We start from the raw sequence: 56,311 nt of genomic DNA on the forward strand, positions 1-56,311 counted from the left end.
CGAGCCATAACCTTGAGCGCGTTGGTTCAGCACCAAATAGCTCCGGCCCGCTACGCGGCCGATGGGTCAATCGGGTCGGCGTGCGCTTCTTCTTAGTCGGTTTCCCTCGCATACCCAACGGCAGCGCGTAGCGCTGTGCCGAAGCTATTTGGCGCTGAACCAGCACGCCAAAACATTTGGTGCGGCAGACCGTGCGCGAGCCAAGCCCGATTAGGCCTGTGAGGGCGACACTTAGGCGAGGGCCACCGTGGGCTGGCAAGCATGGCCAACGTGCGTGTGACCGCGGGCGCTGAGAAGCTGCTTTCTTTGGTTACTTTCTTTGCAGCAGCAAAGAAAGTGACCCCCGCCCCGGGGAGGGGCAGTGCTAATAAACCGACACGAACACGGGATCCGGCGAAAACCCCCCCAAAAACCCTACGCGAAGACATTATTCCTGATAAACCGCCGACAACACGCTTTGCGCATCAGCCAATGCATTGTCGAGTTGCACGAGACTCGCATGCCGCGCCCCGAGCGGATCACGATTCGCGATAGCAGTGAGAATCGCCTTGTGCCGCGGCAATGACAGCGCATGCGTATCCGGATGACGACTCGTCAGCTTGATCGACTCCGACAGCGCCAGCGTCAGCATATGTCCGATGTACATCAGCATATCGTTGTGCGTCGCGGTCATGATCGCGCGATGAAACTCGAGATCGGGCGCGAGCAACGCCTCGGGCGTGTCCGCGTGCGACATGCGCTCGAACGCATCACGGATAAGCGCGACATCCTCCTCCGTCGCGTTCGATGCGGCGAGCGCGGCGGCCGCAGGCTCGACGATCCTGCGCACCACGAGCAGCGACTGAAAGAACTCGCCTTCGTGCACGCTGTTGATCGTCCAGAAAAGCACATCGGGATCGAGCGTGTGCCATTCATCGCGCGGACGCACGACACTGCCCAGACGCGGCTTCGACAGGACGAGACCTTTCGCAACGAGCACGCGCGTCGCTTCGCGCAGCACGGGCCGGCTCACGCCATACGCTTCGCACAGCTTCGCCTCGGCGGGCAGGCGATCGCCCGGCTTGAGCTTGCCGCTCACGATCTCGATGCCGAGCTCCTGCACGATGCGCGCGTGCATGCTCTTGCGGGGCTGTGGATGGCGATAGTCCATATCGTCGTCAGCGCTTCGCCGCGCCGCGCTCACCGAACGCCCGCTGCGACAGACAGAACACGAGCAGCAGCGCGCCGACCGCGATCTTCGTCCACCACGAACTGAGCGAGCCGTCGAACGAAATCAGCGTCTGGATGATGCCGAGCAACAGCACGCCGAACAGCGTGCCGATCACATAGCCGACACCGCCCGTCAGCAGCGTCCCGCCGATGACGACCGAAGCGATCGCGTCGAGTTCGAGCCCCATCGCATGCAGGCCGTATCCCGAGAGCATGTAGAACGTGAACAGCACGCCGCCGAGCGCGGAGCAGAAGCCCGACAACGCGTAGGCGCCGATGGTCGCCGCATTCACCGGCAAGCCCATCAGCAGCGCGGAATGCGGATTGCCGCCGACCGCGTAGATGGTGCGTCCGAACGGCGTGTAATGCGCGACGAACACCGCGGCGGCGAGCACGACGAGTGCGATCACCGCGCCGAGCGATAGCGACGCGCCGCTCATCACGGGTATGCGAAGCTGCGAAACGGCTGCGTACCACGGGTCCGTGATGCTGATCGAATCGATGCTGATGAGATAGCACAGCCCGCGCGCGAGGAACATCCCCGCGAGCGTGACGATGAACGGTTGCAGCCGGAAACGCGCGATCAGCCAGCCCATCAGCGTGCCGAACGCAGTGCCCATCGCGAGCACGAGCGGGATCACCACGAGCGGATGCCAGCCCGCCTTTTCGACGAGCGCGGCGGAGACCATCGTCGTGAGCGCGATCACCGATCCCACCGACAGATCGATGCCGCCCGACAGAATCACGAAGGTCTCGCCCACCGCGACGACGATCAGAAACGCATTGTCGATCAACAGATTGAGAAAGACCTGCGGCGAGAAGAAGCCGGTGTACATCACCGAGCCGAGCACCGAAACGGCGATGAACAGCGATATCGTCGCGGCGAGCGGAAGGTAGCGGCTGCGCGATGTCTTGCGCGGCGGCGTGTCGCCCTTGCGATGCTGCGTGAGCGTGGGCAGGCCCGAATTCATCGGCGCACCTCGCGGTCGGAAAGAGCGGGGCGGCGCGCGAACTTCGCGACCGTCGCGCGGAATTCGCCCGATTGCAGCATCATCACCACGAACACCACGATCGCCTTCACGACGAGGTTCACCTCCGGCGGCACGCCGAGCGAATAGATCAGATACGTGAGCGTCTGGATGATGAGCGCGCCGATCACGCTGCCCGCGAGCGTGAAGCGCCCGCCGGTCAGCGCGGTGCCGCCGAGCGTGACGGCGAGGATCGCGTCGAGTTCGAGCAGCAGGCCCGCGTTGTTGCCGTCGGCGCTTTTCACATTCGAGCTGATCAGTATGCCCGCGACGCCCGCACACAATCCGCTGAACGCATACGCGCCGAGCGTGAGCCTGCGCGCCTGCACGCCCGCGACGCGCGCGGCGGTCGGATTGATGCCGATCGCCTGCAGGAACAGCCCGAGTGCGGTGCGTGTGATCGCGAGATAGAGCAGCACGAACACGAGCGCGACGATCAGTATCGACATCGGCACGCCGAGCAGATAACCGCCGCCGAAGAAGAAGTAGGGCGAGTAGTAGATCGTGATGATCTGGCCGCTCGTGATGAGCTGCGCGATGCCGCGTCCCGCGACCATGAGAATGAGCGTCGCGATGATCGGCTGCATGCCCGCGCGCGCGACGAGCACGCCGTTCCACAGCCCGCACAGCAACGCGACGCCGAGCGCGAGCACGATCACGACGGGCAACGGAAAGCGCGTGACGGTGCCCGCGACCGACCCGCCGATCGCCCATGCGGCGACCGCGCCCGCGATGGCGACGACCGCGCCCACGGAGATATCGATGCCGCGCGTCGCGATCACGATGGTCATGCCGAGCGCGACGACCGCGAGCGGCGCGGCGCGATTGAGGATATCGACGAGGCTGCCGTAGAGATGATGATCGCGCCATTCGACATGCAGGAAGCCCGGATTGAACGCCGCGTTCAACGCAAGCAACAGCGCGAGCGTGACGATCGGCCAGCCTAGCCGATGCTCCATCGCCGAGCGAAGCATTCCACGCCGCACGGTGTCATCCATGTTCGGCTCCGATCATTTCGCAGACGGTGTCCTCGCTCGTTCCCGCCGGAAGCTCGCCGACCTTGCGACGGTCGCGCAGCACGACGATGCGGTTCGCGATGCGCACGATCTCCGAGATCTCCGACGAGATGAAGAGCACCGCCATGCCCGTCGATGCGAGGCGCATTATCTCGTCCATGATTTCCTGCTTCGCCGCGACATCGATGCCGCGCGTGGGCTCGTCGAGAATCAGGAGGCGCGGCTCGGTCGCGAGCCATCGCGCGATGAGCGCCTTTTGCTGATTGCCGCCGGAAAGCAGGCCGATCGGCATGTCGAGCGTCGCGGCCTTGATGCCGAGCGCGCGCACGAAGCGTTCGGCGAGCGCGTTCTGTTCGGCGCGCGTGAGGCAGCGTCGCGCGCCCATGCGCGCCTGCAACGCGAGCGCAATGTTCTCGCGCAACGACAGCTCGGCCACGATGCCATCCGCCTTGCGCTCCTCCGGACAGAACGCGATGCCATGACGGATCGCCTGCGCGGGCGTCGCGAACGAAACGGGCTTGCCATCGATGCGCAGTTCGCCTTCGTCGGGCTTCTCCAGACCGAAGAGCAGCTTCGCGAGCTCGGTGCGCCCGGACCCGAGCAGCCCCGCGACGCCGACCACTTCGCCCGCGCGCACGCGCAGATCGAGCGGTTGCAATTGTCCTTTCTGGCCGAGCCGGATGGCGTCGAGCACGGCGTTATCCGCGACGCCTGCATCGGACTCTTCGGGCGGCGCCTGACGCGCCTGCGCGGCGGCGAGCTCGCGCCCGAGCATCGCCGCGATGAGCGCCTGCGTGCCCAGCTCGCTCGCGCGCCATTCACCGACGCGCCGGCTGTTGCGCAACACCGTGATGCGATCGGAGATCGCGTAGACCTGATTCAGAAAGTGCGTGACGAACAGAATGGCGAGACCCTGTTCGCGCAGCCGGCGCAGCACGTCGAAGAGGCGGCGCACTTCGTCGTCGTCGAGGCTGGAAGTCGGCTCGTCGAGGATCAGCACTTTCGACGATAGCTTCAGCGCCCGCGCAATCGCGACCATCTGCTGCACGGCGACCGAATAACTCGTCAGCACGCGCGTCACGTCGATATCGAGCCCGATGCGCGCGAGCAACTCACGCGCCTGCCGGTTCGTCGCGTCCCAGTCGATGCGATAGCCGGCAAGCGCGCCGCGTCGCGGAAAATAGCCCGCGAAGATGTTCTCCGCCACCGAGAGATTCGGGCAGAGATTCACTTCCTGATAGACCGTGCTGATGCCGAGTTTCTGCGCGTCGAGCGGCGACTCCGGGCGAATCGCGCGGCCGTCGAGCAGGATTTCGCCGGCGTCGAGACTCACGACGCCGGTGAGCACCTTGATGAGCGTCGACTTGCCCGCGCCGTTCTGTCCCATCAGCGCGTGAACCTCGCCCGGATGAAGGACGAGGTTCACATCCTGCAACGCATGCACGCCGGCGAAGCGCTTGTCGATGCCTCGCAACTCCAGTACGGGTGATGTCATCGGAGATCAGTATTTGCGATTGGGGAATTCCTTCGCCGCGACCTCCATCGGGAAGATGCTTTCCTGCGTAACGATGCGCTTGGGCACGGACTTGCCCGCCTTGATGTCCTTCACGACCGACATCAGTTGCGGCCCGAGCAACGGACTGCATTCGACCGATACATTGAGCTTGCCCGCCATCATCGCTTCGAACGCGCCTTTCACGCCATCCACGGAAATGATGATGATGTCCTTGCCCGGCTTCATGCCCGCTTCCTCGATAGCCTGGATCGCGCCGATCGCCATGTCGTCGTTGTGCGCGTAGAGCACGTTGATCTTCTTGCCCTCGGCCTTGAGGAACGCTTCCATCACTTCCTTGCCCTTCGCGCGCGTGAAGTCGCCGGTTTGCGAGCGGATGATCTTGAACTTCGGATCGGACTTGATGATTTCCTCGAAGCCTTTCTTGCGATCGATCGCGGGCGCGGAGCCTACCGTCCCCTGCAATTCCACGATATTGATCGGCCCCGCGTTGCCTTTCTCTTTCTCGACGAGCCAGCGGCCCGCCTTGCGGCCTTCCTCGGTGAAGTCGGAGCCGATGAAGGTCACATAGAGCGTCTCGTCCTTGCTGCTGATCGCGCGGTCGGTGAGCACGACGGGAATCTTCGCGTTCTTCGCTTCGACGAGCACGGTTTCCCAGCCGGTTTCGACGACCGGCGAGAACGCGATCACATCGACCTTCTGCGCGATATACGAGCGTATCGCCTTGATCTGGTTTTCCTGCTTCTGCTGGGCGTCGGAGAATTTCAGGTCGATGCCGGCTTCTTTCGCGCTCGACTTGATCGACTCGGTATTCGCGGTGCGCCATTCGCTTTCGGCGCCGACCTGCGCGAAGCCGAGCACGATGGGTTTCTGCGCGAAGGCGGGAAGCGGGAGCATTGCGCTCAAGGGCGCGGCGGCCATCGCGACTAACACGGTGCGGCGTTTCATGTCAGTGGTTCCTCCATCCGTTGGCTATTTATCGATCTTGTTCGAATGATTCTGGAATAACCTTTTAATTCGTTGTTCTATTTATCTCCTCGCCATTCCGGTATTTGGGTTTTTCAACTGTCGATGCAACGGCGCCGAGATAGATTGACTATATGAAGCTATTCGCCCACTTTTAATTCACGTTAACCCGCTTTTTCCACTTAACAGTCATACCATCTCGCCGCTTTCGCCGCGTTGCAGCAATAACTGGTAACAGCGGCGTAACGGCTCGTAAGCTCTCGCGGAAAGCGTGTTTTTCTCGTGCGATCGCCATATCGCGCGCTCACGGAAGATTGCCGCGTTGCAATCCGCAACGGTCTTCCAAACTGAAGGAGCGCGCAGCATGAACGTCACCAGCCCGAGCACCCAACACACGACGCAAGCGTTGTCGCACACGCTGCCCATCAAGCGCGGCACCGAAACCCCGACGGTGGAAACCGGCACGCCGAACGCGAAGTCGACGCCAAGCAATCCGGCGCATCTCGGCAATCACGTCGACACGACCGCGTGAATCATGGCGACGTCCTTTCGTCTCGTACTCGCGTGCGTCGCGCTCGCGGCGTGCCCGATCGTGCTCGATGGCTGCGCGCTCGCCGCGTTGCCGTGCCGCGTGACATCGGCCGCGCTGAAGATCGTGCCGGTCGTGGGTCATGCCGCGTCCACGCCCTTCGATGCCTGCGCCACCGCCATCGACTGACATGAAGCGAACGTTCCTGGGTTGTGCCTTTCTCGTTTGCATGGCGATGCCTGCGTTCGCGGCGGCGCAAAAGCCTTTCGACTTCCGCGGCCTGCGGCTCGGCATCTCGCTCGATGCGTTCCGCCACGAGGAGCCCGCGCGCGCGACGCCGCCCGGCAGCGTCGCCGTGTGCGACACGGATCTCGAAGCGGCTTCGCTCGGCATGGTGCTGCGCGATGCGCACAGCCTGTCGATCGCGTGCAAGTGGGCGCATCGCACGCAAAACGGATGGAGCGAATCGCTGGCGGTCGTCGATGGCGCGCCCGCGCGCGATCATGTGCTGCGCTTCATGGCGATGCCGGGCGATGCGTCGCCCCGGCTCTATCGCATGTCGTTCGTGATCGACGCGCGTGTCGCCGATGACTTCGCGCAGGCGCTGTCGTCGAAATTCGGCACGAGCCGCGTCGAGCGCGCGAATGGCTACCAGACGCGCACATGGGAGAACGCGGCGAGCTCGATCACGCTGGAAGCGAACGGGGCGGCGGCGTCGGCGCGCGTGATCTATCGCCTGAAGGCATACGAAGCGTGGCTGCGCGATACGACCGACAGATGGCGTCTTGCCGCGGTGCACGACGCGCCCTGAATCAACGGAGAGGATTGTTCATGAAACTGGCGTCATTGCCATGCGCGGCGTTGGTGCTCGCGCTCGCCGCGTGCTCGTCGTCCGGGTCGCGCTCGATCGTCGAGATGCCGACTTATGCGCCGGCCGTCGCGCAGCCGGTCAATGTCAACACGTTGGGCGCGATCTATCAGGCGGGCAGCTCGGTCTCGCTCTACGAGACTTCGCGCGCTCAGAAGGTCGGCGACGTGCTGACGATCCGGCTCGCGGAGTCGTATCAGGGCAGCAATTCCGCGGATGCCAGCGCGAGCCGCGCGAGCAGCATCAGCGCCGAGGCCGCCGACAAGTCGAGCGGGGCGGCGGCGCGGCTCGCGCGGCTCTTCAACGTCGGCTCGGCGGATACGTCGTTCAAGGGTAAGGGGAGCACGAGCAATCTTTCCGCGATGAGCGGCACGCTCGCGGTGTCGGTTATCGGCACCTTGCCGGGCGGCAATCTCGTGGTCGCGGGCGACAAGATCATCGCGATGAGCGGCAATCAGGACCGGTTGCGCTTCTCGGGCATCGTCAATCCCAAGGATATCGAGGCGGGGAATTATGTGGCGTCGAACAAGGTGGCCAATGCGCGTATCGAACAGGCGGGGGTGGGGATGCTCGCCGATTCGACGACGATGGGGTGGTTGCAACGGCTTTTTATGAGTGTGCTGACTTTTTGATGATGCGGGGCGGGTCGATGCGCGTCACGCCAGCCTCCCTTTGCTGATTCAAGCGCGCTCAGTGCGACGTATCCCGGTATGGTCCATCGTAGGAAATGGAGCCAAGCATCGGCGAAACGCCGATGGCATCTACCAGGCCTTCGCTTACGCCAGCAAACACGACGAGAGCCGTAGCAGACTGAAATAGAACATTCGTGAACAGTCCCGGATTGAACAGCCACGCCACAACCACGCCTTGCTTCAGTCCCGTTAAGAACAACGTGAAGCTTCCCGCGACAAGCACACCGCCGCCGAACTCTAAACTGAGCGTTAGCCCGGTATAGTCTGTGCGTGTCAGCTCCTTGTTCCTGAGCCGAAAAATCACACCGCCGCCTTCGAATTCGCTGGTTGCGCCGGTCCCGGCAATGGTGCCGTCCTTCGAAATGAACCGAGGCAGTTTGATTTCGGGCAGACGAAACCGGGAAGGCAATCGAGCCGCCAAGCCCAGACCCATTCCGCCTGTATGGTAGGTGAACCTGAATTTGCGTCCGGTCGGATCGTTCAGGACAAACATACCGCCTGACATCGAAAGCAATCCCAGCCCCGCGTTTCCCCCCGCCGATGTCTCGTAGGACCAGTCACTTTGAATCATTGCCTTCCTCAAACTCCGACCCTTTGCCAGAGAGGCCAAGCAATCCACCCACTGCCAGAACAATCGCCGGAACTCCACAAAAAAGATGGAGGAACCACACACCGAACAGGGAGTTTATCCGTGCAATACGAGGATGCTTCGGGTCGAAGCGCATTTCTACCTTGTCGCCTACGCTGACGGAACGAAACCAACTGCTTGTCGGAACTGATATGTGCTCCCCATCGAATGTCGTGAATTCGACTTGGGGGTGCTTGCCACCTGCATTCAACCCTACGACTTCGGCCTGGGCTACCTTGGAAGTACGCACAAACTCGACGGTAGATGGCAGAAAAGAAAGCTGGATGCAGAACAAGGCTATGCCGCTGAAAACAACAGGCCAGTTAATACGACGCCGTGTGCGGTTAGTCATCGATTTCCCTCAGATATCGACTTCCACCTGGCAGAAAGACCGAGTAATTCGCCCATTGGGGATGCTTGCCGTCCGGAACCAGCCTTACGACTTCGCCCGGAGCGACTTTTGAAGTTTTCAAGAAGTCAAGAGTAGACGGGAGAGCAGGACGTTGCATGCAGAGAAGAGAAATTCCCAGAAGGGCTGCAAACGAATTAATGCGACGCTTCACGGACTTAGTCATCGGCGCAAATCATGCTCAACGGTTGCTTTCGGGCCGGGCAGTCCAGCCACTCCCTTTGCATACTCGTGCTTGAACTTACTGAATGAGAGTCCGACCTCTTCATAATGACCACCCGCGCAACCGTATGGCTTGATACTCATCACCATGACGTTCTCCAGCGTCAGGCTCAAGAACGGCTGAGGCGGGAGCAGTGTTCCAAGCGCGCCCACAGCCTGGGGTTGCGCGGTCGGTTTGTAGGCGCGCAGCAAAGCTTTGGTTGCAACCCTGTTTTGAATCAGGTAATTCAGCAATCCAGATGATGCAAGACCAACCTCGTGAACAAAAGTGAGGTGATCGATCGATGTCTCATTTTGAGGTGATTGGTCGCGCAGGTTGCGAGACAGCAGCCAATCCCAGCTCACCACGTCAATCTCTCCTTCGTGACCAAACACGTCTGATTCCCCCGTGATGCCGTCAATTTTCAAATAGATGTTTGTCATCAAGCAACTCTCGCCAATTGTCCAAAGACGTCGGAACGACTTTCATAGTTTCGATGAAAGCGATTGTGATGGCTCAGTGTCAACACAATTTGACGCGATGCATCCCGCAAATCAGCTTTGCAAGACAACTAAGAGTTTTCGACTGGACGCGAGAAAAATCGATCTGATGGCTGGTTTTAAGATAGTAATCCTATTTATTGTAGAGAGACGAGATTAGCGGAAAGCTATGGAAACAACGGATAGAAGCTTCTTTGGGTGCGCTGACGCGCACCGCCTGTGCTTCCGGGCGGCGCTCTTGGCGTGCCCTTTCTGTCCGCTTCCGGATTCTACGAATTGATGGCTTGCACTTTTTTCAGGCGACTTCGTCCACCTGCGCCGCAATCCGCCCCGCCGCCGTCGGATCCCCATGCGGCACAAAAATATACCCCTGCCCCCAAACCGTCTGCACATAACGCGGCTCCGACGGATCGACTTCAAGCAGCCGCCGCAGCCGCCATATCGCCACATCGAGACTGCGATCGCGATGCGCGCCATTCCCGCGCATCTTTTCGTTCAGCTCCGTGCGCGTGAGCACGATCATCGCGTTCTTGACGAGCGTCTTGAGCAGCGCAAACTCACCCGAGCGCAGCGTGATGCGCTCGCCGTCGCGGCGCAGCTCGCGCGCGCCGAAGTCCATCTCGAACGGGCCAAAACGATAAGACGGCCGAATCTCCGGCGCGCTGGCCGTGACCGGCGAAGCGCTCTCGAAGCGCCTCAAAATCGAACGGATGCGCGCGAGCAGCTCGCGCGGATCGAAGGGTTTGCCGAGGTAATCATCCGCGCCGAGTTCCAGCCCGATGACGCGATCGAGCACGTCCGAGCGCGCGGTCAAGAGGATCACGGGGATATCGTCGCGGGCATTGCGCAATTCGCGCAGCGCGCTGATGCCGTCCTTGCCGGGCATCATCACGTCGAGCACGATCATCGAGGGACGCTCGGCCTGCACGCGGCGTTTGAGGTCCGTGCCGTCGCTTAGAACGGAGACATCGAAGCCGTGCTGCTGCAGATAGTCGCGAACGTGATCGCGCACGACGGGGTCGTCATCGACCATCAGTACATGTGGTGTCATTCGCGGATTCTAAGCGCAAGGCCCACGCCGTCGCGATGGCCGTGAACTTTCCATTTCTTTCCGTTACGGCGTGTTTCAACGGCGATGCGCGGCCCGGTCTCCGGCGTGCGCGGGTTCAGGGGAAATAGCACGCGCGTACTCCGCGCGTTCATCGCGTCCGGGATGGCTTCCGTAAACATCCGTAATGTCGCGCCACGCGCACGACGCGCGATTACGGATTAAGGCCGAATAAAATTTTGAGATGTCTACATCGGTTCTCATCGTCGACGACGACCCCGCGGTGCGCGATCTGCTGCGCCGCTTCTTCAACACGCAAGGCATCGACGTCTCCGTGCTGCACGACGGCGGCGGGCTGCGCCGGCGGCTGGAACTCGAACGTCCGTCCATCGTGGTGCTCGACATCATGATGCCGGACATCGACGGCCTGCGCGCGCTGCGCGATCTGCGCGCGGCGGGCGAGGACATTCCGGTGATCTTCGTGACCGGTTGCGATAGCGTGCCGCAAAAGATCGCCGGGCTGCAGTCGGGCGCGGACGACTACCTCGCCAAGCCGTTCGATCCGCGTGAACTGCTCGCGCGCATCGAGGCTGTGCTCAGACGCCGCGCGAGCGCGCCGAGCCGTCCCGAGCCCGCGCCGCGCGAACGCTTCGGGCGCTTCGAGGTGGATTTCGTGACGCGCTCGCTGTCGAGCGGCGGCGAACGCATCGCGCTGCGCGACAGCGAGTTCGCGCTGCTCAAGGTGTTTATCAAGCATCCGTACAAGGTGCTGTCGCGCGTGCTGATTCACGATCTCGTCCATCGCGACGATCTGCCTTTTCGCGATCGCGGCCTCGACGTGCCGATCTGGCGCCTGCGCCGCCTCATCGAAGACGATCCGTCGCATCCACGTCATGTGCAGACCGTGCGCGGGCAGGGCTACGTCTTCGTTCCCGACACGGACGCTCCGGCTTTCGACTGGACCGGGGCGTAACCACGATGCGTTCCGGTTTCTGGCAGTCCGCGCGCAGGCCGCGCGGTTTCATCGACACGCTGTTCGGCCGCATGGCGATCGTGTCGATCTGCGTGCTGCTCGCGCTTCAGGGCGGATGGTTCGCGATTCTCCACGTGCAAGGGCCGCACAAGGAAGCCGATGGTTACGCGCGCGCGTTGCTCATCGTGCTCGAAGCGGCGCATAACGATGTCGCGCTCGGCGGGCGGCTCATGCGCGAAACGCGCGTGCATATCGTGCCGGTGTGGAACATGCCCGAGCCGCTCACGCTGCGCGATCCCGCGAAGACGCGCCATGCGCACCTCGCGCGCCAGCTCGCCGACCGCTTGCCGGAAGGCTCGCAGATCGCCATCGATATCGACGGCCACAACAAGTCGCGGCTCTGGGTGCGTTATCCGCAGAGCAACGTGTGGATCGTCGCGCCGATCGACCTGCCGCCGCCCGCGCCGTTCATCACGGAGGGCATCGTGCTGCTCGCGGGCGCGCTCGTGCTCTCGCTCATCGCGACATGGCAATTGCAGCGTCCGCTCGCACGCGTCGCACAGGCGGCGCGTCGCTTCGGCGGCGGCGAGCGGCCGGTGCCCGTCGAGGAAAACGGTCCGCGCGAATTGCGCGAGCTGATCGGCGCATTCAATCAGATGATGAAGAAACTCACCGACGCCGACGACGATCGCGCCGTGATGCTCGCCGGCATCGCGCACGATCTGAAGGCGCCGCTCACGCGATTGTCGCTGCGCGCGAGCGTGCTCGCGAAGGACGAGCGCGAGCGCGCCCATTTCCTGCGCGATATCGATTCGATGACGCGCATCGTGCAGCAGTTTCTCGAATTCGCGGGGCGCTCGTCTTCGGACAACACGAAGACCGGTGTCGATGCGTTCATCGCGGAGCAGTTCGCATCGCCCGAAGATGGCGACGAGCCCTTGTTCGCGCTGTCGCTCGAAGCCGGCGATACGTTCAGACTGCCGCGGACTTTCATCGATCGCCTGATGACGAATCTCGTCGACAATGCGCTTGAGCACGGCGAGCCGCCCGTGGAGATACGCACGGCGCGTCAGGGCGATGACTGGCTGATCGAAGTGCGCGACCACGGACCCGGCATTCCCGATGAACGCCTCGACGACGTATTGCGGCCCTTCGTGCGGCTCGATCCCGCGCGCAGCGGCAACGGCCATTGCGGACTCGGGCTCACCATCGTTGAACGCCTTGCGCGTGAGCAGCGCGGCCGCTGCGAAATCGGCAATGCCGAAGGCGGCGGGCTGATCGTGCGCATCGTCATTCCCTGCGAAGAAACATGAAGCCCGCTTCGTCCATGCGTTCGATGCCTTTGTCGCGTCGTGCTTTCATCCGGGGCGGCGCACGTGTGGCGCTGCTTTCGAGCACGTTCGGCGCGAGCGCGCTGCTGTCGGCATGCGGCGGCGCGGGCGATGATCAGAGCGTCACCGAAACGCCGAAGCTGTCCACGATCGAAAACTTCCGCGATGTTGCGGGGATGGGCGAAGGCTATCCGACCGTCGATGGCGCGCGCTTGCGGCGCGGCGTGTTCTATCGCTCGGGCGCGCTCACGCCCGACGATGCCGACGCGGCCGCGCTCGCGCGTTTGTCGCTGAGCGCGGTGCATGATCTTCGTGTGGTGGGAGAGGCGTCGCTTGCGCCGGATCGCGTGCCGTCGGGTGCGGTGCGTGAGACGCATGAGATCGCGCCGATCGACGTCGCCGCCGCGGCACCGGCCGACGCCGCAGCCGCGAGCGCATGGATCGTCGAGCGTCAGCGGCAACTCGTCACGGACCCGGTCGCGCGTTTGCAGTTCGGCCTGCTGCTGACGCAGCTCGCGCGCGTGTCGGGGCCGCAGGTGGTACACGGCACGGCGGGCAAGGATCGCACAGGCTGGGCGGCGGCGCTCCTGCTCTCCATCGCGGATGTGCCGCTCGACGTGATCATCCAGGACTATCTGCTGACGAACACCGTGGCGCAGACGCAGATCGATGCACGCATGACCGCGCATGCGACGCGGCTCGGAACCGATACGCAGACTGTCGTGCCGCTGTATCAGGCGCAAAGCGCGACCATCGAAGCGGCGTTCGACGAGATGCATCGCGAGTACGGGACGCTGAGCCGCTATCTCGCGCAGGGCTTGTCGATGACCAGTGCGGATGTGGCGATGTTGCGGGCGAAGTTGATCGCGTAGGCAGCTCGTTCAGGCTTCCGCCGCATGCTCCCGGTACGCCGCGAATTTCGACGTCTTCCCGATTCCCGGATTGAAGCAATTGCACGGATCGAGTTGCTTGTAGAAGTCGGCAAGCTGCGGCTTCGCCTCGTACAGATGCCCCACGTTGTGCTCGGCGGGATATTCGGCGCCGCGGTCATCGAGCAATTCGAGCATCTCGTGCTCCAGCGCCATGCAATCGTTGCCCTTGGCGACGATGTAGTCCTGATGGAACACGTGACACAGAAAGTGCCCGTAATACAGCTTCAACACGATCGGGCGCTCGATCCTTTCCGGCAGCCGTTCGAACCAGTCGCGGTCGTTGCGCCGTAACGCGATATCGAGCGCGACGATATCCTCGACCTCGCGATGATGCACCGCGCGATAGCGCACCGCCGCGCTCGCCGCCGCGAAGCGATGCAAAAAGGCTTTGCGGCCTTCTTCATCGGTGCATTCGAAATACGCGCCTCCACCGTTCGCGAAGCGCTGCGCCAGAAACGCGCGTGCTTCCTCGATGCCCGCCGCCGGCACCTTCAGCATCAGATGATGCTCATACTGTTCGCGATATCTCGTCAGACGCGCGGGCAGATGATCCGGCAGACGTTCGCTCAACCATTGCAGCACGCGATCGCTCATGTGCTTCGGCATGAAGCCGAGGCGCTCGAACCACGCATCGCAACGCGTCTTCAGATTGAAGAACAGGGGCAATCGATCCGTGCCGAACTTGTCGATGATGACGAAGAGGTCCTTGCCGTATTGCTTCGCGACATCGAACGCATCGCGATGCAGATACTCGCCCGCGATCGGCAGATGCGTGAAGTTCGCGAGCGCGTGGCGTCGAATGGCGGTCAGCACGTTCGTGTCGTTCGTGACGATGTAGAACACCTTCGCGCCTCGCTCGGCGGCGAACGTGTCGAGACGCACCGCGAACGTCATCACCTTGCCCGCGGAGCCGGATGCTTCGAACAGACGCCGCGGATCGGCGTTGAAGCGCGCGGGCGTTGAAGCGTCGATATCGCGGACATGTGTCGCGTATTCGTGATCCGAGGCGGCCGCGCCTTCGCGAACATCGGCATCGGTGAACGTGCCGTTTTCGATGCGCGCGAGAATCTCGTCGGGCGTGCTGCCGAGCTCGATGCCCAGATGATTCACGAGGCGCAGCACGCCCGATGCATCGACGGCGGCGAACACCGCCATCTCCGTATAAGCCGGCCCGCGATGCACGAGCGAGCCGCCCGAGTTGTTGCTGATGCCGCCCAGCACCGATGCGCCGATGCACGACGAGCCGATCACCGAATGCGGCTCGCGTCCGAGCGGCTTAAGCGCGCGTTCGAGTTGATCGAGCGTCGTGCCGCCGATGCAGACCACCTGAGTTCCGCCCCTGATCAGATGCACGCGTTTGATGCGCGTCGTGCTGACGATGACGATGTCGCGATCGTAGCTATCGCCATCGGGTGTCGAGCCGCCCGTCAGACCGGTGTTCGACGCCTGCGTGATGACGATCGCGCGCGCGGCGATGCATGAGGCAAGCACGCGCCATTGCTCGACGAGCGTGCCGGGCCGCACGACCGCCAGCACGCGGCCGCTGCCGAAGCGATAGCCGGTGCGGTAGCGGCGCGTTTCTCCATCGCCGGTGAGCACGTTGTGCGTGCCGACGATATCGCCGAGCGATGCGAGCAGGCTCGTGCGCGACGCGCCGAACGAGCGGGCGGAAGGGGCGGTGACGGACATGATGGCCTCACGCGCGGCGCGGTGCCGAAGACGAAGACTCCGCTGACGATCCCGCCGTCGCGCGCTGCGTGAGCGTCAGCACCGCGCCGACGACGAGCGCACCCGCGACCACGACGAGCCCTGCGTTCGTGCTGTGCGTGACATCCTTCATCCAGCCGATGATCGACGGACTCACGAAGCCGGCGAGGTTGCCGATCGAGTTGATCATCGCGATGCCGGCTGCCGCAGCGGTGCCGGTCAGCACGCTGCTCGGATAGGTCCAGAAGACCGGCATCATCGACAGCACGCCGGCCGTGCCGAGCGACAGCGTGACCAGCGCGAGCGTGAGGTTGCCCGTTTGAAGCGTGCTTGCATAGAAGCCCGCCGCGGCCGCGATACCCGCCAGCGCGAGATGCCAGCGGCGTTCGTTGCGGCGGTCGGAAGAGCGCGCGACGAGAATCATCGACACCATTGCGACCGCGTAGGGAATCGCGGTGAACAGGCCGACGTCGAGCGCGTCCTTCACGCCCGCCGTCTTGATGAGCGTCGGCAGATAGAAGCTCACGCCGTAGAGGCCCATCATGCAGCAGAAGTAGATCGCGGCGAGCCGCCACACACGGCCGTTCGACACGACGCTCTTCAGCGAATGATCGGCGCCGGCGGGTTCATCGCGTGCGATGTTGTCTTCGAGAAGCTGCTTCTCCTGCGCGTTGAGCCACGACGCGGCGCGGATGCCGTTCGGCAGCATGAACAAGGTCAGGATGCCGAGCACGAGCGAAGGAACCGCTTCGAGCAGGAAAAGCCATTGCCAGTTCGACAGGCCGTGGACGCCGTTGAACGCCTGCATGATCCAGCCCGACAGCGGACCGCCGACCACGCCCGCGACCGGAATGCCGATCATGAAGAGCGCGTTCATGCGGCCGCGTCGCTTTCCCGGATACCAGTACGTCAGATACAGCACGATGCCGGGAAAGAACCCGGCTTCGGCGACGCCGAGCAGAAAGCGCAGCGTGTAGAACATCGCGGGCGTCTTCACGAAGAGCGACGCCGCCGACACCAGCGCCCACGTCACCATGATGCGGCTGATCCACACGCGCGCTCCCACGCGATGCAGCAGGATGTTGCTCGGCACCTCGAACAGGAAATAGCCGATGAAGAAAATACCCGCGCCCAGCCCGTACACGGACTCGCTGAACTTCAGGTCGTTGAGCATCTGCAGCTTCGCGAATCCGACGTTGACGCGATCCAGATAGGCCGCAACGTAGCAGATGAAAAGGAAGGGCAGCAGACGCAAGGTCACTTTCGCGTACGTCGCGTTTTCGAACTCGGTCGTGGCTGTCGGGCTGGTTGGGTTCATCGTGAGAGTCTCCTGAATCGTGCGGCTTGGTGCCGCTACTGGCTTTGCTGCAGCGCATTGTTCCGTGCCAGTAAGAGACTGTCGAGATGTCGAACCACTGGTCCTACCACTTCTTTTTGGCGTGCCAGATGTGCTTTTCCGCGTGAATCAATGACGGCGAGGGCGCGCGGGCTTTCGCACGCTTGTGCGCCCACGCGCGGCGCGGGATCACGTCCAGCCCTTGAGCCGCAAGGTCGCGCGCACCAGGCGCTGCTCTTCGGCCTCGATTTCCCGCATGCAGGCGGTCGTCGTCGTAATATGCGTGCTCGCGGCCTTGCGCGCCTGCTCCGGCTGTTTGCCGAGCACGGCCTTGTAGAGACGGGCGTGCTGCTTGTCGATGACTCGCTTCTGCTCTTCACGATGGTAGAGGTTGTTGACCGACGCGAAGACCGAACTGAGCAGCAGATCCGTGAGCGAGCTCAGCGTGTGCACCAGCACGGGATTGTGCGACGCCTCGCAGATCGAGAGATGGAAGTTATAGTCGAGCCGCGCGCGGGCCGATTCGCCCACGTCGCTCTCGTTCGCGGCGAGCATCTCTTCGTATCGGCGGGTGATGAGCGCGAAATCGGCCTGCGTGCCGCGCAGCGCCGCCAGCCGCGCCGATTCGGCTTCGAGCATTTCGCGCACTTCGAAGATGTCGTATAGGGTGCGCGGCTGCGAGCCGAGCAGATGCATCATCGGCGTGAGCGCGGGCTGCGTCGTCAGCGCGGCGACGAACGAGCCGCGTCCATGCGAGGTCTCGATGATGCCGCGCGTGCGCAGCACCTTCAATCCTTCCCGCACCGCCGATCGCGACGCGCCCAGCTTCGCGGTCAGCCGTCGCTCGGAAGGCAGCGCCTGACCGGGTTTCAGCACGCCGTCGACGATCAGCGCTTCGATACGTCCGGCGACGACATCCGCGATCTGTAACGCCTCTTCCTGGTTGTCTTCGAGCATGCTGCGCCTCACTGGTCCGACCACTTGCAAAAGAACCTTCGCTCAGGGCGATGCTAGCATTCCTGAAGTCGGCGTGAGTGTTCGGCCATTCGAGGTAGCCAGACCAAAAAAAGACGGCTCGCCAGAAAACAAATGGCGAGCCGCAAGAGGGATCGGTCAACAACTACAGCGTGGGCAGATTAGCATTGCTTCGACGCGCGAAATCGCATCGGAAAGATGCCGTAAGGAAAGCGCGCCTTACTGTGTGCGGGAGACCACCATCCGGTCCACCAGCGCATCCAGCTTCTGCCGCGCGCTCGCGAAACGGTCGATGTTCAGACCATTCGTGTCATAACGCGCGGTCACGAGAATCTGCCCATGCCGCACGAGCGTCAGATCGATCGCCGACAAATACGACACCGGCTCGCTCGAAAACGCGCGCCGGTCCCAACTGGTCGTTGCGCCGTAGACGAGCATCGCCTCGCAACCGGGCGGCGACGTGCCGGGGTTGTAGACCACTGAATTCACGCCGCGCCGGCGCAATGCGACTTGCAGCACGGGCACGAAATCGCCCGTCGCCACGCTCTGATTCAATTCGATGCATACGGATTGCAGCGTGGTGGGCGGCCCCGTCACCGAAGTCGGCGAAGAGTAGTTCGACGCAACCGTGAAGCCCGCCTGCACCAGCGAGCCCGCGGCATCGGCGGCGGTGATCAGCGTCCACGTGCAGCCGGAAAGCGCACCCGCGCCGACAGCAAGGAGTGCGCGAGAAACGTGCGTTCTGAACATGCTCTCGCCGTCATCCGCGATCGGAAACTCAGCGGACGATGCGCAGGCGCATCGTGTTAGGTGTTTCTATCGTGGCGGTCATCGTGGTCACCTGCTTGCTGGTCGCGTTGCGCAGCGCGAAGTGCTGGCGCGTTGCCGTGTTCACGTCGTGACGCACGTCGGGAAAGCAGGCGGCGATGTCCGCGCCCAGTTCCTGCAGCGGGTCGCCCACGACGCCGTCCGGGCCCCAATGCGCTCGCCAGCGGCAGTCATAGACATGCGCGCTGCCGCGGCATACGCCCTGGCCGGGCGAAGCGGCCGGCATCAGCGCGCGACCCTTGGCGAGCGTATCGAATGAGGGCGCATCGACGATCGTCTGCAGCGCGGAGCAAACGTCGGGGAGATCTTCGGCGGATGCGGAAAACATCGGTGCAATGAGCGATACGGCGACGAGCGCGCGACGCATCGAGAGGAGACGGAGGTTGCCTGAAGGTTGAGCTTGCATGACTTGGCGTAGTGTCGAAGGAAGATGGGCATGATGTCCACGGCGGACATCACGCATCGAGATCTTCCCGCTATGCGCCGCGATTCGATATGCGGAGCAAAGCGCCAATCGTGCAGGTTATTTCAAGCTATTAATTCGGCGGCAACTTTTTCTTTTCTTGCCGCCGATCGACTTACATCGGGTGGTTCTGTACGAAGGCCTTATACGCCCAGTATGCGGCCTTCTTCGTGACGCCGTCGCCTTCGAGAAGACCGTAGGCGCCTTCGCCATCGTCATAGAGCTGGAAAGCCTGAATCGACTGGATGTTGTACTTCGACGCGACGCTCGCGAATTGCGCCATCATCAGATTGCCGGTCATGTATGTCGCGATCTGATCGTATGAACCGAAGTCCGGGCGCACGCCGAACTCGTTGATCCAGATCGGCTTGCCCATGTCGTGGAGCATCTGGAGAACGTCATGGCATCCCGTGCCGCCGCAGGCATGCGTGATGTCGCCTTCGTTCGAATACCAGTGCCACGAAGTGACGTCCCAGCTCACGGCCGGATGTCCCCAGGTGCCATCCGGCTGCGAGCCGTCCGCGAGCATCTGGAAGAACGCGGTGTGCATCCATGTGCCGCCCAGCACGATCTTCGCCGAGCCATCGACGGACTTCACGCCCGCGATCAGGCCGCGGATCGCGCCGCGCGCGAGCGTGTAGGACCAGTTGTTGTACTGATACCAGACGGTGCCATCGACATTGCCGATGAGCGCCTTCGCCTCCAGCTCGTTGCCGACCTCGTAGTACTTGTAGTGATAGCTGTTCGCGGTTTGCTGACCGAGTTTGAAGCCCGCGTTGTAGGCGTCGTCCTCGCTGTCGTAGTTGAGGTTCACGAGCATCACGGGATACACCGTGATGCCGCCTTCCTCCATCGTCTTCGCGACGCCGGCGACCATGTTCGCCGATGTCTGGCTGTAGACGTCATTGCGATAGATCGTCGCGCCGAGATCCTGCAACTGCGCGAGCTGCGTCTGTACGCTCGTGAAGTCGTATGCGCCACCGTTGCTGTTATGGCCGTTCGCGCCGTAGAAGATCGAACCGCTGCCGCTGGCGGCTTTCGCGGTGGATTTCGGCGATGCGGCGCTCTTGCCGGTCGATGCGGTGTCGGCGGGGCTGTCGCTGCCGCCGCAAGCGGCAAGCATCATGCTTGCGACGAGCGCCGCTGCGATGGATTGGGAAAGGACGGGAAGGGCAGAACTGTTCATATCGATGAGTTTGACCAACCGGGATGCGCACAGCGGTCGCGTGCGTTGCGCATCTGAGGTGATTGGTAAGTATCGTTAGTAATCCGAACGACTGCCTGATGTAATTTGCAGCACGAGGCGCAGACGGTGCGCCAGAACATTCAGGGGCAGTGCAGAGATCGGATAGCGGGACCGCCGCCAGATATCTGGCGCGCGCTCGAAGATGACAGGCTCGATTCGAGCGCCTGGCATCGGTAGCATGTGCAACGACTGCATGTCGGGGACGTCAAAATTGCTGACGATGACGCGAATTGCTTTCTACGCGGGACATGCGTTGCCGGTATCAACTCAGCGAGGCAAGATTACTTTGTTCTGATGTGGAAGTAAACCGGACATCAGAAAAAACATCTTGCCTGTAGTGAGATTTCGAACAGTCCCTTCTACGTTTTGTCTCTTTGCACGTAACCGTTTCTATGGGGAAGTGAGGCGCGCGCCGAACGTAAAGCCCCTATGACTTCCGCAAAAACGCCACGAAGCTCCGCGTGACGTCCGAATGACTTTCGGCGCGCGTCAATCGCAGGATTTGCGAAGGAAACGGATTGCGCGTAAGCGGCCTGAAGACGGCGCGTTGCGATTGCGTCTTCGCCAGCGCCTGCGGCACCAGCGCCACGCCCATACCGAACTCGACCATTGTCACGACGGTCTGCCACAAGCGCGCTTCGTGACGAATGGTGGGACTGAAGCCCGCATCGACACACGTCGCGATGATCTGATCGTGATAGTGCGGAGACACGGCGCGCGGAAAGAGAATGAACGGATCGCGCGATAACTGGTTCAGCTCGATGCGCCTTCGTTTCGCAAGCCGATGATCGACCGGCAGGCAACACAGAAACGCTTCCGACGACCATAGATGGCTTTCGACCTCCGCGGGAAAGTGTCCCCAATGCGCGAAACCGAGATCGATATTCAACTGCTGCAATGCGCGCGCCTGTTCCGCCGTGTTCATCTCCTTCAACACGATTTCGACGGAAGGGTGATCGGCTTCGAAGCGCTGCACGGCTTCGGGCAAGCCGCGATACAGCATCGAATTGACGAAGCCGATGCGCAGACGCCCCGCGAGTCCGTGCGCCGAACGTGTCGTCACTTGCGCGACTTCCTCGGCCTGCTGCAATAGGCGCTGCGCTTCACCGAGCAATACGTGCCCCGCATTGGTCAGCGCCACGGACTTGTTGCTGCGCTCCAGAAGCTTCACGCCGAGGTGTTCTTCGAAACGACGGATATCGAAGCTCAGTGCCGGCTGGGAAATGAAAAGCCGGCGCGCTGCGCGCCCGAAATGCAGTTCCTCGGCGACCGCGACGAAATAGCGAAGCTGCTTCAGTTCCATCGGTTTTCTCCGGCGCTACGATAAACAGATCTTATCGTACGTGCCAGCAATTGTATTGGACGGTTATCGAAAGCGAACGTAGTCTGGTTTCAAGGATGGCGCAGCGCGGGTTGCGCCGCACAAAAGCCAGGAGACAGTTCATGCAAGACATCCGTCCCGATGCGGGCACGTCCAACATTCCCGACAGCCGCGGCATCAACTTCTTCAACAGGGATCCGTCGTTCGGCGCGCTGCTGAAGAGTTATCTCGGCGAGACGGTGTATCGCGACATCGAAGAACAACTCGTCGATCTCGGTCAGCGCGCATCCGATGAACTCGACGTATGGGCGACCAATGCCGATCATCATCCGCCGGAATTGCGTCAGCGCACGCGGCGGGGCGAAGCGTTGCAGCATATCGACAAGCATCCGGATTACGTCGCGCTCGAACGCGTCGCGTATGCCGAACTCGGTCTAGCGGCGATGAGTCATCGTGAGAACGCGCCGCCGCCGCTCGTCAAGTACGCGCTCACGTATCTCTTCGTGCAGGCGGAGTTCGGCCTGTGCTGCCCCGTCAGCATGACTGATTCGCTCACGCGCACCTTGCGCCGCTTCGGCACGAAGGCGTTGATCGAGCGCTATCTGCCGATGCTCGCATCGCAAGACTTCGACACGCTGTATCAAGGTGCGATGTTCATGACCGAGCAGGCGGCGGGCTCGGATGTCGGACGCATCGCGACACGCGCGACACGCAGCGTCGATGCACACGGCAATGAAGTGTGGACGCTCACGGGCGACAAATGGTTCTGCTCGAACGCGGACGCCGATCTCGCGATGGTGCTCGCGCGCCCCGACGACGCACCCGAGGGCATCAAGGGCCTCGCTCTCTTCCTTCTGCCGAAGACGCGCGAAGACGGCACGCGCAATGCGTATCGCATCGTGCGGCTGAAGGACAAGCTCGGCAGCCGTTCGATGGCGAGCGGCGAGATCGTGCTGGAAGGCGCGCAGGCGTATCTCATCGGCGAAGTAGGGCGCGGCTTTCATCAAATGGCGGACATGATCAACATGTCGCGGCTGTCGAACGGTGTGCGCGCGGCGGGGCTCATGCGTCGCGCGTTGACCGAAGCGCTGCACGTCGCGCGAAATCGCGAGGCGTTCGGCCGCAAGCTCATCGACATGCCGCTCATGCAGCGCCAGTTGCTCAAGCTGATGCTTCCCGCGGAACAGGCGCGCTCGATGTTCATGCAGATCGCGACGCTGCTCGCACGCGCGGATCGCGGCGATGCGCTCGCGGCGAAGTGCGTGCGCATCCTCACGCCGCTCATCAAGTTCCGCGCATGCCGCGATGCGCGCCGCGTGACGGGTGATGCAATGGAAGTGCGCGGCGGTGTCGGCTATATCGAGGAATGGGCCGATCCGCGTCTCGTGCGCGATGCGCATCTCGGCTCGATCTGGGAAGGCACGAGCAATATCGTCGCGCTCGATGTCGCGCGGGCCGCGCGTCGCGAAGGCGCGCTCGATGCGCTCGCGCAGCACGTTGGCGCGATGCTTGACGATTGCGCGTTGCCATCGGCGAGCTTCGCGATGTTGCGCGATGTGTTCTCACGCGCATGCAGCGCGCTCGACAGCGTCGCCGAATGCCGCCGCGACGAATCCGTGCGCGAGGCGGCGAGCGCGCTCTATCACGCGACGACCGCCGTGCTCATGGCGGCAGAAGCCGCACGCGTCGCGCCCGATCATCGCAGACTCGCGCTCGCGCATCTCATCGTGCGTCACAAGCTGATGCCGCGCGATCCGCTCGCGCCGCATGACGTGCGCGACGACGCGCCGCTTCTGCGCAAGCTCGTCGATGAAACGCCCGTCACCATCGACGAAGCCATGACGCTTCTGCCGCGACGCGAAGGAGACGCACGATGACCACGGCACGTATTCATGGCGCGCTGCACGGCCTGCGCGTGATCGATCTGAGCCGCGTGCTCGGCGGCCCGTACTGCACGCAGGCGCTCGCGGATCACGGCGCCGAAGTTATCAAGCTTGAACCGCCGGGCGGCGATGAAACGCGCGGCTGGGGGCCGCCCTTCGTCGGCGAGACGGCGTCGTACTTCGTCGGCGTGAATCGCAACAAGCAGGGGATTTGCGTCGATCTGTCGTGCGAGGAAGGGCGCGCGGTGCTGTGGCGACTGCTCGAAGGTGCGGATGTGCTCATCGAGAATTTCAAGCCGGGCACGCTCGCGCGCTGGGGCATGGATTACGAGCGCGATCTCTCGAAGCGCTTTCCGCGCCTCATTCATTGCGCGGTGTCGGGCTTCGGTCCCGATGGCCCGCTCGGCGGCCTGCCGGGATACGATGCCGCGATTCAGGCGATGGCGGGCCTCATGAGCGTGAACGGCGAACGCGATGGTCCGGCGCAGCGCGTCGGTCTTCCGGTCGTCGACATGGTGACGGGTCTCAACGCGCTGGCCGGTATTCTGCTCGCGCTCGCGGAACGCGAAAAGAGCGGACGCGGGCAGTCCCTCGATATCGCGTTGTATGACTGCGCCGTGTCGCTGTTGCATCCGCATCTGCCGAACTACTTCGGCAACGGACGCACGCCGCAGCGCAGCGGCAATGCGCATCCGAACATCGCACCGTACGACAGCTATCGCACGGGCACCGCGCCGATCTTTCTCGCGGTGGGCAACGATCGTCAGTTCGCGAAGCTCTGTGCGCATCTCGACGCGCCCGCGCTCGCCGGCGATCCGCGTTTCATCGATAACAAGAGCCGCTGCGCGCATCGCCGCGAGTTGAAGGAAGCGCTCGAAGCATTGCTCGAACCGCATGAATGCGAGCCGCTCGCGACGGCGCTGATTCGCGGCGGCGTGTCATGTGGCCCGGTGCATACCGTCGATGCCGTCGCGGCGCATCCGCATACGCTGCATCGCGAGCTGATCGTCGAGCTGGGTGCGTATCGCGGCACCGGCACGCCGATCAAGCTGTCGCGCACGCCCGCGACGTATCGCACGCCGCCTCCCGTGCTGGGCGGCGACACGCGCAAGGTGCTCGACACACTCGGCATCGATGCGGCCACGCAGCAGCGCCTTTTCGAAGCGGGCGTACTGAAGGGCTAAACAACCGAACGGACGAACCGGCACGCAGACCGGTCATCAACAGGAGACGATTCATGCACAGCAATGCTCACGGCGGCCCGGCCCGCCAGCCCGGCCGCGCGGCGTTCGCCGCGTTCCTCGGCACGACGATCGAGTGGTACGACTTTTATATCTACGCGACCGCATCGGCGCTCGTGTTCGGCAAGCTATTCTTTCCATCGGGCGATGCGTTCTACAGCACGCTCGCATCGTTCGGCACCTTCGCGGTGGGCTTCTTCGCGCGGCCATTCGGCGGGCTCGTGTTCGGGCATCTCGGGGACCGCGTGGGCCGCAAGAAGGCGCTCGTCGCCACGCTCGCGATCATGGGCGTGGGTACGGTAGGCATCGGCTTCCTGCCGACCTATGCGACCGCCGGCGCGCTCGCACCCGCGCTGCTCGTGTTGCTGCGGGTCGCGCAGGGCATCGCGATCGGCGGCGAGTGGGGCGGCGCGGTGCTGATGGCAGGCGAACATGCGCCGCAAGGCAAGCGGACGTTTCTCGCATCGTTCGCGCAACTCGGCAGTCCCGCTGGCCTGATTCTCGCGTTGCTCGCGTTTCGCACGGTCGGACATCTGCCGCGCGAGGCGCTGCTCGACTGGGGCTGGCGTGTGCCGTTCATGGCGAGCGCGCTGCTGCTTGTCGTCGGCGTGTTCATTCGTGCGCGCGTCGCGGAATCGCCGGAGTTCACCGCGTATAGCGAGCGGCAGAAGCCCGCGCGCCTGCCCGTCGTCGATGTATTGCGCAACGCATGGCCCACGGTGCTGCTGTGTCTCGGCGCGAATGTGATCGGCGTGGCGGGCGCGTGGTTCGTGAACACGTTCATGCTCAGCTTCACGACGGAAACGCTCGGCCTCGAACGCGCGCTGGTCCTCGATTGTCTCTTCGTCGTCGCGTTCATTCAGCTCTTCACGCAGCTCGCGTCGGGATGGATCGCGCAGCGCGTCGGCGCGAATCGCTTTCTCGCATGGGCCGCGGGGCTCGCGATGCTATCGCCTTATCCGATGTTCGTGCTCGTGTCGACGGGACGGCCTGTTGCGATCGTCATCGGTATCGCGATCGCGGTGATGTGCATGTCGAGTTCGTATGCGGTGATGGCCGGACTCATGACCGACGCGTTCGATGTCGGCGTGCGGTATTCGGCCATCTCGCTCTCGTATCAGTCATGCGCGGCGCTGGCGGGTGGATTGACGCCGCTCATCGGCACCGTGCTCGCGCATGCGTGGCCGGGCCAGTGGTGGCCGCTTGCGTTGTTCTACAGCTCGCTCGCGGCCGTATCGCTCGTGTGTCTGCTCGGATTGCAGCGGCGCAGGGTGCATACGCGCGCCGCCGCAACAATGGCGATGATGGAGTGATGGCGTAGCTGCTTACGGCGCCGCGACCCCCTGCGTCTTCGGGCTATACGACGTATAGAAACTCGCCCCTGCCCACGCGGGCGCAGGATCGTTATACAGCGGCGCGCCCTGAGCCCAGTTCGCTCCGTCATGCCAGTCGCCGTTGCCGTTGAACTTCGCCACGGCCGGATACGGATAGACCGGACGCGATGCCGTCACCGCGCTCGTCGTCGCATCGGTCTGATAGGTCATGACGGCATTCGGCGCGGTGCTCTGCTCGACCCAACCGGTGATCTGCGATACGAGATCGATGTTCGGGAAGCCTTCGCCGCCGCCGCAGTGACCCACGCCCGGCACCAGATACAGGCGCGAGAATTCGTTCGCGCTGGCTTCGCCCATCGTGTCCTTCACGGCCTGGTAATAGCGGATCGTGAAGAGCGGCGAGATATGCTGATCGGCCCAGCCGTGCCACAAAATCAGCTTGCCGCCCGCATTCTTGAACGCCGACAGATCCGGGCTCGTCGCATCGTTGAGCGCATGGTTGGTCTGCAGATAGTTCGGATAGAAGCTCGCGTCGGTATAGCCGAACGTGTCGATGTTCGGCATCGTGGGCGATCCCGTGAAGATCAGGTTATACGCGCCGGTCACGATCATGTAGCTGAAGAGGCTCGTCACGGGCACGGGCGCATCCGTCGAGTTCGATGTCGGCACCTCGACGCCGATCCAGTTCGCTTCCGAGCCGTACAGCGGCGAGCCGCCCAGCATGAGCATGTTCGTGTTCGCATCGCTCGGGCCGCTGTAGATCTTCTTCGCCGTCGCGACTTCCGCAGCGCTCAGGCAGTTGCTCGTGCTCGCCGCGCTGGCCGCGCATTGAATGGTCGCGGGATCGAAATGACACGCGCGCGGATCGGCGATGAGGCCATCGGCCACGCTTGCCTGACCGCCGCATGCGGCGACGACGGCCTTGTGCAGCACCTGAGCCTTGTCGGCGTAGAGCACGGCCTTGCCGGCGCTCGTGCCCGTCGTGCTGTTCGATTCGACGTTCCAGCCGTGATAGAGCGAGTTCTGGATCTGGAAGTGCGCAGCAGGCGCGCCGGCGACGATGCCGTTGTAGTCCGACGGATAGCGTTGCGCGGCCATCAGCGCCTCGCGGCCGCCATCGGAGCAGCCGACGAAGTACGAGTACTTCTGTTCTTGTCCGTAGTACGCCTTGATCAGCTTCTTCGCGGCGAGTGTCGTGATGTGCTGGCCGCGATACGCGAAGTCGGCCTGCTTCTGCGGATCGGTCGTCCATGCGGAACTCTGTCCCGAGTGGCCCATGTCGGTAGCCGCCGTGACGAAGCCGCCTTGCTGAACGAGCGGACAGGTATAGCTAAAGCTGAACGAGCTTTGCTTGGTCGGATCGCTGAGATTGCCGCACAGGCCGCCGCAGCCCAGCTCGGCGAAACGCTGCGTCCACGAGTCGACCGGCAACGCGACCTCGAACGTGTTCGACGGCGCGAGCGTGCCTTTCACCGTGCAGAAGTTGACGGTCGCGCCGTTCACGGTCGCGGCCGTGACCGTGGCCGAGCTGATGGTGCTTCCGCCGCCGCCGATATCGCTGAGATCGATCGATGCCAGCTTCGAACAATCGACGACAGGCTTCACCACGGCCAACGGTGTTTTCGCGGCGCTGTCGCCGCCTGTGCTGCTGCTACCGCCGCCGCATGCCGCGACGGTGGCGGCCACGATGCACGCGGCCAGCAATGTCAGTAATCGCCTGGGATCCAGAGCTCTCATGCTTATCTCCTTGACTTCCTTTTGAATGGCGCGCGTTCGCATCGCCCGCACGACGACGCGTGCAGGCGATCGGACGCTCGAAGCGAAACGATTCGTTCTGGTCAGAAGCGGTGGATGATGCCCACGCCCGCTGCGAACATGCTGCGCGATGCCGAAGGCGCGCCCTGGAAGCCATCGCCGATCGTCGCGATCGCTGCACCCTGACGCGGGGTCGTCGGCGCGTTGTTGTTCGGGTAGAACAGCGTATTGCCGTTCGCACGCTGGAACGCTTCCAGTGCGTACAGGCCCGTGCGCTTCGAGAGCGAGTAGTACTGGGACAGATTGAACTGATGGTACGAAGCCGCGTCGTTGATGCCGTTCGCCTTGCTCGCCCACGTGTAGCTGTAGCCCGCCGCGAAGTCCCATGCCGACGTCGCCTTCCAGTGCAGCACCGTGCCGGCCGTGTTGAACACGGCTTCGTCGGTAAAGCCGGAGTTCACGCCCGGGATGTACTGAACATTCGTGTACGTGACCGAGATGTCCCACGCGCTGTTGAACTGGTAGCCGCCCGCAACCGCGAAGCGCTGCTGAGCCTGTGCGCGCTGATAGCCAGCCGTCACCGCCGACACGCCCGCCTGGCCGCCGCCCGTCGTGCTCGTCGTATCGTTGATGGTGGTCGACTGACCGCTGTAGAAGCCGCCGCCGTTGGCCGCGTTGTTGATGCGCGAGAACGCCACCGCACCACCGATCGGGCCTTGCTGATACTGGATCGCCGCCGACCAGGTCGAACCTTGGTACACGCTGTCGGGCACGCCCGCGAACGAGTACGAACCGCTCACCGTCACGCCGTAGAGCTTCGGCGACGTATAGACGACCGAGTTGTTCGCACGGTAGATCGTGTCCAAACCGTCCAGATCGCCCGGGTGCGCGCCGAAGTAGCCGGTCAGCCAGTTCGTCGGGCTATAGGGCGAGAGCAGCGTGTAGTACGAGGTGTACTGGCGGCCGAGAGTCAGCGTACCGTAGCCCGGGTTCGTCAGACCGACCCATGCCTGGCGGCCGAACATCGCGTTGGTGAACTGCTGTTGCCCGCTGTTGATGTCGAAACCCGATTCCAACTGGAAGATGGCCTTGTTGCCGCCGCCCAGGTCTTCCGCGCCCTTCAAGCCGAAACGGCTGCCCGCCCAGATGCCCGACGCCATCTTGACGTTCGAACGGCCCGGGGTGCTTCTGTTCAGGTTCGTCTGGCTGCTTTGGTAGACGATCGAATCGTCGACGATACCGTACAGCGTGACGCTGCTTTGCGCGAATGCCGGCGTTGCGACGGCAGCCGCATACAACAGCACGCCCACACTCAATGGCTTCAGTTGACCTTTCACTCTTGAACACCCCTCATCGTTGTCGTTCGATTGATGACGCGATGGCATGACGCGCAACGCGCCCATTTGCCCGCGGGTTCGAACGTACGCCGTTCACGGAGCGCAAAAAGAAAGGGTTAACCTGTGGATGAGGCCCGACCGTCGAGTGCAAGGCAGCGTCGCGATGACGCGGAACCCTTGCGCAGCGAGCGCGCCCACGCAATGTTCGATGGAACCGATGCCGGAATCGCGATAAACAAAACTGATGACGGCGTTAAGCCTTTGAATTGGGCTGCCTGCGCTTCCTGTTCGGCGTCGCGCGCTTGCGATTCGCATCGGCATATTCGCGGATCATGTCGATCAAGGCGCGCAAGCCGGCGGGCACATGACGTCGGCCCGGATAGTAGAGGCATAGCCCGTCGAGCGGCGGCGTCCATTCTTCGAGCACGCGCACGAGCGCGCCTGCCGCGAGATCCGCGCTGACATTCCATTCGGTCAGATAGGCGAGACCGAGCCCGGCGCGCGCCGCCGCCAGCATCATGCCCGGTTCGTCCAGCGTCAGCGCGCCGTCGCCGTCGATGCGCACCGTCTGACCGTGCCGCTCGAACTCCCACTGATAGATCGACCCGCTCGGCATCCGGCTGCGAATGCAGCGATGCGCGGCGAGATCGGCGGGCGTGCGCGGCGGCTTGTGCTTCGAGAAGTACGCCGGACTGCCGACAACGGCAAAACGCTGACGCTCGCCGAAGGGCACCGCGATCATGTCCTGCGGCACGGTTTCGAGCAAACGGATGCCCGCGTCGAAGCCTTCGACGACGATATCGATCAGACGTCCTTCGGTGACGATATCGAGCTTCATGTCGGGATAGCGCTGCAGAAACGCGACGAAGACCGGCATCGCCTGATGCGCCGCGCCCACCGACGTGTTGATGCGCAACGTGCCCGACGGCGTATCGCGAAAGCTGCCGGCCTGTTCGAGCGCATCGCGGATGGTCGACAGAGCGGGCGCCACGTTCTGCACGAACTGCGCGCCGGCCTCGGATAGCGACACGCTTCGGGTCGTGCGGTTGAAGAGCCGCACGCCGATGCGCGCTTCGAGCCCGGCGATCGAATGACTGAGCGCGGACGTCGATACGTTCAGTTCGCTCGCGGCGGCGCGGAAGCTGCGATGTCGCGAGACGGCCAGCACGGCTTCGAGTTCGGCGAGGCCGGACGTTTTCATTATGCTAAATCGCTCAAGAGGTCATGCCGGATTGTACGTCTAGTCGAATCAATGAAAGCGCCTTATCTTTGGGCTGACTACATCGAATCGGACCAATCGGACATGCACTACATCGACCAGATCTACATCGACGGCACATTCGTTACGCCGCACGGCAGCGAGCTTTTCGACCTCTACAATCCGGCCACCGAACAGGTCATCGGTCGCGTGCGTCTCGCCGATGCCGAGGACGCGCGCGATGCGATCGCGGCCGCGAAGCGCGCATTTCCCGCGTTCTCGCGGACGGACAAGCGCGAGCGCATCGACATGCTGAAGCGCATGCATGCCGCCGTGGTCGCGAAAGAGGACGAGCTTTTCGAGGCGATCGTCGCGGAATACGGGGCGCCGGTGTCGCGCGGGCGCTGGATGGCGCAGCACGCGGGCAACGTGCTGCTCGAAGCGGCGAAGGTGCTCGAAACGTTTTCGTTCGTGCGCGAAGCCGGTACGGCGAAGGTCGTCATGCAGCCGCTCGGCGTCGCGGGACTGATCACGCCTTGGAACAGCGATGCCGGTTTCATCTGCGGCAAGCTCGCGGCCGCGCTTGCGGCGGGCTGCACGGCCGTCATCAAGCCGAGCGAGATGAGCGCGATGCAGACGCGCGTCGTTACCGAAGCGCTGCATGAAGCGGGGCTTCCCGCGGGCGTGTTCAATATCGTCACGGGACGTGGCGAAACCGTCGGCGCGGAGATCAGCGAGCATCCCGATATCGCGAAGCTGTCGTTCACCGGATCGACGGCTGTCGGCAAGACGATCCTGCGCACCGCCGCGGATACGCTCAAGCGCGTGACGCTGGAACTCGGCGGCAAGTCTCCTATGATCGTGCTCGACGACGCGAACTTCGACGCAGCCGTGCCGCTCGCACTCGACGCGGGCTTCATGAACAGCGGGCAAGCGTGCATTGCCGGCACGCGCATTCTGGTGCCGCGCGCGCGGCTCGCGGAATTCGAGGACAGGATCGTGAATGCGGTCGGCAAGATTCGATCAGGCGATCCGCGCGATCCGCAAACCAGCATCGGTCCGATGGTGAGCCGCAAGCAATGGGAGCGCGTGCAGCGCTATATCCGTATCGGCATCGACGAGGGCGCGCGGTTGATCGCGGGCGGCGAGGGGCGTCCGGATAACGTCGATGCGGGCTGGTTCGTGCGTCCGACCATCTTCAGCGATGTGAAGAACGACATGACGATTGCGCGCGAGGAGATCTTCGGTCCGGTGCTGTCGATCATCGCTTACGGCGATACCGAGGATGCGATCGCGATCGCCAACGATACGCCGTATGGCCTGCAAGCCTACGTCGCTTCATCGGACGCCGCGCGCGCGAATGCGGTGGCGGAGCGCATCGAGGCGGGGCGCGTGCTCGTGAATACGCTCGCGCACGAACCGGCCGCGCCGTTCGGCGGATTCAAGCAGTCGGGTATCGGGCGCGAATACGGCACCTTCGGTATCGAGGCGTTTCTCGAACCGAAGGCGTTGCTAGGCGTGCGCTAAGCTCTCGTAAATCTCACGCAATCCGCGAGTCGAATGCGCCGGTGTCCGCGTTCCGATTGCGCCGGAGCGCCGTCGCGGGCGGGAAATAACGCGCGACGCACAGCACGTAGGTAATCAGCGCCGAGACGGTGTACATAGCGGACCGCTCCATGAAGAACAGAAGGAGCACCGCGATTGCGAGAAGGAACAACTCCACACGCGGCGCGAGCGCGGACAGTTGCAGATCGCGTTGCTCCAGCGCCGTGCCGAGCAGAATCACCAGAGGAATCAGCGCGACGACCATGTGAATCGGTTCGAGGATCGGCGCGGCGAGCAGCATCGTCATGCAGGCGAGCGCGTAGTCCATGCGTCTTTCGCGACTGCGGCGGATCACGAGATAGCATGCGAACAGACAGATGATTACGGCGAAGATCGTCTGCGTTGTGTGAAGCGTTGCCTCGGATGCCGGCATGCCGAGCTTCTCCGATATCGTCTGCAGAGCGCCGCGCACGGAGCTATTGCCGGGCAGACCGCCCGCGCTGAGGATCTGCGTTTGCGCGCGTGCGATCTCGACGGTCAGGTACTCCCAGATCACGCGAAAGCCCAGCCTGCTTGCGGTGAAGAGCGTGAGCGCGATCGCACAGACGCCCGTCGATATCACCGTGCGCCATTCACGTCGCAACAGCAGCAGGCCGACGACCGCGAGCGGCGTCACCTTGAACACGACTGCAAATGCGAGAAAAAGGCCCGCCAGCCAGCGATTGCCGCGTTCGATCAGGAAGAACGGCGTCGCGAGCAGAAAGAACAGAAGCTGGTTCGATTGCCCGAGATAAGCGTCATGCAGCACCGGAAAGCTCAACAACGTCACCGCGATGAGCAGCGCGGTCACGCGCCTGTCTTCACCGCGATAGGACATCTTCGCAAGCAGAATCGCGCCGACGATACACAGCACCACCGACATCGCGACCCAGACGAGTTTCGCGGTGAACGACGGCAACAACGCGAATGGAGAAAAGATCACCGCGAACTGCGGCGGATAACAATAGATGAGGATGTCGTCCAGGTTGGCGCCGAGATTCGACAGATAGGCAACCAGATGCTCGTTGTTATAGATGAGCGATGGATCGTGCGGCGCGTTCAGCACGGTGCTGAACGCGTAATAGTAGAAATTGAAATCGCTGAAGGCCCGTGCATGATCGGACACATAGGTCAGCGAATAGTGGTAGATGATGACCATGCGGATCGCGAGAAACCCCGCTGCGATCAGCATGAGAAAAGCCGCAATGATCCGGATGTTATCGGTGGATCTGGCGCCAGCCCGAGCGTTCAGCATGGACGTTCTCCCGTATGTCGGCTATCGCGTAGTAAGGACGCTGTAATCAGGATCTTCGGGATCGATCCGCTATTCGTCTCATGAAAACAAGTCAGACGGGATAGCAGATCCTTACGGCCTACGAATCGTGACAGCATCGCCGGGGCGGCGTCAATCGTGTTTTTGCGCACTGCAACGGTTGGATCATTATTGAAAAAGGGATGACGTGCATTTATTTTTATGCACTCGTGCCGGTCGCAGGAATTTATTAAGTCCTTATGAGACGCGTCAATCGTTCGCCGCAAGAAAACGCCACGCGAAGCCATTCACCGTTTCTTCGATTCTCCCGGCTGATGTCTGAGGAAAGTGTGCGGTGAACACAACGGCTTCGGATTCGACCGCGCGATTCAGCAGCCAGTCGCGCGAAGCACGCGCGTGCTGTGGTTGCTGGCAGAACACCGAACTCCAATGCGGCATCGAGACCTGAATCGGGCTATGCATCACGTCGCCGGAAAAAATTGCGGTCTCGCCGTTCGATTGCATTTCGATCGCCATATGTCCCGCGCTATGCCCGAATGTCGGCACGAAGCGAACGCCTTCGATCAGCGTCGCGCCTTCGTCGGGAATCGTGCGCGCGAGGCCCGCATCGATGAGGGGCAGCACACTGTCCGCATAGACCATGCGGCGCGGCTCGCCGCCGGGTGTATCGAAGAATGCGCGCTCGCGTTCGCCGAACACATGCGTCGCGTTCGGGAACACCGGCGCCCAATGTCCGTCCTCCCAGTGCGTATTCCAGCCGACATGATCGACATGCAGATGCGTGAGCAAAACATAATCGACCTCGTGCCGATCGAAACCGGCGGCTGCGAAGCGTTCGAGCACGGGATTGTCGAGCTGGTCGAAGAGCGCGCTGAAGGGACGCGACTTGCCGTTGCCGATGCCCGTATCGACGACGAACACGAGCCCGTCACGCTCGATCACCCATAGATGCGTGCGCAGTTCGATTGCGTCCGTGCCCAATTCATCGTCCCAATCGGGATAGAGTTTATCCGGCGCGAGCGCGAATGCCGTTTCGTCGATGCGCGTTATCGTCATGTCGCCGATACGGCAACTGAATGCGTGATGGTTCATCAGCAAGCCTCCTTTCGCGCGGCCGATATGCGAGCCGTCGCCAGCGCATAGAGCAATGCACTCGCGAGCGCCGCGCTTCCGCCGACGATCGCGAGCGCTTGCGGGCCGCCGAGACGTTCGTTCAGATAGCCTACCGCGAGCGGTCCGAGACCGCCGCTGATCGCGTTGGTCATGAAGACGAGCAAGGCGATGGAGCGGCCGCGCATGCGGTTCGGCACGGCGATCTGCAGCGGCACGGGCGCAAGCGCCATCGCGATGCTCGCGGCCAGTGCGCAAGCGCCATACAGGATGATCGCGAGCGTGCTGTGAGCGACGAGCGGCATCGCGATCGCGGCGGGCACGAGCGCGGCCACCGCGCCCGTCGATATCGACAGCACCTTTCGCAGCGTGCGTTCATCGGTGACGCGCCCCGCAAGCAGTCCCGCAGCCGCGACGCCCATCATTCCGCCGATCATGTAGGCAGGCGCGGCCATCTTGCCGACCTCCGATGGCGCGAGATGAAAATGCCGCATCAAAAGCGTCGGAAACCACGCGGCATGTGAATAGAACAACGTGATGAGCGCGACATACGCGGCGAAGTAGGGCGCGCAGAAGCGATTGCGCACGAAAAGTTCGACGAGCACTTCGCGCAGCGAGGGCAGTGAATCATCGTCGGCGTGCATGCGTTCATCGGCTTCATGTCTTGCGGGCTCGCGCACCGTGAATGCGACAAGCGCCGCCAGCACGAGACCCGGCAGACCGACGAGCACGAACACCGCCTGCCACGGCGTAAAGCCGTGCGCCGCGAGCCGCGCGCTCGTGTCGCCGCCCGTCGCGGAAAGCAGCATGCCGCCGCCGAAGAGCGCGAGCCCGCCGCCTATATACGGCCCGAGCATGAACACGCTGCTCGCACGCGTGACCTTCCGCGGCGGAAAGATGTCGCTGAAGATGGAAAGCGCCGCGGGACTCAGCGCCGCTTCTGCGATCGCGGTGCCGGCGCGTGCGGCGAGCAGTTCCGCGAAGCTGGTCGCGAAGCCGCAGAGCGCCGTCGATATCGCCCAGATCGCGACGCACACCGCGATCAGGCGCACGCGGTTGGCGCGATCCACGAGACGCGCGACGAAGACGCCCGCTGTCGCATAGCACATCGTGAACGAAAAGCCTTGCAGCAAGCCGATTTGCGTATCCGTGATGCCGAGCGTCAGCTTGATCGGCTGCACGAGAATGCTGACGATCTGCCGGTCGAGATAAGAGAACGCGAAGCAGACGAAGAACAACAGCACGATATACGTCGGATGCCGCACGTCGATGGACGTGTCCGCGCGCGCGGGCAGGGGATGAGCGCTCATGCGTGTGCTCCTTGAGTGTCAGTCGAGAGAGGTTTCGGCGGCGATGAGCGCGATGCAATCGCCCGCTTCGACGCGCGCGAAGGTGCGCGCGCACATCACGCGGCCCGCGCCGCGAAACGCGATCTCGCGCGGCGCGCGCCAGGGCTCGTGCGGATCGAAGAGACGGCCCGCGAGCTGGCCTGCGCGCACATCGTCATCGAGTGCAAAGGCGGCTTCGAACACGCCCGCATGCGGCGCGTAGACATAGTGCTGCGCGCCCTCGACGCGGAAATAGCGCGTCGCCGGTGCGGGCGTGATGCGCGCGTCGTGCAAGACGCCGAGACGCTGCAGCACGCGCTGCAAGCCATGTTCGACGATCGCGAGATTGGCCACATCGCAGCCCGCGTGACCGCCGAACTCGCCGCATAGAAAGAGCTTGCCGTGACGCTCGGCTGCCGCCGCGAACGTGCGGTCTTCGCCGAGCAGGTCCATCACCATCGTGTTCGGCGCACCGAACGCACGCACGAGATCGAGATAGCGCGCGCGGCGTTCTTCATCGTTCTTCGATGGCGGCGAAGCGAGCAGCGTCGGCGCATGATCGAACGAAGCGCCGCCCGCGTGCAGATCGATGACGACATCCGCGCGCGGCAGCAATTCGGTTTCGATGTAATGCGCGATCATCTCCGTGGGCTTGCCGTGGCGCGCGCCCGGAAAGAGCCGGTTGAGATTGCCGCCGTCGATGGGCGACGTGCGCGAGCCGTTGAGAAACGCGGGCATATTGAGCGCGGGAATCACGATCAGCCGGCCGCGAATCGCGAGTTCCGGCATGCGCTGCATCAGCTTCATCAGCGCGACGGGGCCTTCGTATTCGTCGCCATGATTGCCGCCCGTGAGCAGCACGGTGGGACCATCGCCCGCATTCAGGACGGCGAGCGGAATCGGGATATGACCGTAGGCGGAGCGGTCGTGCGACCACGGCAAACGCAATGTACCGGTTTGAAAGCCGATGCGTTCGTAGTCGATATCGGTGGCGATGAGCGAGGGGATCGTTGACATGAGCGGAGTTCGAGTCGAGTGAGTTCGACTCCACTATTGCCGACGATAAAGCGCGTGGCCAATGCCGTTTCATGCGGCAGGTGATGCCTCGCAGGCATCGCGGCTACTCGGGCCGATGCGCTCTCAGCAGATCGATGAAACGCTGCAGGGCCGCGTTGCCGTGTTGCGTGAGAAAGCAGAATTCCAGCGGCAGACGCACGGAGAGATCCGTTATGTCGACGAATCGCACGCGAGCGGGCGGACGATCGCGATTGGCCGCATTGACGAGCGCCGTGCCGACGCCCGCCGCGACGAGCGAGAGAATAGCGGTTTCGGTGGAGGCTTCCTGACGGATATCGAGCGTGAGACCGCGCTCGGCGCAAGCGGAGACGAGGCGGTCGTAATACGCGGCATACACATGCCGTGGAAACGCGATGAAGGGCAGCCCGATCAATTCGACCGCCTTGACCGGCCCGTTCTTGCCGAGCGGACACGCGTCGGGCACCGCGAGCACGACGCCCTGTTCCAGCAGCGGCACGCTCGCGAAGCCTTCGGGCAACGCGCCGAAGCGATAGCAAAAGCCGCCGTCGAGACGCTCGGCCGCGATGGCGTCGAGTTGCTCGGGCGTGTTCATCGGCTGCAATTCGAGGGCGACGTCGCTTGCGGATTGCTGAAATGCGCTCAGCGCCGACGACACCAGCCCGCTCCACGACGCATTCTCGACGAAGCCGACGCGCAAATGCCCCTGCACGCCCGACGCGATGCGATGCGCGAGCCGGTTCGCCGCATCGACGCGCGCGAGGATATCGCGCGCTTCACTCAGATACGCGATGCCCGCGGGCGTCAGCTTCAGTCCACGCGGTGTGCGCTCGAAAAGCGTTGCGCCGATGGCCTCTTCGAGATCCTGAATCTGCCGCGAGATGGCGGGCTGCGTGACATGCAAATGCTCGGACGCGGCGCGCACGCTGCGCAGTTCGGCGACCGCGATGAAGTAGCGCAGATGGCGCAGTTCCATGCCTCACTTTTCCGTGGCGACTTTGTCCTGTGTGCGCGTGGTGAAGTCGGACGCGTCATGGCGCTCGTGCAACTGGGTCGATGGCTCACCGAAGGTACGGTTGACCATGCGCCCGCGCTGCACGGCGGGACGCGCGCCGATGGTGTCGGCCCAGCGTCGCACATGCCTGTATTCGTGGACGGAAAGGAACTCGGCCGCATCGTATAGCCAGCCGTTCACGAGACCGCCGTACCACGGAAAGATTGCGATATCCGCGATGGTGTACGCGTCGCCGGCGATATACGCGCTGTCCGCGAGACGCTTGTCGAGCACGTCGAGCTGACGCTTCACTTCCATCGCGAAGCGGTCGATCGGATACTCCATCTTGCTCGGCGCATAAGCATAGAAATGCCCGAAGCCGCCGCCGAGATACGGCGCGCTGCCCATCTGCCAGAAGAGCCACGAAAGGCATTCCGCGCGCTTTGCGGGGTCAGTGGGCACCAACGCGCCGAACTTTTCCGCGAGATAGAGCAGGATCGCGCCGGATTCGAATACGCGCACGGGCGTCGCGCCGCTGCGATCCACCAGCGCCGGAATCTTCGAGTTCGGATTGATGTCCACGAAGCCGCTGCCGAACTGATCGCCATCGCCGATGCGAATGAGCCACGCATCGTATTCCGCGCCGCGATGGCCGAGCGCGAGCAGCTCTTCGAGCATCACCGTGACCTTCACGCCGTTGGGCGTCGCCAGCGAATAGAGCTGCAGCGGATGACGGCCGACCGGCAACGCCTTCTCATGCGTCGGTCCGGAGATCGGCCGGTTGATACTGGCAAAACGTCCGCCGCTTTCCTTGGTCCAGGTCCACACGGCCGGCGGCACGTACTCGGGCAATGCGCTCATGCTTCACGCTCCTCGTTGCAAATTCGATTGAATTCGCCCGAGGTTAGCAGTTCGACGGCAAACGTGCTCAACCGCGCCTGGTACGATCAGCGCGTATCGCGGCATGACGCAGCGTCATCGGCCTGCTTCGCGCTTTTCCTGTTCTTCGACGGTGAGTATGGCTTCGGGCATCGCGTCGAGGCGCGCTTTTGAAATGGGCACGCCGCTTTCGTCCGAGAGACCGTAAGTGCCGTCCGCGATCTTCGCCAATGCACGCTCGATATCGCCGATGCGCCCGTCGTTCACGTCGCGCAATGCCTGATTCGCGATGTCCTGCTCCATGCGCTGGGCATCGTCCTCATACTCTTCGGCTTCGGAACCGCGCTCTTCCTGCAACCGACGCTCGGCCGCTATGCCGCCTTCCTCGTTGCCGAGCAATTCGCGTTTCAGCGTTAGCAGACGCTCGCGTTGTTTCGCGATGAAGTCGTCGCTTAAGCCGCTTTGTTGACTGGCCATGTTCATGCTCCATGAAAGAAATGACTGGAAGCGAAGGCGGCCGACAGCGCCGCCTTCGCTTCATGCAGGCGATCAGCTTTCGCTCTTCGCGGATTCCTTCTTGCCTTCGGCCTTCGTCGCGCTTTTCTTCGCGGCGGGTCTGGCTTTCTTTTCCTTTTCCTTTTCCTTCGATTGCGCCGGGGCTTCGACCTTGGTGAACGCGACCTTGTCGGTTTCATTGTCGAAGCTCACATCGACCGTATCGCCTGACTTCAGCTTGTCGCCGAGAATCTCCTTCGCGAGATGCGTTTCCAGTTCCTGACGAATCTGGCGTTTCAGTTCGCGTGCGCCGAACTCGGGCCGATAACCCACATCGGCGAGATGATCGATAACCGGCTCCTGAACCTTGAGCGTAATGTCCTGCGCCGCGGCGGTGCGCTTGACGCGATCGATCTGAATCTGCACGATCGAGCGGATGTTCTCGCGCGAAAGCCCATGAAACACGATGATTTCATCGATACGGTTCAGGAACTCCGGACGGAAGTGGCCTTTGAGCACGTCCATCAGCTTCGCGCGCATGGCCTTCTCCGAGTCGCGTTCCTTGTCGCTCTTCTCGAGGTTATCCATGATGACGGATGCGCCGAGATTGCTCGTCGCGATGATGATCGTGCTGCTGAAATCGACCACGCGACCTTTGCCATCGGTGAGGCGGCCATCGTCGAAAACCTGTAGCAGCACGTTGTTCACGTCGGGATGCGCCTTTTCGATTTCATCGAGCAGGATCACGCTGTACGGACGGCGGCGCACGCGTTCGGTCAACTGACCGCCCTCGTCATAACCGACATATCCCGGCGGCGCGCCGATGAGTCTCGCCACCGCATGCCGCTCCATATACTCCGACATGTCGATGCGAATCACCGCCTGTTCGTCGCCGAACACGGTTTCCGCGAGCGCCTTCGCGAGTTCGGTCTTGCCGACGCCGGTCGGGCCGAGAAAGAGGAACGTCGCGATCGGCCGGTTCATCTGACCCATGCCCGCGCGCGAGAGACGCACTGCATCGCTGACGGCGACAACGGCTTCGTCCTGTCCGACGACGCGCTCGCGCAGCTTGTTCTCCATGTCGAGCAGCTTCTGACGCTCTTCCTGCGTGAGCTCGGTGACGGGAATGCCCGTGAGACGCGACACGACTTCCGCGACCGATGCGACCGTCACTTCGAGCGTCTCCGATCCGGTCTTGCGCTGCCACGCTTCGGTCAGTTCATCGAGCTTCGCCTGCTTCTCGTTGATGCGTTCCTCGAAGCCCTTCGCCTGATCGAAGCGCTTGCGCGACGACGCGTAATCCTGCTCGCGCTTCAATTGCGCGATTTCCGCTTCGAGTTCCTGAATCTCGGGCGGACGCGACTTCGAACGGATGCGCACCCGCGCCGCCGCCTGATCGATAAGATCGATAGCCTTGTCCGGCAGATAACGCGAAGTGATGTATCGATCCGATAACTCCGCCGCCGCGACGAACGCATCGTCGGCGAAAGTCACCTGATGATGTGCTTCGAGCTTGTCGCGCAAGCCGCGCAGGATGACGATGGTCTGCTCGACCGTCGGCTCGGGCACGAGCACCGGCTGAAAGCGCCGTTCCAGCGCCGCGTCCTTCTCGATGTACTTTTGATACTCGTTGAGCGTGGTCGCGCCGATCAGGCTCAGCTCGCCGCGTGCGAGCGCGGGCTTCAGCACGTTTGCGATATCCAGTCCGCCTTCGCCGCCGCCCTGACCCGCGCCGACGATCGTATGCAGCTCGTCGATGAACACGATCAACTCATCCTGCTTCGCGGAAATCTCGTCGATGAGCTGCTTGGCGCGCTCTTCGAATTCACCGCGATACTTCGCGCCCGCGACCATCGAATTGATGTTGATCTCGACGAGCCGCTTGTTGCGCAGATCCTCGGGCACGTCGTCATTGACGATGCGCTGCGCGAGTCCTTCGACGATCGCCGTCTTGCCGACGCCCGGCTCGCCGATCAGGACCGGGTTGTTCTTCTTGCGCCGCGCGAGCACTTCGATCGTGCTCTCGATTTCCTGCGCGCGCCCGAGCACAGGATCGAGCTTGCCTTGCCGCGCCATCGCGGTGAGATCGCGGCCGAACTTGTCGAGTGTCGGCGTGCCGGTAGGTGTATCGACGCGCCCGTCTTCCGCGCCCTTGCCGACGACTTTCACCACCTTCTGGCGCAAGGCCTCGGACGTGACGCCGTATTTCTTCAGGAGCGTTCCCGCGATGCTGTCGGGCACGGAAGCGAGACCGATCAGCACATGCTCGGGACCGACATAAGAATGACCGAGTTCGCGTGACGCCTGAAATGCGTACTGGAACGCCTTCTTGAGACGCGGCGAGATCGTCATCTTCTCGACCGGCGCGTCGGGCTCCGCCTTGCCTTTCTGCGCGTGCTCGTCGATATAGCGCTTGATGTCGTCGGGCGACAGCTTCAACTCCTTGAACAGCGCCTGAACGACGTCGGTATCGGCGAGTACGTACAGCACCTGTTCGGTGTCGAGTTCGGTCTTCTGCAGTTCGTGTGCTTTTTCCGCGGCACGCTGCAGCAGTTCCATCGTCTGCTCGCTGAAGGCATCGGTGACATCGACGGAATCGCGCGGCACCGAGGCCACCATGTCTTCTTCGTCGTTCTCATCGCCGGCATCGGGCATACCGCCCATCAGGCGCGACAGCCCACCGCCGCCCAACAGCGAATCGAACGGGTTCAGCATGCTTTGATGCCGCATCAACTGGCGGTAGTCGTATTCGCAGATCGACATCGACTTGCGTTGGCCGTTCTGCACGACGGTCACTTGTGCGACCGCGGGCCGGGCATGACAAATTTCGCAAAGGGCAGCCATGATCGTTATCTCCATGTTCAGGACGGTCGATGCCCGGCCCGAACGATCACGCGCCCTACGATGCAATCGTCAACTCAGGCCGCACCACCGCCAGATGAGCAGTGCATTCCCCTCATAGGTTTTCTTATCGGCAATTCTTCTGATGCGGCTACTCGCCAGCCGCGATGGAAACGGAAGCCTCGCTCGTCAACATCAGAAACGTGAGCGTTTCGCGCAGATAGAGCTGTACGGCTGTGTCGGTATGGCTCGTATAGCCGATCGACAAATCCTGTCCGATATGCAGTTCGTAGTCGCCGCCGCGCGTGGACAGCACGCAGCCGCCCTGAAGCGCGGGCGCCCATACGAGATCGCCGCTCACGATGCGCTTGATGTGCTGGATGACCGGATAGCCCTGATCGCTCGCTTCGGCGAGCGCGGTATAGGCATCTGCGCCGAGCAGCACGGAGTAGGGACCATCGACGCCGGCTAGGCGCAGCTTTTCCAGCGCCTGGCTGATCGCGGCGGGATAGTCGGCGACGTCGGCGGGCAGAAACGTGGGCGCGTTCGAACTGCCTTCGCGAATGCCGGTGATGCCGGCGGCCGCGAAGCCGTCGAAGATCGCGCTGTCCTCGGCGAGCGCGAGTTCGTTCGCGGCGGTTTTGGCGGGCTGCCAGTCGCCGTCGTTCGAGCCGCGCTCCACGCTGTCGATGGCTTCACGTTGCAGCGTGAACGGCACCGTGAGCTGCACGAGCTGCTTCACGTCGTACAGGTTCGCCAGGACGCCTTGCTTCGGCGCTGCGATCTTCGTCTGATGTCCCGTGCCGATACCCGACAGCGCGACGCCGCCGGGACTCTTCACGTCGACGACACGGCGGCCCGCAAGCGCGCGCTTGAAGGTGCGGGCGACTTCCGCTTCGATCTGCGACCATGCGGCGCCGGAGATCGGCGCAAGCTCTCGATGCAGGTTATTCATCTTGTGACGTTCCTTTGAGTGAGCCGATGTTCAATGTGCCTTCGCTTTCGTTCTCTTGCTGGCTATCGCCGATGGAAGCCGGCGCGGCGTTCGGGTTCCGGTCGGGCAGCTCGTCGAGCAGATCGTTGGACGGCACGAAGAAGAGGCCGCCCGTTACCGCGCGGCTGTAGTCGAGCAGCCGGTCGTAGTTGCCCGGCGGCCTGCCGACGAACATGTTCTCCATCATCTGCTCGATCGGCGCGGGCGTGCGCGCATAGCCGATGAAATACGTGCCGAACTCCTTCGCGCCCGGACGGCCGAAAGCCATGTTGTGCCGGAGGATCTTCACTTCCTTGCCGTTATCGTCGATCGTCGTGAGCGAACTGTGCGAACAGGAAGGCTTGATCGATTCGTCGAGCTCGACATCGGATAACTTTTCGCGCCCGATGATCTTCTCCTGCTGTTCGACGGTGAGGCCGTTCCACGCATCCAGGTTATGCAGATACTTCTGCACGATCACATAGCTGCCGCCCGCGAAATCCGGATCTTCTTCATCGATGATCGTGTAGTGCGCGGCGCTCTTGCCGCTCGGATTTTCGGTGCCGTCGACGAAGCCCACCATGTCGCGCAGATCGAAATAGCGAAAGCCATGCACTTCATCGACGACCGTGACCGCATCGCCGAGCTTGTTGAGCATCTGCGATGCGAGCTCGAAGCACAGGTCCATGTGATCGGCGCGGATATGCAGAAGCATGTCGCCGGGCGTGGCGATCGCGCGGCGATCGCCCTGGCCGAACTCGCGAAACGGATGCAGGGAAGCGGGGCGCGGTGCGCCGAAGAGCCGATCCCACGCATCGGCGCCGAAGCCGCATACGCAGGACAAGTTTGCTGTGGGCGCACGAGTGCCGACCGCGCGGACCAGCGCCGCGATGTCGCCGCACCATGAGCGCACGACATCGGCTTTGTCTTCGCCGTGCGCCACGGTTGCGACGATGAAGATCGCGCTTCGGGAAATCGGATTACAGACTGCTTGTGGTTCGGGTGTGTTGTTGGGCATCTGAAGAGTTCGATTGCATGAAGCGGTTGATCGAATCGATCGACACATCACGGCGAATGCCCGCGCGTTTCAAAAGCGGCGCGCGAATGATCCCCGTGATATTCCGGGCGCGTTCCGGAAGCGACGAAATGGTCTATTTACCGGGCGTGAACGTGTGTCCGGAAAGTCGTTCCGTTTCGGTGGTGAACCACGTTTGCGCGTGCCGGCGTGTTGCAACCCAGGAATGATTGGCGTGATCGGTGAGATGTTGCGTGATCACGCGCCGCGCCCGTTCGATGCCGTCGCGTATCGCCTCGTCCTGGGTGCGCCATTCCGGCTGAACGGTTTCGGGGCAGGGAGCGAGCGCGGCTTTGCCATCGCGATTCACGGAGAGGTCGGCCACCCATGCGCCGCGTTCATTGCGTCGCGTCGCGACCGAGATGTCGAATCCCGCATAAACGTCAAAGGCAGATTCCATCTGTTCCTCCGATGCGGATCAAGACTGCGATAAAGGCAACCCGAAGATTCATAGGATTATATTGCTGATGTATTCCACGCGCTTTGAGCGCAAGCAGTGGACTGACGATACACCAACTCGATGCAATGAATACTCCGGAACGCACGGTTTTGTAACATGACGGCGAGCGCGATGCCGTGATCCATATCATCCTTATCGACTGACAGGAGCGACTGTGAAACTGACCGACTTCGACACGCTGACCTTCGACTGCTACGGCACGCTGATCGACTGGGAAACAGGGATTTTCGAGGCGCTGCGCCCGTTACTGGATCGCGTCGAGCCGGCATTGACGCGCGATCAGGTTCTGGAGGCGCATGCGCGTCACGAGTCATCGCAGCAGAAGTACACGCCGGGCAAGCGCTATCAGGAGCTTCTGGCTATCGTCTATAAGCGGCTTGCTGAAGAATGGGGCGTGTCCTTCACGCAGGACGATTGCATCGCTTATGGCCGCTCGATTCGCGATTGGCCGGCTTTCCCGGATTCCGCGGATGCGCTCCGGTATCTGAAGCAGCATTACAAGCTCGTGATTCTGTCGAATGTCGACAACGAGAGCTTTGCCCATAGCAATGCAAGGCTACAGGTGGAATTCGACGCGATCATGACGGCGGAAGATGTCGGATCGTACAAGCCTTCGCCGCGCAATTTCGAATACATGCTGGAAAAGCTGGGCGAGCGCGGTATCCGGAAAGAAACCATTCTGCATACCGCCGAAAGCCTTTTCCACGATCACAAGCCTGCGAATGGATTCGGCCTCGCATCGTGCTGGATCTATCGCCGTCATTCGCAGCCCGGTTTCGGCGCGACGATGGACCCGGGCGCTCAGCCGAACATCGACTTCCGATTCAACAGCATGGCGGAATTGGCGAACGCGCATCGCGAGGCGTTGCTCGATAAATAGCTTGCGTGTCGGACCGAATTAGATCGGATGACTAACTATCGGCATGATGCAACTAACCGTCAATGTTTTATGCCGCCTTTCCCAGCTTCGCCATCGATTAATTGCCGTCAGTCGAAGTCCACCATGCTGCCGCGCCGCAGTTCGTCCAGCCGTCGAATCTGCGCGGGCATGATCCGCCCCAGCGACAGTGATGGAAGGCGATCGAGATCGAAGAATGCGACGGCATCGGTTTCCGCGCCGATCACGTCGCCCGCTCGCACGATCTCACCGAGGAAAACGAGCTTCCAGATATGAAATACCGACGGCGGATGAGGATGCTTCGCCGTATCCCAGGCCGCGAGCAGGCGAACGATCTCGACCGTATAGCCGCTTTCCTCGCGCGCTTCCTTGGCGGCGTTCTCGGCGGGTGAGAGCCCCACGTCGGCCCAGCCGCCGGGAAGCGACCACAGTCCATCGGCGGCCTCGCGCACGAGCAGGATCTGTCCGGCGTCGTTGAACACGGCGCATCGGACGTCGAGTTTCGGGTTCGCATAGCCTGACTCGAACGCGAAGAGTTCGGCCACCTTGCCTGTTTCCATCGAGGCGATATCGGCGATTTGCGCATGAGCGATCGCCGCTATTTCCTCGTAACGCTCCTTGTCGAAGACGCCGGTCGTGTAGTGGAGTCCTGTTTGCGCGAGTGCGAGCAGGCGGCGAGCCTGTTCGAGTCGTCGACTGGATGATGGGTTATCGGCTTGCATGATGGCGCTCACTCCTCGGTCTCGATGTATGACTGCGCCGCGATCAGCAGCCAGTGTTCGAATGTTCGCAGCAGCGGAGAGTTCTGCTTGCGCTCGGGATAGACGAGGTAATAGCCCTTGTCGCTCGGCAAGGACAACTCGAAAGGCCGCACCAGTTCGTGAGCGCGAAGCTCATGCGCGACCAGGAACCTCGGCACCAGTGCGATGCCAAGACCCGCTTTCGCCGCTTCGACGAGCATCGAGAACAGCTCGTATCGCTGACCCTTCATGCTGTCGACGTCATGCACGGCCGCCTGAGCCAGCCATTGCCGCCACGCATCCGGACGCGCCGACTGATGCAGCAACGTGAAGCCGGCGACGTCCCGCGGCGCGAGCTTCGCTCTGCCCGCAAGCAATCGCGGGCTGCACACGGCGGTGATCTCCTCTCCGAACAGATACTTCGCGACCGAACCGGGCCACACCGGATCGCCGAAATGAATCGCGGCATCGAACGGCGTGTCCTTGAACAGAAACGGCGCGGCTCGCGTAGTCAGATTCACGACGATGTCATCGTGCGCCGCATAGAACTCGGGAAGCCTCGGAATCAGCCAGCGCGTGGCGAATGTCGGGATGACCGCGAGTTCGAAAATGCCGCCCGCGCTACGGTGCGCCATCGCGGCCAGCGTGTCGCGTTCGAGGCGCTCCAGGTTCTCGCGCACGCGCTTCGCGTAGATCTCGCCCGCTTCGGTGAGACTGATTCTTCGCTTGAAGCGGTTGAAAAGCGGCGTCCCGAGATATTCCTCCAGGCTCGCGACCTGACGGCCCACCGCACTCTGTGTCAGCGACAGCTCTTCGGCCGTGCGAGTGAAGCTCAGATGTCGGGCTGCCGCCTCGAAGGCGATCAAAGCATCGATGCTCGGTATCTTGCGTCTCACACATCCTTCCCGTTACGCACAACGTTGAGTATTTATTTCGTTTGCAGGCCATTAATGGTGCCATGAGAATCGATCCGACATCACCGCTTTATGAACCGGACGTTCTTATCCAAAACATGAACCACTCTATCGACGACGACGCATTTTCTTTCCAGGCTTTCCTGAAAGGTCATTTTCCCACGTCGAAGCATGTCATCGACAAGGCGCGCAGTTCGTCATATTCGAAGCTGCTGGAAGGACCCGTTGCGATCATGGCCGGCAATGTCCCGGAGCGCGCGGACGCCAATTCGGCCGCCATTCTGGGCTACAACTGAACGAGAGGGCAGCCGATGCATCGGATCGTAATCGTAGGGGGCGGCGCGGGCGGTCTCGAACTCGCCACCCGGCTCGGCAACCGGTTAGGCAAGCCGGGACGCGCGCACGTGACACTGGTCGATCGTTGCGCCGTGCATGTGTGGAAGCCGCTATTGCATGAAGTCGCCGCCGGCAGCCTCGATACTCACGCGCACGAAATTGCCTATGCGGCCCACGCTCACTGGAACGGCTTCACGTTCGTGCATGGCGAGATGACCGCGCTTGACCGCGCGAGCCGTTCCGTGAAGATCGGTCCGATGTTCGAATCGGACGACAGCGATGCCGAAGTGCTGCCGCCTCGTGGCCTCGAATACGATACCCTGGTGCTCGCCCTCGGCAGCCGGACGCATTTCTTCGGCGTGCCGGGCGCGGAAGAACATGCCATCGCGCTGGATACGCTCGAACAGGCGGAGCGCTTGCGCAAGCGTCTGCTTCAGGTGTGCCTCAGAAAGCGCGCGCACGGCACGACGGAAACGAACGAGGCGGTGGACATCGCCATCATCGGCGGGGGCGCGACGGGCGTCGAGCTCGCGGCGGAACTCAGGCGCATGGAGCACACGTTGAAGCAGTTCAGGCTGCTCTCCGAAAGCCCTCGCGCGGCCATGCGCATCTCGCTGCTGGAACGAGGCGATCGCGTGTTGCCCGCGCTTGCGCAAAGGGTGTCCGATACCACGCGCGACACGCTCGAAAAGATGAACATCGCGGTGAAGGTATCGACATCCGTGACGAGCGTGCGGCCGGAAAGCGTCGAGGTTGCAGGCGGCGTATCGATTCCCGCCGACATCACGATCTGGGCCGCCGGCATCAGGGCGCCGGGCGTTCTGGCATCGCTCGACGGCATCGCCGTGAATCACATCAACCAGGTCAAGGTCACGCCTTCGCTGCAGAGCGAAACCGACGCGAACATCTTCGCGCTGGGCGATTGCGCGAGTTGCGCGTGGACGGCGGACGTACTCGTGCCGCCGAGAGCCCAGGCCGCGCACCAGCAAGCGATGTTCTTATGCAAGGCGCTCGGCGCGCGCATCGAAGGGCGCGCGATAGGTGCGTTCATGTACAAGGATCACGGTTCGCTCGTGTCGCTGGGTTCGCCGACAGCAGTAGGCAGCGTGGCCGGCATCACCAGCACCGGGAAGTTCTTCGTTGAAGGATTCATGGCGAAGCTGATGTACGCGGCGCTTTATCGAAAGCATCTCGTTGCCGTATCGGGCTTGCGCCGGACGGTCTTCGGACTCGCGGCGCATGGACTCGGACGCCTGCTCGCGCCGCGGGTCAAGCTGCATTGACTGGCTTCATCGCTGTGTCGATTCGAGCATGGACAACTTGCGCTTCAGACGATCGATGCGTTGCGCGAGTGGCAACGCCAGGGTCGGCCCTCTGAGCGAATCGATGCGCGCATGCCAGTACGCGAACGGGAACGTGCCGTCGGAAGCCTGTTCGACGACGCGCTCGAGATGCAGCAGGTCTCTTTCGATGATGAATTGAAGCATGACTGAGGCGCACGAACGCGTTCGGGTGGAAGGCGTTATACAGCAACCGCCGTGCCAACGCATGCTGTCCGTGCGCCGCCCGATCCGTCGGCACGGATAGAGGCGAAAAAGCGGTCAGTCGCGTCCGCGCGAACGAGCCGATGTGGACGATTCCGTCCAGTTCACCCGGCGCGAACGCGTCGGTCCGTGAGCATGGGCGAGCCCGATTCCTCGCGAAGTTCGGCGAGCAGATCCATCGCGGCATCCACGCGCGGCGTTGAACCTGGAACGAGCGTGCGCAACGCACGTTCGAGCGTATCGATGCCGTCCTCGATGCGCCCCGATGCACGCAGCAACCCGGCGAGATGGCGCGCGGCGTCCACGCGCGCGGGCACGGAACCGAGCGCGAGCGCCGTCGAAAGCGCCGTGCGCAATCCCGATTCCGCGGCGCTCAGATCGCCGAGCGCCCATTGAGCACGCGCCTGAATGACGAGCAGTTCGCCCATATAGACGCGCTCCTGGCGCGCCAATGTCTCTTCGATCGCGCCGGCGAGCATGGCCTTGCAATCCGCGGCGCGGCCCGCGCGCAAGAGCAGTTCGCCGTGCTGCCAAGCTTTGAACGAGAAGAACAGCGCGCCGCCGTTGCTCATCATGTGGTTGTCGAAGCCATCCAGCATGACGGCTTCGGCTTCATCGATGCGGTCAAGCGACGCGACGTAACAGCCGCGCAGCACCTGTCCCACGCCGCGATAAAACGCGAAGCCGTGTCTGATCGAGACGCCTTCCAGTTCGCTCGCGAGCCGGCCGAGCCGTTCCATGTCGTCGAAGAGACACGCGAGCCACGCCGCGCCCTGCAGATTGATCGCGTGCGCGAACGCATGTCCGCCCGCGTCGGATGCGCGCTCGATCAACATGTCCATCGCGTGGCGCGCCCGATCGAAAGCGCCGGTGTGAAAGGCCGATAGCCCTTCGAACGTCAATGCCAGCGCAGCCAGATCGATGCCTTGCGAACCGGTGCGCGCATCGTGCCGTCCGATGCCGGAAAGATTGCCGCGCGCAAGGCAGGCCAGCGCTTCCTCGCTATCGCCGAGCCAGAACAGCGTGTTGGTCAGCGCGACATGCGCTTCGTCCAGCGCGACGGAATCGCCGCTGTTTTGCGCGCGTTGCAGCATGTCCTGCGCCGTCGCGCGTGCGTGCTTGAGTTGCAGCGTGGTGAGCTGTGTCGTCCAGATGCCGAACTGGATCATCGCGATTTCGCGCGCATCGCAGAGTCCTTCGCCGATCGAGAGCGCGGCCGCATAGCACGCGGTCGCTTCGGCGTGCAGCCAGCCGTGCACGCTGCGCAGGCTCATGCCAAGCAGACGATACGCATCGAACTGCAGACGCCGCACGTCCTCCTCGCCATTCGCCTGCAGCGTTTCCAGACAGCGGCGCAGAAGCGGCGTGGCTTCCGCAAAGCGGGCATCGTCGATGAGCGCATTCGCGCGCGCCAGATCGGTGCGCGCGTTCCGATGATGCTGCTCCCGCGCCTTGAGCCGACGTTCGATGGTCTTTCGCCCGACCCCGAGCAGGACGGCCGCCGCGCTCTTGTTGCCGCCGCTGCGTTCGAGCGCGCGGTCGACGAGCAGATCTTCGGCAGCCGCGAGCTTGTCGCGGCCCTCCAGTTGCAGAAGCATGTCGGCGAGATTCGCGCGCGGGATGCGCTCGGCCTTCTCGTTGGCGAGAAACGGCGCGAGTGCGTCGGCATCGATCGTCGTGCTTTCCGCGAGCACGCTCAACTGGCTGACGAGATTGCGCAACTGACGGATGTGTCCGGGCCACGGATGCGCGCAGAGCTGCCTGATCGCGGCGGCGGAGAATTCGAGCTTGCGCGGATGTTGTCCGGCGAAGTGCGTGAGCAGCGACGGAATGTCCTCGACACGCTGATCGAGGCCGGGCACGGCCAGCACGAAAACGGCGAGACGATAGTAGAGGTCTTCGCGAAAGTGCCCTTCGTTCGCGAGTTCGCGCAAATCGCGATGCGTCGCCGCGACGATACGCCCTTCGAAGCGCAGATTCGTCGACGAACCGATCGGGCGGAACGTGCGCGTTTCCAGCACGCGCAGCAGTTTCGGCTGCAATGCGAGCGGCAGTTCGCCGATTTCATCGAGCAGCAGCGTGCCTTTGCCGACTTGCTGAAAGAGGCCCTGACGCGTTTCGCCCGCGCCAGTGAATGCGCCTTTGACATGCCCGAACAATTCGGCTTCGACGAGATGCTCGGGAATCGCACCGCAATTGATATCGACGAACGGGTGATCGCGCTGCTCGCTGCCCGCGTGAACGCGGCGCGCAACCAGCTCCTTGCCGGAGCCCGTAGGCCCGAAGACGAGGACGGGATGCACGGTCGGCGCGATCCGGTCGATCATGCGCACGAGCTGCCGAAACGCCGGTGATTTGCCGATGAAACTGCCATCCGCGTCGCCGTGGACAAACGGAACGATTGGGTTACGACTCATTGCTGAGCGCTCCAGGTCAGTGATGGCGGAAACGGTCTGTGCCGCAGTTAACGGCGTTTGTCCGCGATCCTTGAGCACGCTGGAGGCAACGGCGGGCTATTTTGTTAGCGCTTCATTTTCTCGTCGTCAAGGCGGCAACAATGCCTATACTCGGAGCTAACCCCGCGCCTGTTACGGTCGGCATAATGTCAGACATCAATTAACAGTTGTAATTCGATCGGGGGCCGCAAACCATGAGCGAACAACGAGCAAAACGAGACCCGGAAGGCACGCGACGGCGCATTCTGGAAGCCGCCACCGAGCAGTTCACGAAGTTCGGCCTCGCCGGCGCGCGGGTCGACGCCATCGCCACGGCGGCGGGCACGAACGAACGCATGCTGTACTACTACTTCGCAAGCAAGGAAGGGTTGTACGTCGCCGTGCTCGAATCCATGTACGCGCAGTTCGCGGAGCGCGAGCAGCGCCTCGACCTTTCCGGCCTGCAGCCCGCTGATGCAATCCGCGAACTGGCGCAATCCATCTGGACGCATTTGCGGGAAAACCCCCAGTGGCTGAGTCTCATCAATAACGAGAATCTGCACGAAGGTCGTTATCTGGAGCGTTCGAGCCACCTGCGCGAAACCATCTCGCCGGTGGTCGACCTGCTGCGCGTCACGCTCGAACGCGGCGCGGCAGCGGGGCAGTTCCGTCAGGGCGTCGATCCGCTCGACTTCTACGTGACGCTTGTCGGCATGGGCTATTACATCGTGTCGAACCGCTACACCATCGATGTATTCGTCGGCCGCAATTACGTCGAGCAACGCCATCAGGCGTCGATTGCCGCCATGCAGCTCGACATGTTGCTCGCGTATCTGCGTCCGGCCAGCTAGGCGGCGCGCGGCTTACCTGATGAAGCCGAGCTGCGCGCTGATCCTGTCGAGAATGGGCTTCTTCTTCTCGTTGAACACGGCCTTGTTCTGCTGAATCAGGTTGTTGCCCTTCGTGTCGATGGAAATGATCAGCGGCCCGAACTCCCGCACGCGATTGATCCACAGGGTTTCCGGCATGCCGAGATCCTGCCATTCCGCGCCTTCGATCTCCTCGACGAGCGTCGCGGCCAGCACCGCGCAGCCGCCCGGAAAGATCGCGTGCACGGCCTTGTGCTCCTCGCAGCCCGCGGCCGTTTCCGGGCCCATTCCGCCTTTGCCGACGATCAGCTTCACGCCGGTCTGCCCGATGAACTCGCGCTCGAACTTCTCCATGCGCATGCTCGTCGTCGGGCCGATGGACACCATTTCGAAACTGCCGTCGTCCTTCTTGCGGACGATCGGACCCGCGTGAAAGATCGCGCCGCCTTCGAGATCGACAGGCAGTTGCCGCCCTTGTTCGATCAGCCGCCGATGCGCGACATCGCGGCACGTCACGAGGCGCCCCGTCAGATAGACGACGTCGCCGACCTTCAAATCCTCGAGATCTTCGCACTTGATGGGGGTCGTCAGAATCTTTTTCACAGCACCACTCCTTCGTGGGAAAGGACGTCGTAGGACAGGTCGGCATGGATGCGGATCTTGCCGCGCCGATGCGCCCAGCAGCCGGTATTGACAGCGACGCCGATGGTCGACGGATGCCGCGCCGACGACTCGATGTTCACGCCCATCACGCTGTTGTTGCCCTTCAGGCCTTGCGGGCCGATGCCGAGCTCGTTGAGTCCGTCCTCAAGCAGTTCTTCCATCAACGCGGCGCGCGGGTTGTCGCTCTTCGAATCGACGGGGCGCAGGATCGCCAGCTTGGAAAGGCGCGCGGCGGTCTCGACCGATGTCGAAACGCCGATACCGACCAGGAGCGGCGGGCACGCATTGACGCCGCGCTCCGTGATCACGTCCATCACGAATTCGGCCACGCCTTCATAGCCTTGTCCGGGCATCAGCACCTTGGCCGCGCCCGGCAGCGTACAGCCGCCGCCGGCCATATAGACGTCGATGGTGCAGCTATCCTTCTCCGGCACGATGCGCCAGTCGAGCCACGGAATCTGCGTGCCCGTGTTGGTGCCGGTGTTCTTTTCGTCGAAGGTTTCCACGGCGTTGTGGCGCAGCGGTCCCATCCGGGTCGCGCCCGCGGTGGCTTCGCGCAGGATTTCCTCGAGCTCGCCGAGCAGCGGAAAATTCGCGCCGGCCTCAACGAAATACTGAATCACGCCAGTGTCCTGACAACTCGGGCGATTCAGCTTGTCGGCGGCTTCCTGATTGCCGTCCATCGAGTCGTAGATCGACTTGGCGAGCGGGTTCGTTTCCATCGTGCGCAATTCCGCGAGCTTCGCCTTCACATCCCTGGGCAGACGCTTGCCGATGTAGGCGGTGAATTTGGCCATCGTGTCCGTGACGGACTGAATGGCGAGTTCCTTATCCATGTTGCATTCCTCTGACGACGTATCGTGGTGATTGGGGGAGTGGCGTCGGGTTTCAGTGCACGGCCGCGTTGCCGGGCGTGACCGGCGCTTTCTGCGTGCGGGCCAGCAAGAGCGTGAGCACGGCGGACAGCACGAGCAGGCCCGCGACGAAATAGAGCCCGCCCGCGAAGCTGCCGGTCTGATCCTTCACCCAGCCGATCATCGCCGGGCCGGCGAAGCCGCCGAGATTGCCGATCGAATTGATCGTGGCGATGCCTGTCGCGGCTGCGGCGCCGGAGAGGAACATCGTCGGCATGGTCCACAGGGGCGGCTTCGCGCAACTGATGCCGATATTCACGAGCGTCAGCGCAGCGATGAGCCCGACGACGCTGTTGGCCATCGCGGCCACCACGAGACCGATCGCCGCCGCGACACACGCCAGCACGACGTGCCAGGTGCGCTCGCCGGTGCGGTCGGAATGGCGCGACCAGAAGATCATCGCGATCACGGAGACGATCGGCGGGATCGCGTTGAGGAGGCCCGTCGTCATCGACGAAACGCCGAGCTGGCGGATGATCTGCGGCGCCCAGATGCCGAGCGTATAGAGGCCCGCCGACGTGCCGAAGTAGATCAGCGACAAGGCCAGCACTCGCGGATTCGCGAGGCCGCTGATGATGCCGTGCTTCGCGCCCGACGTGGCGCGGCTGGCGGTTTCCACGTTCATCACGTTGACGAGCCATGCGCGCTCGTCGTCCTTCAGCCATTTCGCCTTTTCGGGCTTGTCGGTCATGTAGAAGAACACGACGACGCCCAGAATGAGCGCGGGAATGGCTTCGAGAATGAACATCCATTGCCAGCCGCGCAGACCCATCACGCCGTTCATTTCGAGCAATGCGGCGGAGAGCGGCGAGCCGAGCGCCGTGGAGATCGGCGCGGCGGCCATGAAGAACGCCGTCACGCCCGCCCGGTGCCGCGCCGGGAACCAGTAGCTGAGATACAGGATGATGCCGGGGAAGAAGCCCGCTTCCGCCGCGCCGAGCAGAAAGCGTATGACGTAGAAGCTCGTCGGCCCCTGAACGAAGGCCATCATCGCGGAAATGATGCCCCACGTGACCATCACGCGGGCGATCCAAAGCCGCGCGCCGACCTTGTGAAGCACGATGTTGGAGGGCACTTCGAACATGAAGTAGCCCCAGAAGAAGATGCCCGCGCCGAAGCCGAGCATCGAGGAGGTGAAGCCGAGATCGGTCTTCATCGTGATCGACGCGAAGCCGATGTTGACGCGGTCGATATAAGCGATGAAATACAGCAGCATGATGAACGGCACGATGCGCCAGCTGATTTTGCGCAGGGTGCGTTTTTCCAGATCCATGTCCATGGAATGTCTCCTTGTTCCGACGATCAATCGAAGGTGTCAGCCGTCTTGTGCGGCTTCGTACTAGCCAGGACCAAGGTTAAAACCGATGGAATCGCGTATGAATCGAACTAAACTAAATACATCGTTGCAAAAAATTCACGAATGAACATGGACTCGGAACTGGGTTTCTTCTGCCTGCTCGTGAAACAGGGCAGTCTCGCCGCCACCGCGCGCGAACTGAATCTGACGCCGCCGGCGGTTTCGCGCCGGCTTTCGGCGATGGAAGATCGTCTCGGCGTGCGCCTGCTCAACCGCACGACGCGGCGCATCAGCCTGACGAGCGAAGGCGAGGTGTACTTCTCGAATGCGCAGCGCATCCTGAGCGACATCGACGATATGGAACAGCTCGTCTCCAGCAGCCGCGCAGCGCCGAAAGGGCTACTGCGCGTCAACGCGCCGCTGGGATTCGGGCGCTCCTATATCGGGCCATCGATTTCGGTGTTCAGTCAGCGTTTTCCCGATGTCGAAGTGCAGTTGCATCTCACCGACCGGCCCGTCAGCCTGCCCGACGAGAGCATCGACGTCTCCGTGCGGTTCGGCGAGATGCCGGATTCGCGACTCATCGCGAAGAAGATCGCGTCCAACCGGCGGCTGCTGGTTTCGTCGCCGGGTTATCTGCGTGGCGCGGGTCAGCCCGTTCATCCGCATGACCTGACGCATCATCAGTGCATCGTGCTGCGGCAGAACGATTCCGCCTATGGCAATTGGCGTCTGAGCCGTGGCGGGCGCACGGAGACGATCAAGGTGCACGGCAAGCTGAGCACCAACGACGGCGAAGTGGCGCTCAACTGGGCGCTCGAAGGCCACGGCATCTTGATGCGCGCGGAATGGGACATCGCGAAGTATCTTCGCAGCGGCCGTCTGGTGCAGGTTCTCGACGACTACGACACGCCGCCCGCCGACATCTACGCCGTTTATCCCGAACGCCTGAACCTGTCCGCGAAGGTCGCGTGCTTCGTCGATCACCTGCGCGACTATCTGGGCCAGCATGCCGACGGCCCGACGCGCGTCAGTTCGAACTGGTAGCGCCATTCGTGCATAAAACTTAATAATGCATTAAGTTTGACGCCGGTTTCCGCGCCGGGATGTGGGTAAAGTGCAGTCACACACACATCTGGAGGACGGAGACATGAAGACCTATCGCATCGCGACCATTCCCGGCGAC

At 62.7% G+C, this 56,311-nt stretch carries 54 protein-coding genes (1 of these 54 cut by a window edge); 17 read left to right on the forward strand and 37 right to left on the reverse strand.

The window, feature by feature from the left end; genetic code table 11:
- Positions 1–427: 427 nt before the first annotated feature.
- The 5 genes from PQR08_RS16395 to PQR08_RS16415 are packed head-to-tail and all read right to left on the reverse strand — an operon-like array spanning position 428 to position 5,714.
- On the reverse strand, positions 428–1,150 hold the full coding sequence (locus tag PQR08_RS16395) for a FadR/GntR family transcriptional regulator (protein WP_187606819.1): 723 nt from the start codon (positions 1,148–1,150) through the stop codon (positions 428–430).
- 7 nt (positions 1,151–1,157) lie between these two features.
- The gene (gene yjfF, locus PQR08_RS16400; protein WP_035500439.1) at positions 1,158–2,180 is read right to left on the reverse strand and encodes a galactofuranose ABC transporter, permease protein YjfF; all 1,023 of its coding nucleotides are present in this window, start codon (positions 2,178–2,180) and stop codon (positions 1,158–1,160) included.
- Positions 2,177–3,235, reverse strand: coding sequence for an ABC transporter permease (locus tag PQR08_RS16405; protein ID WP_250486590.1), 1,059 nt, complete (start codon positions 3,233–3,235; stop codon positions 2,177–2,179). The genes yjfF and PQR08_RS16405 overlap by 4 nt, the downstream gene beginning before the upstream one ends.
- Positions 3,228–4,748: a sugar ABC transporter ATP-binding protein gene (locus tag PQR08_RS16410; protein ID WP_250486591.1), complete on the reverse strand. Its 1,521-nt coding sequence runs from the start codon at positions 4,746–4,748 to the stop codon at positions 3,228–3,230. The genes PQR08_RS16405 and PQR08_RS16410 overlap by 8 nt, the downstream gene beginning before the upstream one ends.
- Before the next feature lie 6 nt (positions 4,749–4,754).
- Positions 4,755–5,714: an ABC transporter substrate-binding protein gene (locus tag PQR08_RS16415; RefSeq protein WP_187606815.1), complete on the reverse strand. Its 960-nt coding sequence runs from the start codon at positions 5,712–5,714 to the stop codon at positions 4,755–4,757.
- Positions 5,715–6,096: 382 nt separating this feature from the next.
- Here PQR08_RS16415 and PQR08_RS16420 point away from each other — a divergent pair, with 382 nt between their 5' ends.
- The 4 genes from PQR08_RS16420 to PQR08_RS16435 are packed head-to-tail and all read left to right on the forward strand — an operon-like array spanning position 6,097 to position 7,761.
- Positions 6,097–6,264, forward strand: a complete 168-nt coding sequence (locus PQR08_RS16420; protein WP_250486592.1) for a hypothetical protein — start codon at positions 6,097–6,099, stop codon at positions 6,262–6,264.
- 3 nt (positions 6,265–6,267) lie between these two features.
- Positions 6,268–6,450, forward strand: a complete 183-nt coding sequence (locus PQR08_RS16425) for a DUF6726 family protein (RefSeq protein ID WP_035500446.1) — start codon at positions 6,268–6,270, stop codon at positions 6,448–6,450.
- A gap of 1 nt (position 6,451) precedes the next feature.
- On the forward strand, positions 6,452–7,072 hold the full coding sequence (locus PQR08_RS16430) for a hypothetical protein (RefSeq protein WP_238212274.1): 621 nt from the start codon (positions 6,452–6,454) through the stop codon (positions 7,070–7,072).
- Between the two features lie 20 nt (positions 7,073–7,092).
- A complete protein-coding gene (locus PQR08_RS16435; RefSeq protein WP_250486593.1) occupies positions 7,093–7,761 on the forward strand; it encodes a flagellar basal body L-ring protein FlgH in 669 nt (222 codons plus the stop codon).
- A gap of 58 nt (positions 7,762–7,819) precedes the next feature.
- Here the strand turns inward: PQR08_RS16435 and PQR08_RS16440 are convergent, their stop codons facing one another.
- The 4 genes from PQR08_RS16440 to PQR08_RS16455 form a co-directional block, all read right to left on the reverse strand.
- Positions 7,820–8,392 carry a hypothetical protein gene (locus tag PQR08_RS16440; protein WP_238212272.1) on the reverse strand — a complete coding sequence of 191 codons (573 nt, stop codon included), beginning with the start codon at positions 8,390–8,392 and terminating at the stop codon, positions 7,820–7,822.
- Positions 8,379–8,801, reverse strand: a complete 423-nt coding sequence (locus PQR08_RS16445; protein ID WP_238212271.1) for a DUF3592 domain-containing protein — start codon at positions 8,799–8,801, stop codon at positions 8,379–8,381. Before PQR08_RS16445 ends, PQR08_RS16440 begins: the two co-directional genes overlap by 14 nt.
- Before the next feature lie 219 nt (positions 8,802–9,020).
- Entirely contained in the window at positions 9,021–9,503 is a 483-nt protein-coding gene (locus tag PQR08_RS16450) for an Hcp family type VI secretion system effector (RefSeq protein ID WP_250486594.1), read from the reverse strand.
- 352 nt (positions 9,504–9,855) lie between these two features.
- Positions 9,856–10,611 carry a response regulator gene (locus PQR08_RS16455; RefSeq protein WP_250486595.1) on the reverse strand — a complete coding sequence of 252 codons (756 nt, stop codon included), beginning with the start codon at positions 10,609–10,611 and terminating at the stop codon, positions 9,856–9,858.
- Positions 10,612–10,852: 241 nt separating this feature from the next.
- Between PQR08_RS16455 and PQR08_RS16460 the strand changes: the two genes are divergently transcribed.
- Genes PQR08_RS16460 through PQR08_RS16470 form a run of 3 tightly spaced genes read left to right on the forward strand, consistent with a single transcriptional unit; the run spans position 10,853 to position 13,784 of the window.
- The gene (locus PQR08_RS16460; protein ID WP_187606810.1) at positions 10,853–11,581 is read left to right on the forward strand and encodes a response regulator; all 729 of its coding nucleotides are present in this window, start codon (positions 10,853–10,855) and stop codon (positions 11,579–11,581) included.
- Positions 11,582–11,586: 5 nt separating this feature from the next.
- Positions 11,587–12,894, forward strand: a complete 1,308-nt coding sequence (locus PQR08_RS16465; RefSeq protein ID WP_408161812.1) for an ATP-binding protein — start codon at positions 11,587–11,589, stop codon at positions 12,892–12,894.
- Positions 12,891–13,784, forward strand: coding sequence for a tyrosine-protein phosphatase (locus PQR08_RS16470; RefSeq protein ID WP_250486597.1), 894 nt, complete (start codon positions 12,891–12,893; stop codon positions 13,782–13,784). Before PQR08_RS16465 ends, PQR08_RS16470 begins: the two co-directional genes overlap by 4 nt.
- Positions 13,785–13,793: 9 nt before the next feature.
- Here PQR08_RS16470 and dld read toward each other — a convergent pair whose 3' ends face one another.
- From dld to PQR08_RS16505, 7 genes are all read right to left on the reverse strand, one after another.
- Positions 13,794–15,533 carry a D-lactate dehydrogenase gene (gene dld, locus PQR08_RS16475; RefSeq protein ID WP_250486598.1) on the reverse strand — a complete coding sequence of 580 codons (1,740 nt, stop codon included), beginning with the start codon at positions 15,531–15,533 and terminating at the stop codon, positions 13,794–13,796.
- Positions 15,534–15,540: 7 nt separating this feature from the next.
- A complete protein-coding gene (locus PQR08_RS16480; protein WP_250486599.1) occupies positions 15,541–16,869 on the reverse strand; it encodes an MFS transporter in 1,329 nt (442 codons plus the stop codon).
- 207 nt (positions 16,870–17,076) lie between these two features.
- A complete protein-coding gene (gene glcC, locus PQR08_RS16485) occupies positions 17,077–17,844 on the reverse strand; it encodes a transcriptional regulator GlcC (RefSeq protein ID WP_250486600.1) in 768 nt (255 codons plus the stop codon).
- A 237-nt stretch (positions 17,845–18,081) separates the two neighbouring features.
- Positions 18,082–18,612, reverse strand: coding sequence for a hypothetical protein (locus PQR08_RS16490; RefSeq protein ID WP_250486601.1), 531 nt, complete (start codon positions 18,610–18,612; stop codon positions 18,082–18,084).
- A 28-nt stretch (positions 18,613–18,640) separates the two neighbouring features.
- Complete coding sequence (locus PQR08_RS16495) at positions 18,641–19,096, reverse strand: hypothetical protein (RefSeq protein WP_250486602.1); 456 nt, start codon at positions 19,094–19,096, stop codon at positions 18,641–18,643.
- A 172-nt stretch (positions 19,097–19,268) separates the two neighbouring features.
- Positions 19,269–20,339, reverse strand: coding sequence for a lipopolysaccharide biosynthesis protein (locus tag PQR08_RS16500; RefSeq protein ID WP_250486603.1), 1,071 nt, complete (start codon positions 20,337–20,339; stop codon positions 19,269–19,271).
- 487 nt (positions 20,340–20,826) lie between these two features.
- Entirely contained in the window at positions 20,827–21,702 is an 876-nt protein-coding gene (locus tag PQR08_RS16505) for a LysR substrate-binding domain-containing protein (RefSeq protein WP_250486604.1), read from the reverse strand.
- Positions 21,703–21,842: 140 nt separating this feature from the next.
- Between PQR08_RS16505 and PQR08_RS16510 the strand changes: the two genes are divergently transcribed.
- From PQR08_RS16510 to PQR08_RS16520, 3 genes are read left to right on the forward strand one after another with little or no spacing between them, the layout of a single operon-like run.
- Positions 21,843–23,597, forward strand: coding sequence for an acyl-CoA dehydrogenase family protein (locus PQR08_RS16510; protein WP_250486605.1), 1,755 nt, complete (start codon positions 21,843–21,845; stop codon positions 23,595–23,597).
- Positions 23,594–24,787 carry a CaiB/BaiF CoA transferase family protein gene (locus PQR08_RS16515; RefSeq protein ID WP_250486606.1) on the forward strand — a complete coding sequence of 398 codons (1,194 nt, stop codon included), beginning with the start codon at positions 23,594–23,596 and terminating at the stop codon, positions 24,785–24,787. The genes PQR08_RS16510 and PQR08_RS16515 overlap by 4 nt, the downstream gene beginning before the upstream one ends.
- A gap of 53 nt (positions 24,788–24,840) precedes the next feature.
- Positions 24,841–26,157 (forward strand): MFS transporter, encoded by a 1,317-nt coding sequence (locus tag PQR08_RS16520; RefSeq protein WP_250486607.1) that lies wholly within the window; start codon positions 24,841–24,843, stop codon positions 26,155–26,157.
- A 12-nt stretch (positions 26,158–26,169) separates the two neighbouring features.
- Here the strand turns inward: PQR08_RS16520 and PQR08_RS16525 are convergent, their stop codons facing one another.
- From PQR08_RS16525 to PQR08_RS16535, 3 genes are all read right to left on the reverse strand, one after another.
- Positions 26,170–27,915, reverse strand: a complete 1,746-nt coding sequence (locus tag PQR08_RS16525; protein ID WP_408161815.1) for a tannase/feruloyl esterase family alpha/beta hydrolase — start codon at positions 27,913–27,915, stop codon at positions 26,170–26,172.
- A 101-nt stretch (positions 27,916–28,016) separates the two neighbouring features.
- Entirely contained in the window at positions 28,017–29,318 is a 1,302-nt protein-coding gene (locus PQR08_RS16530; protein WP_284509166.1) for a porin, read from the reverse strand.
- A gap of 205 nt (positions 29,319–29,523) precedes the next feature.
- Positions 29,524–30,471: a LysR family transcriptional regulator gene (locus tag PQR08_RS16535; protein WP_250486610.1), complete on the reverse strand. Its 948-nt coding sequence runs from the start codon at positions 30,469–30,471 to the stop codon at positions 29,524–29,526.
- Between the two features lie 102 nt (positions 30,472–30,573).
- Here PQR08_RS16535 and PQR08_RS16540 point away from each other — a divergent pair, with 102 nt between their 5' ends.
- On the forward strand, positions 30,574–31,995 hold the full coding sequence (locus PQR08_RS16540; protein ID WP_250486611.1) for an aldehyde dehydrogenase family protein: 1,422 nt from the start codon (positions 30,574–30,576) through the stop codon (positions 31,993–31,995).
- 13 nt (positions 31,996–32,008) lie between these two features.
- Here PQR08_RS16540 and PQR08_RS16545 read toward each other — a convergent pair whose 3' ends face one another.
- From PQR08_RS16545 to PQR08_RS16595, 11 genes are all read right to left on the reverse strand, one after another.
- Positions 32,009–33,244, reverse strand: a complete 1,236-nt coding sequence (locus tag PQR08_RS16545; RefSeq protein ID WP_408161817.1) for a glycosyltransferase family 87 protein — start codon at positions 33,242–33,244, stop codon at positions 32,009–32,011.
- A gap of 330 nt (positions 33,245–33,574) precedes the next feature.
- Positions 33,575–34,417, reverse strand: coding sequence for an MBL fold metallo-hydrolase (locus tag PQR08_RS16550; protein ID WP_250486613.1), 843 nt, complete (start codon positions 34,415–34,417; stop codon positions 33,575–33,577).
- Positions 34,417–35,745 carry an MFS transporter gene (locus PQR08_RS16555; RefSeq protein WP_250486614.1) on the reverse strand — a complete coding sequence of 443 codons (1,329 nt, stop codon included), beginning with the start codon at positions 35,743–35,745 and terminating at the stop codon, positions 34,417–34,419. Before PQR08_RS16555 ends, PQR08_RS16550 begins: the two co-directional genes overlap by 1 nt.
- Positions 35,746–35,763: 18 nt before the next feature.
- Complete coding sequence (locus PQR08_RS16560) at positions 35,764–36,780, reverse strand: succinylglutamate desuccinylase/aspartoacylase family protein (RefSeq protein ID WP_408161820.1); 1,017 nt, start codon at positions 36,778–36,780, stop codon at positions 35,764–35,766.
- A gap of 103 nt (positions 36,781–36,883) precedes the next feature.
- The gene (locus tag PQR08_RS16565) at positions 36,884–37,774 is read right to left on the reverse strand and encodes a LysR family transcriptional regulator (protein ID WP_408161822.1); all 891 of its coding nucleotides are present in this window, start codon (positions 37,772–37,774) and stop codon (positions 36,884–36,886) included.
- Positions 37,775–37,777: 3 nt separating this feature from the next.
- Positions 37,778–38,653, reverse strand: coding sequence for a glutathione-dependent disulfide-bond oxidoreductase (gene yghU / locus PQR08_RS16570; protein ID WP_250486616.1), 876 nt, complete (start codon positions 38,651–38,653; stop codon positions 37,778–37,780).
- A gap of 114 nt (positions 38,654–38,767) precedes the next feature.
- Positions 38,768–39,148 (reverse strand): TraR/DksA family transcriptional regulator, encoded by a 381-nt coding sequence (locus PQR08_RS16575; protein ID WP_250486617.1) that lies wholly within the window; start codon positions 39,146–39,148, stop codon positions 38,768–38,770.
- A gap of 72 nt (positions 39,149–39,220) precedes the next feature.
- The gene (locus PQR08_RS16580) at positions 39,221–42,010 is read right to left on the reverse strand and encodes an ATP-dependent Clp protease ATP-binding subunit (protein ID WP_250486618.1); all 2,790 of its coding nucleotides are present in this window, start codon (positions 42,008–42,010) and stop codon (positions 39,221–39,223) included.
- Between the two features lie 148 nt (positions 42,011–42,158).
- Positions 42,159–42,962: a family 1 encapsulin nanocompartment shell protein gene (locus PQR08_RS16585; RefSeq protein WP_187606788.1), complete on the reverse strand. Its 804-nt coding sequence runs from the start codon at positions 42,960–42,962 to the stop codon at positions 42,159–42,161.
- Positions 42,955–43,998: a Dyp-type peroxidase gene (locus PQR08_RS16590; protein ID WP_250486619.1), complete on the reverse strand. Its 1,044-nt coding sequence runs from the start codon at positions 43,996–43,998 to the stop codon at positions 42,955–42,957. The genes PQR08_RS16585 and PQR08_RS16590 overlap by 8 nt, the downstream gene beginning before the upstream one ends.
- 133 nt (positions 43,999–44,131) lie before the next feature.
- Positions 44,132–44,455: a DUF6566 family protein gene (locus PQR08_RS16595; RefSeq protein WP_250486620.1), complete on the reverse strand. Its 324-nt coding sequence runs from the start codon at positions 44,453–44,455 to the stop codon at positions 44,132–44,134.
- Between the two features lie 214 nt (positions 44,456–44,669).
- Between PQR08_RS16595 and PQR08_RS16600 the strand changes: the two genes are divergently transcribed.
- Positions 44,670–45,395: a haloacid dehalogenase type II gene (locus PQR08_RS16600; RefSeq protein WP_250486621.1), complete on the forward strand. Its 726-nt coding sequence runs from the start codon at positions 44,670–44,672 to the stop codon at positions 45,393–45,395.
- 107 nt (positions 45,396–45,502) lie between these two features.
- Here PQR08_RS16600 and PQR08_RS16605 read toward each other — a convergent pair whose 3' ends face one another.
- Positions 45,503–46,135 (reverse strand): NUDIX hydrolase, encoded by a 633-nt coding sequence (locus tag PQR08_RS16605; protein WP_187606784.1) that lies wholly within the window; start codon positions 46,133–46,135, stop codon positions 45,503–45,505.
- Between the two features lie 8 nt (positions 46,136–46,143).
- Positions 46,144–47,049, reverse strand: a complete 906-nt coding sequence (locus PQR08_RS16610) for a LysR substrate-binding domain-containing protein (RefSeq protein ID WP_250486622.1) — start codon at positions 47,047–47,049, stop codon at positions 46,144–46,146.
- 62 nt (positions 47,050–47,111) lie between these two features.
- Between PQR08_RS16610 and PQR08_RS16615 the strand changes: the two genes are divergently transcribed.
- Both PQR08_RS16615 and PQR08_RS16620 read left to right on the forward strand, forming a co-directional pair.
- Complete coding sequence (locus PQR08_RS16615) at positions 47,112–47,363, forward strand: hypothetical protein (RefSeq protein ID WP_187606782.1); 252 nt, start codon at positions 47,112–47,114, stop codon at positions 47,361–47,363.
- Positions 47,364–47,378: 15 nt separating this feature from the next.
- Positions 47,379–48,686: an NAD(P)/FAD-dependent oxidoreductase gene (locus tag PQR08_RS16620; protein ID WP_250486623.1), complete on the forward strand. Its 1,308-nt coding sequence runs from the start codon at positions 47,379–47,381 to the stop codon at positions 48,684–48,686.
- Positions 48,687–48,692: 6 nt separating this feature from the next.
- On the opposite strand, the gene PQR08_RS16625 is transcribed toward PQR08_RS16620, so the two are convergent.
- Both PQR08_RS16625 and PQR08_RS16630 read right to left on the reverse strand, forming a co-directional pair.
- On the reverse strand, positions 48,693–48,890 hold the full coding sequence (locus tag PQR08_RS16625; RefSeq protein ID WP_238212234.1) for a hypothetical protein: 198 nt from the start codon (positions 48,888–48,890) through the stop codon (positions 48,693–48,695).
- Positions 48,891–49,051: 161 nt separating this feature from the next.
- On the reverse strand, positions 49,052–51,364 hold the full coding sequence (locus PQR08_RS16630) for a sigma-54-dependent transcriptional regulator (protein ID WP_250486624.1): 2,313 nt from the start codon (positions 51,362–51,364) through the stop codon (positions 49,052–49,054).
- 233 nt (positions 51,365–51,597) lie between these two features.
- On the opposite strand from PQR08_RS16630, the gene PQR08_RS16635 reads away from it, so the two are divergent.
- Entirely contained in the window at positions 51,598–52,233 is a 636-nt protein-coding gene (locus PQR08_RS16635) for a TetR/AcrR family transcriptional regulator (RefSeq protein WP_187606778.1), read from the forward strand.
- A gap of 12 nt (positions 52,234–52,245) precedes the next feature.
- On the opposite strand, the gene ttdB is transcribed toward PQR08_RS16635, so the two are convergent.
- Genes ttdB through PQR08_RS16650 form a run of 3 tightly spaced genes read right to left on the reverse strand, consistent with a single transcriptional unit; the run spans position 52,246 to position 55,107 of the window.
- The gene (gene ttdB, locus PQR08_RS16640) at positions 52,246–52,854 is read right to left on the reverse strand and encodes a L(+)-tartrate dehydratase subunit beta (RefSeq protein ID WP_250486625.1); all 609 of its coding nucleotides are present in this window, start codon (positions 52,852–52,854) and stop codon (positions 52,246–52,248) included.
- Positions 52,851–53,750, reverse strand: coding sequence for a L(+)-tartrate dehydratase subunit alpha (gene ttdA, locus PQR08_RS16645; RefSeq protein WP_238292354.1), 900 nt, complete (start codon positions 53,748–53,750; stop codon positions 52,851–52,853). The genes ttdB and ttdA overlap by 4 nt, the downstream gene beginning before the upstream one ends.
- 52 nt (positions 53,751–53,802) lie before the next feature.
- Positions 53,803–55,107, reverse strand: coding sequence for an MFS transporter (locus tag PQR08_RS16650; protein ID WP_250486626.1), 1,305 nt, complete (start codon positions 55,105–55,107; stop codon positions 53,803–53,805).
- A gap of 141 nt (positions 55,108–55,248) precedes the next feature.
- Here PQR08_RS16650 and PQR08_RS16655 point away from each other — a divergent pair, with 141 nt between their 5' ends.
- Positions 55,249–56,172, forward strand: coding sequence for a LysR family transcriptional regulator (locus PQR08_RS16655; protein WP_250486627.1), 924 nt, complete (start codon positions 55,249–55,251; stop codon positions 56,170–56,172).
- 103 nt (positions 56,173–56,275) lie between these two features.
- Positions 56,276–56,311, forward strand: partial view of a tartrate dehydrogenase gene (locus tag PQR08_RS16660; protein WP_035500507.1) — the 5' portion only. The gene runs 1,050 nt beyond the window's last position; only the first 36 of its 1,086 coding nucleotides appear in the window; it begins with the start codon at positions 56,276–56,278; its stop codon lies off the right edge, out of view.

The sequence above is a fragment of the Caballeronia jiangsuensis genome, assembly GCF_046030135.1.
Lineage (GTDB): Bacteria > Pseudomonadota > Gammaproteobacteria > Burkholderiales > Burkholderiaceae > Caballeronia > Caballeronia jiangsuensis.

What these genes read in the sequence shown, in the direction of transcription:
- PQR08_RS16395 (WP_187606819.1), bottom strand. Translation starts at nt 1,150, where the DNA reads ATGGACTATCGCCATCCACAGCCCCGCAAGAGCATGCACGCGCGCATC.
- yjfF (WP_035500439.1), bottom strand. Translation starts at nt 2,180, where the DNA reads ATGAATTCGGGCCTGCCCACGCTCACGCAGCATCGCAAGGGCGACACG.
- PQR08_RS16405 (WP_250486590.1), bottom strand. Translation starts at nt 3,235, where the DNA reads ATGGATGACACCGTGCGGCGTGGAATGCTTCGCTCGGCGATGGAGCAT.
- PQR08_RS16410 (WP_250486591.1), bottom strand. Translation starts at nt 4,748, where the DNA reads ATGACATCACCCGTACTGGAGTTGCGAGGCATCGACAAGCGCTTCGCC.
- PQR08_RS16415 (WP_187606815.1), bottom strand. Translation starts at nt 5,714, where the DNA reads ATGAAACGCCGCACCGTGTTAGTCGCGATGGCCGCCGCGCCCTTGAGC.
- PQR08_RS16420 (WP_250486592.1), top strand. Translation starts at nt 6,097, where the DNA reads ATGAACGTCACCAGCCCGAGCACCCAACACACGACGCAAGCGTTGTCG.
- PQR08_RS16425 (WP_035500446.1), top strand. Translation starts at nt 6,268, where the DNA reads ATGGCGACGTCCTTTCGTCTCGTACTCGCGTGCGTCGCGCTCGCGGCG.
- PQR08_RS16430 (WP_238212274.1), top strand. Translation starts at nt 6,452, where the DNA reads ATGAAGCGAACGTTCCTGGGTTGTGCCTTTCTCGTTTGCATGGCGATG.
- PQR08_RS16435 (WP_250486593.1), top strand. Translation starts at nt 7,093, where the DNA reads ATGAAACTGGCGTCATTGCCATGCGCGGCGTTGGTGCTCGCGCTCGCC.
- PQR08_RS16440 (WP_238212272.1), bottom strand. Translation starts at nt 8,392, where the DNA reads ATGATTCAAAGTGACTGGTCCTACGAGACATCGGCGGGGGGAAACGCG.
- PQR08_RS16445 (WP_238212271.1), bottom strand. Translation starts at nt 8,801, where the DNA reads ATGACTAACCGCACACGGCGTCGTATTAACTGGCCTGTTGTTTTCAGC.
- PQR08_RS16450 (WP_250486594.1), bottom strand. Translation starts at nt 9,503, where the DNA reads ATGACAAACATCTATTTGAAAATTGACGGCATCACGGGGGAATCAGAC.
- PQR08_RS16455 (WP_250486595.1), bottom strand. Translation starts at nt 10,611, where the DNA reads ATGACACCACATGTACTGATGGTCGATGACGACCCCGTCGTGCGCGAT.
- PQR08_RS16460 (WP_187606810.1), top strand. Translation starts at nt 10,853, where the DNA reads ATGTCTACATCGGTTCTCATCGTCGACGACGACCCCGCGGTGCGCGAT.
- PQR08_RS16465 (WP_408161812.1), top strand. Translation starts at nt 11,587, where the DNA reads ATGCGTTCCGGTTTCTGGCAGTCCGCGCGCAGGCCGCGCGGTTTCATC.
- PQR08_RS16470 (WP_250486597.1), top strand. Translation starts at nt 12,891, where the DNA reads ATGAAGCCCGCTTCGTCCATGCGTTCGATGCCTTTGTCGCGTCGTGCT.
- dld (WP_250486598.1), bottom strand. Translation starts at nt 15,533, where the DNA reads ATGTCCGTCACCGCCCCTTCCGCCCGCTCGTTCGGCGCGTCGCGCACG.
- PQR08_RS16480 (WP_250486599.1), bottom strand. Translation starts at nt 16,869, where the DNA reads ATGAACCCAACCAGCCCGACAGCCACGACCGAGTTCGAAAACGCGACG.
- glcC (WP_250486600.1), bottom strand. Translation starts at nt 17,844, where the DNA reads ATGCTCGAAGACAACCAGGAAGAGGCGTTACAGATCGCGGATGTCGTC.
- PQR08_RS16490 (WP_250486601.1), bottom strand. Translation starts at nt 18,612, where the DNA reads ATGTTCAGAACGCACGTTTCTCGCGCACTCCTTGCTGTCGGCGCGGGT.
- PQR08_RS16495 (WP_250486602.1), bottom strand. Translation starts at nt 19,096, where the DNA reads ATGCAAGCTCAACCTTCAGGCAACCTCCGTCTCCTCTCGATGCGTCGC.
- PQR08_RS16500 (WP_250486603.1), bottom strand. Translation starts at nt 20,339, where the DNA reads ATGAACAGTTCTGCCCTTCCCGTCCTTTCCCAATCCATCGCAGCGGCG.
- PQR08_RS16505 (WP_250486604.1), bottom strand. Translation starts at nt 21,702, where the DNA reads ATGGAACTGAAGCAGCTTCGCTATTTCGTCGCGGTCGCCGAGGAACTG.
- PQR08_RS16510 (WP_250486605.1), top strand. Translation starts at nt 21,843, where the DNA reads ATGCAAGACATCCGTCCCGATGCGGGCACGTCCAACATTCCCGACAGC.
- PQR08_RS16515 (WP_250486606.1), top strand. Translation starts at nt 23,594, where the DNA reads ATGACCACGGCACGTATTCATGGCGCGCTGCACGGCCTGCGCGTGATC.
- PQR08_RS16520 (WP_250486607.1), top strand. Translation starts at nt 24,841, where the DNA reads ATGCACAGCAATGCTCACGGCGGCCCGGCCCGCCAGCCCGGCCGCGCG.
- PQR08_RS16525 (WP_408161815.1), bottom strand. Translation starts at nt 27,915, where the DNA reads ATGAGAGCTCTGGATCCCAGGCGATTACTGACATTGCTGGCCGCGTGC.
- PQR08_RS16530 (WP_284509166.1), bottom strand. Translation starts at nt 29,318, where the DNA reads ATGCCATCGCGTCATCAATCGAACGACAACGATGAGGGGTGTTCAAGA.
- PQR08_RS16535 (WP_250486610.1), bottom strand. Translation starts at nt 30,471, where the DNA reads ATGAAAACGTCCGGCCTCGCCGAACTCGAAGCCGTGCTGGCCGTCTCG.
- PQR08_RS16540 (WP_250486611.1), top strand. Translation starts at nt 30,574, where the DNA reads ATGCACTACATCGACCAGATCTACATCGACGGCACATTCGTTACGCCG.
- PQR08_RS16545 (WP_408161817.1), bottom strand. Translation starts at nt 33,244, where the DNA reads ATGCTGATCGCAGCGGGGTTTCTCGCGATCCGCATGGTCATCATCTAC.
- PQR08_RS16550 (WP_250486613.1), bottom strand. Translation starts at nt 34,417, where the DNA reads ATGAACCATCACGCATTCAGTTGCCGTATCGGCGACATGACGATAACG.
- PQR08_RS16555 (WP_250486614.1), bottom strand. Translation starts at nt 35,745, where the DNA reads ATGAGCGCTCATCCCCTGCCCGCGCGCGCGGACACGTCCATCGACGTG.
- PQR08_RS16560 (WP_408161820.1), bottom strand. Translation starts at nt 36,780, where the DNA reads ATGTCAACGATCCCCTCGCTCATCGCCACCGATATCGACTACGAACGC.
- PQR08_RS16565 (WP_408161822.1), bottom strand. Translation starts at nt 37,774, where the DNA reads ATGGAACTGCGCCATCTGCGCTACTTCATCGCGGTCGCCGAACTGCGC.
- yghU (WP_250486616.1), bottom strand. Translation starts at nt 38,653, where the DNA reads ATGAGCGCATTGCCCGAGTACGTGCCGCCGGCCGTGTGGACCTGGACC.
- PQR08_RS16575 (WP_250486617.1), bottom strand. Translation starts at nt 39,148, where the DNA reads ATGGCCAGTCAACAAAGCGGCTTAAGCGACGACTTCATCGCGAAACAA.
- PQR08_RS16580 (WP_250486618.1), bottom strand. Translation starts at nt 42,010, where the DNA reads ATGGCTGCCCTTTGCGAAATTTGTCATGCCCGGCCCGCGGTCGCACAA.
- PQR08_RS16585 (WP_187606788.1), bottom strand. Translation starts at nt 42,962, where the DNA reads ATGAATAACCTGCATCGAGAGCTTGCGCCGATCTCCGGCGCCGCATGG.
- PQR08_RS16590 (WP_250486619.1), bottom strand. Translation starts at nt 43,998, where the DNA reads ATGCCCAACAACACACCCGAACCACAAGCAGTCTGTAATCCGATTTCC.
- PQR08_RS16595 (WP_250486620.1), bottom strand. Translation starts at nt 44,455, where the DNA reads ATGGAATCTGCCTTTGACGTTTATGCGGGATTCGACATCTCGGTCGCG.
- PQR08_RS16605 (WP_187606784.1), bottom strand. Translation starts at nt 46,135, where the DNA reads ATGCAAGCCGATAACCCATCATCCAGTCGACGACTCGAACAGGCTCGC.
- PQR08_RS16615 (WP_187606782.1), top strand. Translation starts at nt 47,112, where the DNA reads ATGAGAATCGATCCGACATCACCGCTTTATGAACCGGACGTTCTTATC.
- PQR08_RS16620 (WP_250486623.1), top strand. Translation starts at nt 47,379, where the DNA reads ATGCATCGGATCGTAATCGTAGGGGGCGGCGCGGGCGGTCTCGAACTC.
- PQR08_RS16625 (WP_238212234.1), bottom strand. Translation starts at nt 48,890, where the DNA reads ATGCTTCAATTCATCATCGAAAGAGACCTGCTGCATCTCGAGCGCGTC.
- PQR08_RS16630 (WP_250486624.1), bottom strand. Translation starts at nt 51,364, where the DNA reads ATGAGTCGTAACCCAATCGTTCCGTTTGTCCACGGCGACGCGGATGGC.
- PQR08_RS16635 (WP_187606778.1), top strand. Translation starts at nt 51,598, where the DNA reads ATGAGCGAACAACGAGCAAAACGAGACCCGGAAGGCACGCGACGGCGC.
- ttdA (WP_238292354.1), bottom strand. Translation starts at nt 53,750, where the DNA reads ATGGATAAGGAACTCGCCATTCAGTCCGTCACGGACACGATGGCCAAA.
- PQR08_RS16650 (WP_250486626.1), bottom strand. Translation starts at nt 55,107, where the DNA reads ATGGACATGGATCTGGAAAAACGCACCCTGCGCAAAATCAGCTGGCGC.
- PQR08_RS16655 (WP_250486627.1), top strand. Translation starts at nt 55,249, where the DNA reads ATGAACATGGACTCGGAACTGGGTTTCTTCTGCCTGCTCGTGAAACAG.